Here is a 57,498-nt window from a genome sequence, read left to right as displayed (position 1 = left end):
ACCTTTTAAAGAAATTTACCAAAAATTGAATGAATTAGTACAGAAGAAAGTTCAAAAAAAGTTACACGATAAATATGCAATTTGTCCAATAGATTGTGTAACTAAATATGTAAAGTTTTGTATTAGGATTCAACATTTCTGGCCTTTTAGCTAACAATATTTTGCATATTTTGATAGATTTTTTTGGGGAAATGCGATTGCATATCAGTAGACAACAGATTTCACGAATATTTAATCTTTTTGGGATTGAGCATCATAGTCCACTTCCTAGCCCAATGCAAAACATCAGTCAACTGGAACGCACAAAAGATATTGCTAATAGACCTTATCTAATAATCTGGGCAGGAAGCAGAAAGTATGAAGTTTTTACCAATTATGCTAATAGTTTTCCTGTGAGTCTGCCAGAACTTGACTGGTTAGCTTATGAACTTAGCAATTGGCTAGGTTTACCAATTACTAGAGAGTAAATTACAAACTAAATTCTGCTGCGCCATCCTCATCCACATCTGCATCTATAGCAGTAGGTTTAAATTTAGAGCCATGAATTAATTCAGCAAACGCAATTCCTGGATTTTGGTGAAGAATATTCAGCACACTCATAAAATCTCGTACAATTTCCCCTGGTGTCAGTAATGCTTCTGCACCCAAGCGATTAATAATTTCTTGCACAAACTCCTTCAACTCACGATTTGTCAAAGTCTGTTCATAGCCAAAATTGAGTGCATGAATCTCAGCTAAACGTTGCAAAAGCGTCAATATTTCTGCTTCACTCAACGGATTTAGCCGAATCACTGGCCCTAAATGTTCCTGAACATTAGCTTGGGCAACAAAACGACTTTCTTTTGTGCGTCTTTGCCAAGCTTGGTCTGCAAAAAGTCCGCGTTTGGGGTCTTCTAAAAATTTAGTTGTTCCACCAACTACAATGCCAAGATGTTCCGCTTTACATTGCATTGTATCGTTAAACATTGCCAGAAGTCGATTGTAATTTTTTTCCCGCGTGACTGTAGTAGATATTTGATATAAATGTACGGCTTCATCAACTAAAATTAACAGTCCTTTATAGCCAATCTCAGCGACAAATTTCGCAAACAGTTTTATATAATCATACCAACTATCATCATCAATAATTACCCGCACTCCTAAAGCTGCTTTTGCCTCAACTTTAGTAGTAAATTCTCCCCGCAACCAGCGCATCGCCGCATTTTTTAAATTATCATCATCCATTCGGTAGCCACGCCAATAAGCGATAATCACGCTACCAAAATCAAAACCATGAACTAAATCTTCAATATACTGAACTACTTCCCTAATTTTCGATTCAACTTGGTCATCAAAACCATCGTCATTGGGACGCATCTCAGTTTCTTTAACCACTTCTTGTTGAATTTTATTAATCCATCCTTCTAAAATTGAGACTAAAGCACCACCATCAGGACGAGTTTTTGTAGCGAGATGGCTCATTAATTCTCGATAGGTAGCAACACCTTCATTGTTGCTTCCAGCTAATCGGCGTTCCGGGGATAAATCAGCATCAGCTACTACAAAACCTTGCTCCATCGCTCGGTTACGAATTAGTTGCAGTATAAAACTTTTCCCTGATCCATAATTACCAATTATAAAGCGAAATGCTGCTACACCTTCTGCAATATCATCGAGATTTTGTAATAGGCTTTTTAGTTCTTTTTCTCGGCCTACTGCGATATATTCAACTCCTACTCTTGGTACTACCCCCGCACCAAGGGAATTGATTAAAGCAGTGGAGATTTTTTTCGAGATTTTGAGCTTTGCCATGTATTACACTTCACTTTATTCTAAACACAGAAGCATACAGTAAAAATGTCCCTAGACCTAGCGAATAAAATTCGCGGCTATACAGACAAAACCCACCTTTCCTTCTCTACGAAAGGCTGCGCCAACAGAACGCTACGCGAATGTGGGTTTCAAATTTCTAAGAGTCCGCGCAGGCGGACGAAAGTTTGTGTAGCCGGGATTTCTAATCGCCAGATATATTTGCTCGCATAGGTTAAGGTAAATATTCACATTACTACTAAATCTTACGATGGCAATAATAATTTAATTTGACGAAGTATGTCTAGTCATAAGGTCTTCATACGTTGCAATCATTTTCCTGATATGGGTTATATGCTCAGGGTAAACTTGTGGATTTTCCGAATCTGTATTAATTATTAATTCACCAATAGTATCATTTGCCCGTTCATTTATAGAATCGATTAGTAGATTCGGCATAGTGATATTTGCTTCGGCAATTTTTTTAATAGCACCATTGGGGTTATCTTGTTTAACTATAGCTTTTAAGACTTGTAACTCATGTTCTGGCAGATTTTCTAGAAAATTAGTCCATTCTTCGGGTATATTCTCCGATTTATCAGTATCCGAAGTTTTAATGATGGCTGAAGTTTCAATTATTTCAGAAAAAGGAAACAATTCAATATCATCATCTTCTGGGGAATTTTCCGTAAAAGGCTCAGAATTAAATGTTTCTACTTGTTGTAGTAATTCCCATACTTGATTTTGCAATGAGTCTCGTTCTTCTTGTAATAACGAAACTTGCCCTTGTAACTGCTGCAATTCGGCTTTTTGTTCTGCTATTTGAGTTTGTGAAGAATTCAGGATAGCTTGGATATTTTCTCTTTCAGTTTTTGTTGCTACAAGCAATTGATTTTTTTGGATTGTCTCAACTTCTAGCTCTTGAATTGCAATTCGCAATTCATATAGTTTTTCTTCTAATTGGGGTTTGAGTCTGCCTAAAAGAGTTAAATTGCTTTCAACTTCTTGTTTCTCTTGCTGGAGTTCAGAGATTTGACTTTGCAACTGAGTGATTTCAGCACGAGATACATTACAATTAGATTCCAGACGACGCTTCTCTGCTGTGAGGATAGAAAAAGCATTGTTCAATTCGGTTTGATTTTCCTGCAAGTTATCAATTTCAGTTTGCAGACTATTTATTTCATTTTCTAGCTGCTTTTTTTGTCCGGCAAATGTTCTTAACTCTCGATGTAGACTATCTCTTTGATTACGGCTTTCTGTAACTTGATTTTGCAGATGTTGTGACTCGGCATATAATAAATTATGATGTTCTTCGATTTGATTTATTTCTCTGACAACACGAGCTTTTAATCCCTCCATATCTTTAATTCGCTTGCGGAGAGAACCTAAAACAAACATTTCATAATTTCGGCGTCGCTTATCTACGAATACTGCTGCTGTATAGATAGTTGCGGCAGTAATTACACTGGTGAGAAAGGCTTTATTAAAATCCCAGCTTGGGACAAGGCTAAGTCCAAAACTCACACTAAAGGCAACTATCACTAGTATAAATCGATTGCTGATCATTACTGATTGCATATTGCTGGGTTTTAGCGTAGTTAAATTATCAGAATAAGTAGTTCTTAAGGTCATTACCCCTCTTATAGTCATTCTTAAATATCTAGTTGGAGTTACTGGTGCATAACCATAACATTGTTCTGTAAATAACCAAGAAGTGCAACGATCAATGAGTTAATTTTAATGTTAGATGTTGGGTGTATTGTTATTTGCATGAAAAAGTGTTAAATCTGCTTTGAGAAAATCAATAAACTGCCGTGCTGTACGTCCAGAACGACCATTATGGCGAGTTGCCCATTGTAATGCTTGAAATTCCAAATCTTCTTGGGTAATATTAATTTCAGCTTGGGCGGCTAGATGTTGTACAATTTTCAAATAAGTTTTTTGATTGGCTGGTTCAAAGGTCAAGGTTAAACCAAAGCGATCGCTAAACGAAAGCTTCTCCTGCATCGTATCCCAAGCATGGATTTCTTCGTTATCCTTAGGTGCAGGTCTATCCACAAAAAACTCCCGAATCAGGTGGCGGCGATTGGAAGTAGCGTATACCACTACATTTTGAGGCCGCGCGGTTAAATTACCTTCTAAAACTACCTTGAGAGCTTTAAAAGCATCATCATCTTCTTCAAAGGAAAGGTCATCGACAAAAATAATAAATTTTTGTGACACATCTCGTAAATGTTCCACGATTTTTGGTAGGTCTTTTAAATCAGATTTTGCCACTTCCAACAAGCGGAGGCTGCGATTGCCATATTCATTCAACAAAGATTTCACTAAAGAAGATTTGCCAGAACCCCGACTACCGTAAAGTAATACGTGCAGTGCCATCTCTCCTGATAATAAAAACTCTGTATTTTTGAGCAAAGCATCCCTTTGAGACTCGTAACCGACAAGGGCACTCAGCTTAATGGGGTCAGAATACCGAATACCGATAAACTGACCAGCTTGCCAGCGTAAAGCGCGATATTCTGCAAATAAACCAGAGCCACATTGCCGATAATAAGCTGCTAACTCTTCTACAGCATCACCCCAATTATCTAACTCTTGTAGATATGTAGCGAACTTTGTCTCTACTCCTACCAATTCTTGCTCTTTATACCACACTACCGGTGAAATCGGCGTATGAGCAACGCCTTGTACCCACTCGCTTAAAGAAGCGCTGCTACATTCATAGAGACTTTGCAATACTTGTAAATCATGGTGAACTGCTGCAACTATTGCTGGGGGTAAATCTTCAAATCCTCGCTGTTGGGCTAACCTTGTAAAAGGATTCTCAGAGAAGAGAAGTTGAGTAATTAAATAATCTTCCCAGTTTTGATTTCTAGCAGCCAAAGCGTGGAAGTAACTGCCGTAGGCTTGGAGACAACCCCTTGCATCGGCTTCAGTGTAACGTATCGCTTGCAACAGTTCCAGAAATGCCATCCCCACTTCGCTTTGGAGAACAGACTGGTACAGTAAAAGTGAGGCTGCTTGGCGCTGGAGATGTTGAACCTTTGTATATGAGGAAGTACTTGCCATTGGCATCGCTTGATTATCCATCAATCAATTAATTGTGTGGTATAGCTAAATAGCTATGGTAAATTGTCTGCTGACCCTGGTAGTAAAGTCAAAGTCTATAGATGTTTTAACAATGAATTTAGGTATAGTTGCTGCTTTTGCCTACGGCATTTTAGCGATTGTTGGTGGCATTATTGGCTACATTCAGGCGAGAAGTATAGTTTCACTCCTAAGTGGTAGTATTAGTGGTTTATTACTAATAATTGCCGCCTTTTTTCAACTCCAAGGGCATGCTTGGGGTTCGATTTTAGCTGTATTAGTTACTGCTATTTTTGTAGTGTTTTTTGTATTTAGATTGGTAAAAACACGCAAATTTATGCCTGCGGGATTAATGACGATTTTGGGTATGCTGGCATTGGCGGTGATGGTGAATCAAATAGTTGTTCTAAGGTAATATTAGTCTTCAGCAATTCTAAATTCAAAATTTGACAGGGTGCAGAAATAACTTGAGACTGAGAGCAGGCAAATTCAAGTCAGGGTGATGTTTGGATTAAGAGTGCTAAGTTTTGTGAGCCTACTGGGATTTTTGCAGGGAGTTATTGAGACAATCAAAGACCCAAGGCAACCGAGCAATGCAACTAAATACACAATCAAAGATGCAATGTAAGGTAGAGGTGTTGCCACTTGTTTTTACAATCCAAACCTTAATGCAGTATGGTAATTGCGATCGCTATTAACTCAATGCAAATGTACTATTATCGCCTGAATCAGTGATCGGCCGGAGGCTTTACGCGATCGCTCAGACAGCAGATACAATATGTTAGTAAACTGTCGAAACTGTGGTGACAACTACGCTGGAGCAACAAATTAACGGCGTTGAGGGAATGCAGTACATGACCTCGAACAGTTCCGCAGGTAGTAGCCAAATTTCGGTATATTTTGGGTCAGACACAGATAAAAATATTGCTCAAGTTAACGTCCAAAATCGCCTCGCCCTTGCTACACCTCGCTTACCGACAACGGTGCAACAATTCGGTGTGACAGCACAAACATTTTCTACAAGTATTTTGTTAGTCTATGCTCTTTATCCCGAAAATAATGAGTATGACGCGCTGTTTATTAGTAACTATATCGATCTGAATTTACGAGATCAACTGCTGAGAACGCCAGGAGTTGGGGATTTAACAATTTTTGGTGAAAAGCAATATGCAATGCGGTTGTGGCTCGATCCGGAAGTGCTGTATTACAAGAGGTAAAGATTAAGTTGTAACTTTGGGAACCACTGACACAATGTAGAGTATCTCCTAATAATTTAGCAAAGCTATAAAGATTGGAGCGAAGCAAATGAACGCTAGATTAATCGTTTTTTCTGCCTTTGTGACAGCATTTGTAGGTGCAGTAATTGGTTTTATTACTGCTAATTTACTTCCTTGCCCCTACACAAGTCAAATGTATAAAAATTTAGACCAAAAATATGCGATCGTTGGTGCAGTTGCGGGCTTGCTAATTGGTTCTAGTCAAGAAATGATTCGGGAACTCAAACAAGAGCGGGATGCAGAAGAAGAATTACTGCGGGATTTAAACAAAGCTATTCACTCAAATACAGATCAAAAAAAATTATGACAATTTTTTGACAAGAACTAACAGCTATAGCAAAAATTTTGAGCGCGGTTCTAAAAAACTGCAAGGCAAAGCCGCCATACTCACAAGTGGTAACTTTAGGCTAGCAGTCGCACTTAGCTTTGCTTGTGAAGCTGCCGATATGCTGATTTATGCAGGTATGTCCATTGGTGGTTTGCTGAGTCCAACTGCACTATTATGACTGTCAAATGCCCTTCAAAGCCAGGCGATCGCTTGCATTGTCTGGAGTGTCAAAAAGTTTAGTTATGTTAACTAATTCGTCAAAATTAGTTTTAATTAATTGTTACAGAGGATTGGCATAAGCCACCAATTTTAAAAATAGTGCGCTCCTATCGACGTAGAAGTAACCGCAGAAAACTGTAAAGGCGTAGGCGTAGCCCGTCGTAGGCATCGCCTCCTCCAAAATCTAGAATAAGCTAGTTTTCTGCAAAGCGTACCGTGATAAAACTGAAAAGTGCGATCGCCCCAGTGTATCAGTTGCTCACCATCAAGTGAGACACCCGTTCTGCTAAAGCAGCAATAGTCATAGAAGGATTGCGCCCAACAGCTTGAGGTAAAATTGCCCCATCGGCGACATAAAGATTTTTGTAGCCGAAAACTTCTCCTTTATGATCAACCACACCATCTTCAGCAGTTGTCCCCATTTTGCATCCTCCAAGGGGATGCACTGTTAACAAACTGCGAAGAACTGACCAGTAAAAGGGAATATAAAGCTTACCGCCGTTAGCTTGGGAAAGTTGCTTTTGCAGATTCAAGATGGCATCAATTGCAGACTTTGAGCGCTGGATATTCCAATCAAGTTTTAAGTCTGTTTCCCAAGGTTTGAGCCAGTTACGACCGAGAGAAAGTTGCCCATCAGCAGCATCAACACCCGCACCTAGCCAAACCATAACGTTGCTTAAGGGATTCTTTTCATCCAAACCACGCTGCAAATGGTTGCGTAAAGCTAAAGCAAATAGGCTGAAATTACCAGAATTCAGTTTGCTGCTAATGGCATTCAGCAACATATTGGGAAAGCCATCATCTTCAATAATAAAACTCTCTCCCTCAAAGCTACCATCAGTAAAGTCCATACCTGCGGTAATCGTTGGGCCAATGGACTGCCTCACCTCAACATCTTTGCCGTAGAAATCGGGGGTAAGGACGTTGGCGTTAGCGCTCCAATTTTTACCGAGTTGCTGACTAACTTTAGGTAAAGTGCGGTACTTATCGCGGCTATTTAATAGCAACTCACTAGAACCGAGAGAACCTGCGGCGATGACAACTATTTTGCCCCTCTCTTCCCCACGAATTAATTGCCCGTTTTCGATGCGGTCAAAAATAACGCGATAACCACCCTCATCTGGTTGAATATAGCGTACCAAGTGGAGCGATCGCACCTCTGCCCCTTTATTTTCCCCAGCCGGGATGTAGTTCAAATCGAGGGTATTCTTAGCGTGGACATCACACCCCAAATCACAATTACCCAAATGAATACAAGTGCCTTGTTTTTGCCCTTGGGCATTGACAAATTGCCGGGAGTGCTTTTCATTCAAGGGATCTTCCAGTTGGTAATTCCAGTCTGAATCGAAAGAGATTGCTAAGGGCATACTTTGGAAGCGATCGCGATACCCCACTTTTTGCGCCGCCTGTTCCATCAATTTTGCCCGTTGGGTACGCTGCCCTGGAGGTATGGGATGGACACCCATCATTTTCCGCACGCGATCGTAATAAGGCTGCAATTCACTGTAAGTAATTTCCGGTGGCCAACCCTGCTCAAATCGCGTTGGATTTGCTTCTAAAACCACGCTGGAATAGCACAGAGAACCGCCACCAACCCCCGCCCCCTGAGCAACAGCCATCCCCTTAAAAAAGCGTAAATCGAGCCAGCCATTATGTTTTTGCGGCTGGGTGTGTTCATAAATCCAGGCATCTTTGGCTTGACGTGGGTATTGGTCTTTCGTCCAACGCCGGCCGCGTTCTAATACCAAAACCCGCGCTCCCGATTCAGCCAAACGGCAGGTAACTACTGACCCACCAAAGCCGCTACCGATTACGATGACATCAAATTGCTGGCTCATATAATTTACTTAATCACAACGGGGTCTGAAGGACGGGCAAGGCTATCTCTTTTTGGTACAGGGATATCGCGGGGAATCCAAAAGTGTATCCGTTTATCGCAACCTTCGCAGATGGCATAGTCATTCAATTCAATTACACCCAACTGCGTCCACTCTTTTTCATCGAAGTTTTTGACGTTGATGGTGTAGACCAAGGTATTGTTAGGATACTTTTCTAGTCGCAATTCATCCCGGAAGTCTTCTGCATCGATTTTAGGTGTGCCTTCTGCCACTCTGAGCATAAACAGGTCTGGGGTAACAACCTTGCTTCCTGGTTCGACACCAAGGGTAGAAATCGGAAAGACTTGGCGAAACCCTGGTCTTTTATCTACCAGTCGGAAAATCACGCGGTTAACAAGTTTAGCGCCAATATCTGGGCCAACATCAGGAAAATTGGTTAACTCAGTATCAGTGATATGCTTCGTCTTGATGCCTGTGAGATAATCGACAGTCACGAAATTACCTGGTTTTACCTTTTCGTGAGGGTTGAGGGTAGGATAAACTTTACCAGCTAAACCTAAGGCCCTGCGATCGCCCCGTTTAATTCCAGCACCAGCAACAGAAAGACGAGCAAATACTAAACCTTCTGAACCCTTAGTAAAATAACCCGTATAAGGTGAATCCTCAGTAATTTTCCAAAGACCTGAATAGCAAACACCATTAGCGTGGATTAGCTTATCGTAATGGGGGCGGATATCACGCCTGTCGAACAAATTCCGCGCTGCATCATTAAACAATTGGACAAAGGTTGTCAATCCTACACCTTGTTGGTAAGGCAGAGGTTCACCATAGGGTTCACTAAAACCAACTTCTTTGACTTCTTTGTAGGTAGACCCGTCATACTCGAAAACATCGTTGTCCGGGGTAGAAGCTTGAGGGTTGTTGAGCATAGTTAGTATCAACAATGGGATTTGGAATAAGCATAAAACTGAGTCAATAATCCCGAAGGCAGGATAAATATTCGGGTAAAGAAAGAAAAAGAACAGAACTCCAGGCGGACGGGAAAGGGTCGCTAATACAGCATTGGGAGTGTAGCGGTACGGGTCATTTGCTCCAGGAATGTAGAACAGCGACAGCAGAACCACTAGCAAACCAGCAAAAGAAGTCCATACTGGGTCTTGGCTAGGTCTTTGGTGAAGTAATTCCAGCAACCAATTCGGTGCAAAAATCGCCGGTAAGCCAATCGCCCAATCTTGGATAACACCTAACCAGACAATGCGGCGAAACCAAACAGCATATTTGTTCATAGCTTAGTTACAAAGTTTTGAGATATTCAACTAATGCTTGTTTCTCTTTGGCGGGTAAATCAGTGCCATAGAGATGTCCTTGGTTACTATTACCAGGAACGCTAATGTCATATTTAAAACCTACACGTTCTGCTTCTTCTCCTTCGGAAATAAAGCCAACTTTTTTCTGGTCGTAGACATCAAATCCTCGATAAAAAGATTGGGGACGATTCTCTGGTTTTTCTAACAAATCTTGTAGGGATGGCACCGAACCGTTATGGAGATAAGGCGCTCTTAACCAAAGACCATCCAGAGAGACAGATACATAACCATCAGTCTTCCGCAACTCATTGAAGTCCCAAGGATAACCATCACCAAATTTGTTGTAAGTATCTGCTCCTTGCTGCGTCCACATATCTAGACGGTGGCGGTCAGTTCCCACTTCTGCAACAGGAATTACCTTACCAGTCCTTTCGCCACCAAAGGCGTGACAAGATGCACAAGTACTGCTGAAAATCTCTTTTCCTTGTGTAGCTAATTGCTTATCAACTGCAAACGGATATTTGGGAGGCGGTAATTCTGAAATATAATCTTGTACCCGTTGAAGATCCTCTACTGGTAGAGACTCTTTAGTTGCACCGTCACCAATAGCCCCAGTTTGCACTGTTTCTCGCAACGAAGTTTCTAAACCATCCCAATGCAGAGCAAAGTTTTGGTGTTGCTTTTGATTCCACAAAGGCATCATATCTGAGTTACCAATAGTGTCATCTTTAGGCAACTTTAAAGTAGTGAACTTCACAGGGTTAAAGGGGTCAATCCTACCCGGCCCCCAATTGGGACGAGAATCAGTCCAAGCAAAGTCTGCTTTTTGTTGCAGCAATCCTTTCTTAGTTTGGGGAATAATTACAAAGCGATAAAGCAGATTTTCCCACCAAGAAAACTCATGACTATATTTAATTTCATCAAGAATATAGTCAGGTTCAAATCTGGGGTCGCTAGCAGCGTTACCAAGAAACCGAACATAGCCTTGAGAATCAAATCTATTCGCCGGGCCAGCTGCAATAATTGTTGGCTTATCTTTGAGGTTTTCTCGATAAGTAGCATGATGACAAACAGCGCAAGTTATCCCAACTCTGGGAAACCCAATGGTTTTTTTTGCAAAACCGACTGGTAGCTCTTTACCTTCTTCCCATGTAATTCCTAAAGAAGTATAACCACCTGGGCCTGGTAGCTTATCGGGAAAGATCCGCGGCAATACTAACCAAATCCAATACGGTACGCCTTGCGCTTGTTCTGTACCAATAGAACCATATTTAAAATGATCCTCTGGTAACTCATAAACTTCGCTAGGAGCTTCGCGGAAAAGACTGTACCATCCCGCGTAACCCACTACCCCAAAAAGAAGGACAATAACTACAGCAATTGAGGTGATTATTTTCCCTAATTTTGACTTAAGTATTGCCATAAACTTAGGTTTCTCCTTGCTAAAGTGTCCTTCAAAGTTTCTTCATGTACTCAACAACTGCATCTTTCTCTTCTGGGGAAAGATCAACGCCGTACAAGTGACCGCTATTACTGTTACCCTCAAGTTTTGTATCGAACTTGAAGTATTTTTTACCATTTTCTTCAGTGACATCAGAGACAAAGCCAACTTTGGCTCTATCGATAACATCGTAGCCCCGATAGAATTCTTGTGGTCTATTCTCTGGTTTTTCTAGTAAATCCCGGAGGGTGGGGACTGAACCATTGTGTAAATAAGGGCCGCGTAACCAAACACCATCAAGGGGCATATTTGCATAGCCATTAGTCTTACGGAAATGCTTAAAGCGCCACGGATAACCTGCATACAAGGTATTTTGGTTAGAGATGGTTTCATAAGTGAATGAATCTAGGCGATGCCGGTCTGTTCCAATTTCTTGAATTGGCACAACTTTGCCTGTATAAGCCCCACCAAAAACGTGACAGCTAGCGCAATTACTTTCAAAAAGTGGTTTTCCTGTAGCTGCTAAAGTTTCGTTAACTTCGTAGGGATATTTTGGTGGTGGTAGTTCCAAAAGCCAATCGGCAATTCGATCAATCCGAGGCAAATCAATCGTTGTGGGTGTGACTCCAGTGCCTAAAGCTGCACTTTTATTACGTTCATCAACAGAACTATTGTTACCATCCCAATGCAACTCTAGTCCCTTGCGGGGTCTTTGATTCCAAATTGAGGGGAAATCAGAAGTACCAATCAATTCATCCTGACGCAATTTATCCATTGGGAAATGGAATTGAATTGCTTTATAAGGATTAAAAGTATCTACTCTTCCTGGCCCCCAATCTGGTTGTGCTTCCACGAACTTCAGTCGATATGCCTGATTAATTAGTGCATCTCTAGTTTGGGGAATTGCAATGAAGCGATAAAGTAATTTTTCAATAGGATTTAGACCACCACTGATTTTTTCAATTTCTGGTAACATCCGGTTGGCAGTAAAGCGCTCATCCACGCCAACTGCTGATAAAAATTTGATATATCCCTGCAAATTAAGTACATTAGCAGGCATTGCTGTAACCACTTGATGGTCGCTATTAGGATTATCTCGCAGCGTCCCTGTATGACATACAGCACAATTTAATCCAACTCGATCGATAAATACTCTCCGTTGCGAAAAACCTATAGGCAAATTTTTATCGGGTTCTTTGATAAATCCCAGAGAAGTATAACCTTTGCCAGGTAATTTATCCGGGAATAAATCTGGTAAAACTTTCCAAATCCAGTAAGGAATACCATTGATGGGTTCGCTGCCAATTGAACCATATTTAAAGTGGTCTTCAATGTCAACATAATCCACTGGTGAGTTAGAAAAAACAGGCCAAAGGAAAAATACTGCTACTGCAATAACACCGACAATTACAACCCAGATTCGCCGGAATATTCCCTTAATTGAGGTTGGGAGTAGGGTAGGGTTTGTTTGTTCAGTCATGAAACACTCCCCATATTGTCGAGATTATTTGTAAGCGAAATTGTCAATTTGATACCCATCGCTTTTTTATTTAGATGAATTGGCAAACTGAGTTGGATGAAAGACTGACATTACTTCTTCCATCATCTCTTCATAACTATTGAAGCGATCCTGCTCGTAACAACCTAAGGGATTTTCAGTTACATTTAGCAGGCATTTATTGCAATAGGTACAGGGTTTATCTGCCAGGTCTTTACCTACTTGAAAAGATTTAACTAAGTCATTATTAGCAATTAGGGTACGAGCCATTGTGACACCATCACAATACTTATCATTAATTGCCTGACGAATATAAGAAGCCTGTTGCAAACCACCAGTACATAGTACGGGAATATTAACGTGCTTTTTAATTTCTCTGGCATCTAGTAAGTTTCTGCCTTGGTTCTCTGCCAGCAATTGCTTGATTTTAGGGTCTTTTACATCGTCACCACTAAATGCTTGTGGAGCCAATTGCTTTTTGACTCGATTCCATAAAAGATTGAAAACGGGATGCAAAAATGAATTGCGAAATAAAATGTAGTTACGCGTAGTCTCTACGCCACTCGACAACATGGTGTCATAAGTTCTACTAATGACATCGAAATTAAAATCACCAATGGGATTGAGTGGATGAGGAAATAAGCTACCAGTTGATACATGGACGCCATCAGCCCCAGCTTCTTCTGCCCATTTACAAACTTGAATGGAGTCTTGTATGGTATTACCTGGTTTTTCCCAAAAGGTGACGGCGTTGTTATAATCAACAGCACTAATTTTGAATTGCAGGTGAAAGTCGTTACCTACTTCTTTGCGAATTGCCCTAATTACATCTAGCAAAAACCGCGCTCGATTCTCTAATGAACCACCATATTCATCTTGACGGTCGTTAATTCCAGAACTGAGAAATTGGTTAAAAAGATATCCATTCGCACTGTGCAATTCTATCCCATCCAAACCTGCTTCCCGGACACGTCTAGCGCCATCGGCAAAGTATTGGATTGTTTCTTTAATTTCTGCTAGTGTCATCGCTTGACACAAAAAGCCGTGGAATGGCTCGGTTTGGCTAGTGGAACTTAAGGCTTTTTTTCCTAAGTTTTCGACACCGCCAATATCCTGCTGTCGCCCAGAATGACTTAATTGCAAGATAAATTTACAGTCATATTCATGGACTTTTTCTCCTACTTTTCGCCAAAAAGGAACGGTTTCATCAGAGTGAATTGTGGCGTAATTGGGCATAATTCTGCCCCGGATGGCGACTGGAACAAAGGAAGTAATAATTGCCCCAACGCCACCACGAGCAAACTTTTCTTCCCAGTTGATTCGGGCTTGAGTACCTGAACCATCGTAGTTATCCCATCTTCCTGAAATACTAGAGCGAAATATCCGATTTTTGACTGTGAGATTGCGGAATCTCAATGGTTCAAAGATAATATCGTTTTCCATTTGTTCCTCTGTGTTTCGTGTTGTTTCGGCAATAAGATTCGGCTTGGTGAATTTTTTTAGCACCAACAGTCTCGCCAGAGAACTGCTATTTTCAGCATCTCTGGGAGGACAATTTTTTATGTCTACAAATCTACAGTGGAGGTTTTCGGATGCGATCGCTAAGTATTAATTTTTTGTTACTTAGATTTACTTACCAAATTTCAGCATGGGTATTTAGCCTTATTGGTTTTTACAGTTATATAAAGACTTTTGCAATTTGTAAACCTACGGTATTTACAGAGCAATTCTTAAAAAAAGTGAAAATTTTCCTCTTTTTTATTTCTCTGATTGGGTTAAGGCAACTTTAAAAGAAGCACTTGACGATTTGTTACAAACATTACCAAGTACGTAAGTAACGCATATAACCATAGCAAATTGGTTATTCAAACCACTGTAAATTTACAATTTTTTAAATTTTTTGTTTAGAAATGTATAAAAGTTTATTAATGACGTTTTGCAAACTTGTGTAGTAAGTTCATATATAGCGAACCTCAGTAAGGTACATTTTAAATCATCAAAATATCCCAAGACTAAATCTGGAAAATGGGAAATTAGTGATGAAGCATTATTGTGCCTCTGCAAACGTGAGGTGCAGTGGAGAAGGTTTAGGGGTTACAACCAGAGAGTTTTATGAAAAAGACAAGTCTATTTTTTAAGGGCTGTCTGCTCCTCCTGTTCGTGACTATGTTTATAGTCTGCGGCTTTTATGGAACGCCTACAGCCCTCGCTGATGAGTATAGTGAAACACCTGCGCCCATAAGTAATAAGTACTCTGACACTGGTGTAAGCAAATACCCTGACAACTGCGATGGTATCGGTTATCTCCCAGAGTACACAAAGGAGAATTTGACAGATGCCGAAAAACGGGGTCGTTGCACCTGGTACTTATGGACTGGCGGTAATGATAAATACTATCGTGATTTAGCGAAACGGACACATGGCGGTGCTGACTTGCTAAAGCTGATTGACTCAAAAGAGCATGACAAGCGATTTGAGTTATATGGCGCAATTAACGATCCTGGATGTGAAAAATCCACAGAAAAAGATGAATACGGGTTGCAGTTAGATAAATGTAAAGACCCGCTCTCAACTGGTGTTATTGGGTTGCGTAAGTTCCCCAATCCCAACTTCGACCAGGCAAAATGGAACGCTGAGGAGTATTTTAAAACCTCACAAGTCGAGCCTCCCTACTTAATTGGACAGTCTTGTGCTATCTGTCACGTAGCATTAGATCCCCTCAACCCACCCAAAGACAAGGAACATCCAAAATGGGAAAACCTCGTACCAGCATTGGGTAATCAGTACATCAAGGAAAACAAATTCTTTGGAACCAGCGTTGGAGAAAATAGTTTTGTTAAGCAAGTACTTGATTCTCAAAAACCTGGGACTTCTGATACTTCGCGGATTGCCACCGATCATATCAACAATCCGAATGCGATTAACGCTATTTTTAATTTAGGCGATCGCCCCAAATATCCAGAGGTAATGAACGATGGTTCAACCAAGGATGTGAATCATATTCTCAAGGATGGTGCAGACTCCACAGGAGTAGCCAATGCCTCACTACGGGTTTATGTCAACATTGGAATGTGCGGCGATTACTGGACAAGTCTCCATGAACCTTTATTAGGCAGAACTCCCCAAAAACCTTTTGACATCGCTAAGGCGCGGAAAGACTGCGAAGGCTGGAGACAGACAGAAGCACGGATGGCTGATGCCGAAGCATTCTTAAAAACCATCAAGCCGATGCACCTGAAAGATGCACCCGATGGTGAAGACTTCTTAACTAAAGATGAAGAAGTTCTCAAACGTGGCAAGCTAGTTTTTGCTAGCACTTGTGCTAGTTGCCATTCCAGCAAAAAGCCCGATGCTGCGATCGCTGCTGACCCCGAACAGGCTCAGAAATGGTATGAAGAGTCTGTACTCAGTAGTAATTTCTTAGACCACAACTTCTTGTCTGATGACCAGCGTTATCCAGTTACCCTAATTGGTACTAATGCGGCGCGATCGCTAGGAACAAATGCCACTAAGGGGCATATTTGGGATCAGTTCTCATCCAAGACTTACAAAGAACTGCCATCACCAGGTACTTTGACGCTGTACAACCCCTTCGATGAGAAAAAACCCATCGAATTTAAAATACCAGACGGCGGTTTGGGATATTACCGTACACCTTCGCTAGTAAGTATTTGGGCAACAGCACCACTTCTTCACAACAACACACTAGGACTTTACAACGAAGATCCTTCAGTGAAAGGACGTGTAGCAGCCTATACAGATGCGATGGAAAAGCTACTCTGGCCTGAAAAGCGTGAGGGAATTATCAGCAGGACATCTAAAGATACGAAATTAGAGCTTCCCCCAGGAGATCCGAATCCGAGATTTAGAATTCCTATTCCTAAAGGTACACCTGTGAATTTGCTGGCGAGCATTAATATCAGAGAGGCAATTACATCTCTCAATCTCAGCAGCCTTTTCCAAGACTTGAAACCAGGTGGAGGAATCAAGAATAAGTTGGCACGTGTACTTTTAAGAGCCAACAAGTCTCCTGACTTCGTGGAAGATGAGGGTCATTATTTTGGTTCCGATCTCCCAGATGAAGATAAGAAGGCCCTAATTGAGTTCGTCAAAACCTTTTAGTACAGGTTCGTAGTGTTTTAAATGCTCCAGAGGCACAGAAAATTAGCTATGAATTGATCAAATTTTGTACTAAAACAATTTGTCTGAATACTCTGCACTCGTTCCCAGTTTTAACCTGGGAACGAGCAAAAATATTTATTACATAGCGGGGATATATATGCAGTATTTACCAATCATCTTCGTTCGTGGGTATGCAGGTACACAAAAAGATGTTGAGCAAGTAATTGACGATCCATTTTATGGATTTAATAATGGTTCAACCCATATTCGAGTGGATGAGAACGAAAATCCCCAGAAGTTTTTTTTCGAGAGTCCATTACTGCGGCTAATGACCGATCATGGGTATCAACCAATTGTTGACAATCAAAATGTGAGTAATCAGATTAAAAGATTGTCTGGACAACTTAATAAAACTATTTGGGTCTACCGATTTTATGATGTAACTACACCTAGTTTTAACTCTTCAAGTGTAGTCAGACAGGAGATGGAGCAGATAGCTGAGGGTTTAAGAACACTGATTCAGAATGTCAAGAAAACGACGGGAGTTGACAAAGTTTATCTTGTTGCCCACTCAATGGGAGGTCTTGTTTGTCGTAGCTTGATTCAAAAGATTTATCCAGACAAAAATGAGCAAGCTATCGATCATATTGACAAATTCTTCACTTACGCTACACCTCATGGTGGCATTTTTTTTGAGGTTGGAAGTGGCTTAATCGAAAACCTTAGAGACAAGTTTAAATTAAATAATTCTGATGACTTTGGCCCCCAGCGGATGTACCAGTATTTAACACCTGAAGCTAACAAGCTAACGGATGATTTACCCGATGACTTTCAGCTAGAAAAACTACAAAGCCTAGAAGATGCATTTCCACCAAACCGCGTTTTTTCTCTAATTGGTACTAATGCACATGATTATGAAGAACTTTTTGGTATTTCACGAAAGATTGTAGGGGTGAAAAGTGATGGTCTAGTTCAGATCGATAAAGCTTACATCACAGGATCTCATCGTGCTTATGTTCACCGTTCTCATGGTGGGCGTTATGGCATAGTTAACTCAGAAGAAGGTTATCAAAATCTACAACGCTTTTTGTTTGGTGATATCCAGGTAAAACTATCTCTGAGCAATATTGAGTTAAAAGACCAGGACAATAATTTTTATCAACTGGAAACGAGGGTTGCTTTGCGTGGTCTTCCTATTCCTATATATGAGCAAGCGATCGCTCATTATTGCCCAATCACCCAAGAGTTACTCAGAACAGATAAACCTATTCCCCTGTTTACAGCTTTCTTAATCCCCAGAAATTCAGCTAGTGATGATAATACCTGTAGATATGCTCTGCGTTTAGCACTGCATTCTTTTACAAAACAAGAGACAAATTGGTTGCGTGACAGTCATCTCGACCAAGTACCACTGTGGTCTGACTATTTAATTACCGATGTTGCCGCATCAAATAACACCTACGAAGCTACCTATAGTTGGAATTCCGAGCAAAAAGAGCCAGTAACAGACTTAACTCCCAGTCCAGAATCCAGTTCAGATATATATGTTGCTTATGTTTATTTACCTGAACGTGGCCAAAAAGTCTTAGGGACAAATGCAGCAGTTCGCTTAGAAATTTCCCAATGGCAATAAATTTCATTTTTCATAAAAAGCCTAGTAAGTGAGCAAAAATCTACCTGGATAAGGATTTTAGACTTTCTTATAGCGGGGGTGATTAAAGAACGTTAAGTTACTAATGATTCATTTGTTTTGAAGCAGTTAACAAAGGAAAAATTATGCAAGGTAATCGCAAACAAACGGCTCTAATTACGGGTGCATCTGGCGGCATCGGTTATGAATTCGCAAAGTTATTTGCTCAGGATGCTTACAATCTTGTGTTGGTAGCTAGAAGCGTGGACAAGCTAAATAAAATCGCTGATGAATTTAAAAAGAAATTTGGCATTGATGTCAAAGTTATTTCCAAGGATTTATCTAACCCATCAGCCTCAGAAGAAATTTTCACTGAGCTAGAACAAGCATCAATTAGAGTTGATGTGCTGATAAATAATGCTGGCTTTGCTACCTACGGATTATTTCACGAAATTGACCTGAATTCTGAACTGCAATTGCTACAGGTCAATGTCTTATGTCTGACACATTTAACCAAGTTATTCCTCAAGGGTATGGTTCAGCGGGGGTCGGGAAAAATATTAAATGTGGCTTCGACTGCTGCTTTTCAGCCAGGGCCGCTGATGGCAGTATACTACGCTAGTAAAGCCTATGTCTTATCATTCTCAGAAGCGATCGCTAATGAATTAGAAGGTACAGGCGTTTCTGTAACAGCCCTTTGTCCAGGCCCTACCGAATCCGGTTTTCAGCAGAGAGCCGCAATGGAAGACTCAAAGTTGGTAAGCGGTCAAAAAATTATGACTGCGGAAGCGGTAGCCGAAATCGGCTATCGTGGTCTATTTGAAAACAAAACTGTTGTTGTTCCTGGAATTAAAAATAAGCTCCTCGCTGAATCTGTAAGATTCACTCCCAGAAAGCTAGTAACTAAACTAGTCAGAAACATGCAAGAAAGCAAGTAGGGTAGCTCCTATACCCAGATTAGTTCTGCTTCCCCTGCTTATCCGAGCAGTATTGGGGTAACTCCAAAAAATATAATTATCCAATTTTGTGAGGTGGGCATCTTGCCCACCCCATAAGAAGTAGTTGAGTATTTTTTTATTTGGAAGTCCCCAACAGAGATAAACAGAGATTTTACGAGTCACTTTGAAAGGGCTAATCTTGAAAGTATTGAGAGGTTGTTCAAATCCCCCAATACTTTAGAGTGAATTAGTAGCCTATTTTGCTTAAAGTCGATATTGCTATGTCTCAAGAGTCACTCAACTTTCCGAAAGCAGACATATTGGTGATTGATGACACGCCAGAAAATCTGAACCTCCTATCTGCCATGCTGACAGAACAGGGATATAAAGTTAGGAGTGTAACTAAAGGTTCTACGGGGTTACGGGGAGCAAATGCAGTTCCTCCCGACTTGATTTTGCTGGATGTGAATATGCCTGAGATGAATGGCTATGAAGTCTGCGAACACTTGAAGGCAAACGATCGCACCCGTGAAATTCCGGTAATTTTTATCAGCGCTTTGGGTGATGTGCTGGATAAGGTAAAAGCCTTTGCAGTTGGCGGGGTGGACTATATCACCAAGCCTTTTCAACTAGAAGAAGTTTTAGCACGAATTGAAAATCACTTGACGATTTGGAAGCTGCAAAAACAACTCCAAGCCCAAAATGAGCGGTTGCAGCAGGAAATTGGGGATCGCGCCAAAGCAGAAGAGAAGTTTGCTAAAGTTTTTCGCTCTAGTCCCAATCCAATCGCGATCGCTACTGTTGCAGAAGCTCGTTTTATTGATGTCAATCCCAGTTTCTTGAAGATGAGTGGCTACTGTCTAACAGAAGTGATTGGTGATACTGCTGCTGAACTTAATTTGGGTAAAAACACAGTTGCAATTGCCCAAACAATTCAACTTTTGCCGGAAACTGGATCGCTGTACAATCTAGAATTTGAATTTTCTACTAAGTCTGGAGAACGCAAAACCATACTGATATCTCTGGAATTGATTGACTTAGCTGGTGTGCCGTGTGCTTTATTAATTGCCAATGATATCACCGAACGCAAACGCTTAGAAAACGAATTTATTTCTTTAGTCAGTCATGAATTACGTACACCTTTAACTTCCACAATGGGAGCATTAGATTTATTGGGTTCAGGACAACTAGGAACTTTGACGGAACAGGGACAAAAAGTCCTGAGTATTGCTACCACTAATACTGAACGCCTAATTCGTTTAGTGAATGATATTCTCGATTTAGAGCGGATGAAATCGGGCAAAATCTTCACGCGGAAGACAAAGTACAATGCCGCAGACTTGCTAATTATGGCAACGGAAGCAATGCAAGCAATGGCAGATAAATTACAAGTCAGACTGATTGTAAATCCTGTAGCCGTCGAACTTTGGGCAGATCCCGATCGCCTCTTGCAAACTCTCACCAATTTACTGAGCAATGCGATTAAGTTTTCTGAACCAGGTGATACTGTGTGGATAAGTGCCACTCTCTCAGAATCCAAAGGCGTTGAGTCTGAAGAAAATCAGCCTTCATCACCCAATTTTCTGTTAATTACTATCCAAGATGAAGGGCGAGGAATTCCTGAAGATAAATTGCAAATAATCTTCGAGCGCTTTCAGCAGGTGGATGCATCGGACTCCCGCAATAAAGGAGGAACAGGTTTAGGACTTGCTATTTGCCGAGATATTGTACAGCAACATGATGGTAAAATCTGGGTTCAAAGTATTTTAGGCAAAGGTAGCACCTTTTATGTGCTGTTACCTTTACCAGTCTCTCAATAAGTAGGTGGGCGTAAACAAAGTTAACTGCTGGGGGTCGTCATTAGTCATTTGTCATTGGTAAGAGTTTAAGCCATATTTACGTTTCGTAACATAGTTTGGTTTATTTCCGCCTACTTACTTAACAGCTTTGAATTTAAACAATCTTAATTACCACAGGATTTCCACAGCAAGGTTTCTGAATTTTAAATTTTAAATTTTAAATTTTAAATTGTTTAATTCTCCCCTACTTCTGCCCGATTGCATTCTAGAATAGCTGAAGACTAATCAAGCTAATCAGCATCACATATCATGCAAGAGTGAAAATATGAGCAGAAATATCTTGATTGTTGATGATGAAGAAGATGTGCAGGCGATCGCAAAATTGGGATTAGAAATGGGTGCTGGTTGGAATGTGTTGACTGCTTGTTCTGGTCGGGAAGCGTTGAATATAGCTGCCAACTCAAAACTTGATGTCATTTTACTAGATATGATGATGCCTGATATGGATGGGCGGGCTACCCTGCAACAACTGAAGGCTAACCCCATCACTAAGTCAATTCCAGTAATTTTACTAACTGCCAAAGTCCAAGAGTCCGATCGAGAAAGCTTTCATGGTTTAGATGTAGCTGCTGTATTTGCTAAACCTTTCCGTCCCTTGAAGCTAGCAGCGCAAATCAGTGAAGCATTGGGCTGGGGCTGATCCAAACTAAGGGGATTGGGGATTGGGGACTTCTGTACTCTACGCGAACGGAGAAACAAGCTACGCTTGGTCTTGAAAAGAAGCTTTAAAGAAATTTCCAGATCAGGGACTTCCAAATAAAAAAATACTCAACTACTTTTTGTGGGGTGGGCGTCTCGCCCAGTCCATAAGGCGGGCAAGATGCCCACCCCACAAGATTGGGTAATTTATTTCTTGGAAGTCCCCCAATCCCCAATCCTTAACTACAATTCATCCCAAATCACGGGAAAGGAATAATCTGAAAAAGCGGAAAAATCATGATTGTCACTGCGGGTTTCATCATCCAGAACTTTGACAACTTTGTTATAGATGTCTTGTGCTTGTTGCGGAGAATCACCAATGCTGGTTAATCCCAACTTGCCAAACTGTGAAAGGCAACCCATAAGATGAAACACTGTGCCCGTTTCTGTACCACTGTCAAAGTGTAGTCTTTGGTGAGCAATGATATCCATCAAATCATTGGGTAATAATCCCTGATAGCGTTCTTTTTGCAGATTGTCAGTGGCGATGTAGTATTTGGGACGACCTTGCTGACTATAAAATAAACCTGTGGAAAGGTCATAGCGCCCGTTCGTTAATAATTTCAGGGTCATGAATGGATGAGTTGTACCACCTTTACGTAGGTTTATTTCGATCGCCTGAATATCCCAATCTCCATTACCCTTGTCAACGGCGATAAAATCTACGCCAAATCGCTCTAAAGTCCCTTTCTCTGCTAACTTTCTGCCAACTTGTAGTCCCAATTGCTGTAATTGCAATCGATATCTTTCATCAGCAGGAAAGCGACAACCAAGATAAATCTGACCGTCTGGGCCTCCGAGAATTTGGTCGTGGGTTGAAAGGATTTCTACTTCACCTGTGGGTGTGATCCGTCCTTGGACGCTGGGCGATCGCTTAATTTTTCCTTCTACAAATGCTTCAGAAATTGCCCCTAATTCCGGGATTCTCCCCGAAAAATTATCCCAAGTCTCTTGTTTTGCTTGAAAGCGCATTGTTGAGAAGCGATCACTAATTGCTGCTATCCTTTCAGCATGAGTAGCTTTTCCTGGTGCTAAATTCTCAATCGGCCTAAGATCTAGCAAGGCATTCCCCTCTCCAGAAATACCTTCGTTGAGTTTTACCACTACCCGTTGTAATGTCGGTTGTCGTTCCCACAAATCAACGGTAGCCTTTGTCAAACTCGTGTGGTTCCAAACTTTTTCGCTGCCATCTGGATGTGGTACTTCACTTTCGGCGAAGATTTGCCGACTACCACTTTTTGTCCCCCAAATCTGTAAATCTGGTGCAGCAGCATACAGTGGTACACCTAATTTTAAAGACAATTCGCCTTCCCAGTGCGAAGAATTATAGCAGATCATGAATGATTTGTCTAGTCTTAAAGATTGATGAATTCGCTCTAATAAACGGGGGCGTTCTAAAATTTTTTGACTAAGAGGCTTAAGGGAAGAATCGTAAGTAGAAAGTAACAGCAAGCGATTGCGTGCATGAGAAAAGGGAATTCCTGGCAAAAGTTGTAGATAATAATCAATGATACTTGGATGCAATGGTACTGATGTTATATAAATCAGCCGAGTTCGGGGATTCCGCAATCGAATTAAGGAAAAGAGTAATCTTTCTTCATAATGCTCGCAGCCTTCGATCTTTTGGAGTTCGTGCTGGTCGAGACTCAGAGAGGGAATAATTAAAATATCTGCTTCACTATTATCAAATAGTTCGCTAGTTTTCCAGCGATCGCGCAGGGTTAATTGTAAGTGGCGAAACTTTTCAACCTGTTCTAACTCGGAAATATTTAGTATTGCCATAAATCATCCCTGCCCTCTAATGATCTCAATGTAGCGCACCACGCAAGCTTTTGGAAGATGTAGAGTTGCCATGTCAAGATTCAGTTAGTTTTGTAATAATGTTCAGGAATTATGCAAGCATAAATCAAACTCTAGCAACCCGCATATCCGCCACTTATTTAATTTATTTTCAGTCTTAAGGTTGAGTTAATTGCGACTTCCTTTACCTCTAGAGAGTGATAAATTACAGCAACATAATAGTTAACTTTAAAGCAGATAAAAAAAATAAGTTTTTCGTCACATCAGGGTTGCATACTTATTTTTCATTGTTTTCATTGTCATGTCAGCTACATACAGTTCTTAGATTACTCCTCTACAAAAGGTGCGATCGTTGCCTTTACTCGTTCCCTATCACAAAATTTAGTGTCAAAAGGAATTCGCGTTAATGCTGTCGCGCCAGGGCCAATTTGGACACCTTTAATTCCCTCAACTTTTCCTGAAGAGAAAGTTGAGAATTTTGGAAAACAAGTACCAATGCAACGAGCCGGGCAACCAGAAGAAGTTGCTCCTAGCTACGTATTTTTAGCCTCTGATGATGCTTCTTATATCTCTGAAAAAGTGCTACATGTTAATGGTGGAGAAGTTATCAATGGGTAAGTAGAATAATTAGGAATTATTTAATTTTGGATTTTTATTTTAATCCAAAATTTGAAATTAAAAAATTAAAGCTGCTAGAATTTGGAGCCATAAGTTTTTACTTATTCGCTCTTAATTCTACCCTCCTTTTCTTCCATTAGAGGGATGAGTCAATGTTTAAATCTTGATAATCTATCTAGCAGCGTACATTTAAGAAATAATAACTACGTATATGGCATCTCTTACACCACTGCATGGCACAGAATTAGTCGATTGTGCTAGAGCAAATGCCAAGCAAGGAATTGAAACTGCTGCTTATCAGTGTGGCTATGGTCAAGACCTCAACAAATTTGCACAAGAACTCAGACAAGCTTGTGAAGAGATGAATTTGCAAGTTAAGGAACTCAGTGGATTGATTACTGAACAGGACTTGATACTAGAAATAGGTACTGGCGAAATCGTTGCTCCAGATACGGAATCAGAATTGTAAAAGTTAGTCATTGGTCATTAGTGGAGAGTGCGATCGCTACTTATAATCATCCTTGCAGAAAATAAGCCCAGGCAGTAGCGATCGCAGTACATCCCACGATGAATCAATTCAAAATTCAATTAAGTGGAACGTAGTGAAACCCAACATCAGCAATAGACGTAGGTTGGGTGCAGCGGAGCCATAACCCAACAGATATCAGGATGTTGGCTTTGGCAAAGCCTCCAACGCCACTTGCTACAACGGTCTTAACCCGCGCAACGCAGTGGCTCCCCAACCTACAATTTTTGGGCAACATTTTAGCCTTAACACGCCACTACAGTACCTAATTTTGTTCAAAAATAAACAGTAATCCCATAGCATCCTTACGTTTATTTAAAAAATTAAACATAAATTCTGAGAGTTTAAATTATTTGTCTCAGTCAAAGTCCTTTTTCTTCAGCCAGTTTGAACCAGGTTGCTGCCCCTAGTCTAGGGGAAAGTTGGAATGTGCAACATTACACTTGTAATTTTTATTTTTAAATTGTTAAGACTTGAAATAAATTGAAACCTTTTGTAATGGAATGCGATAATGCAAGGTTGTGGACGCTGATATAGCACTTGCGTCTAGCGTTGTCGTAGCCCTTTCGTAGAAAAGAGAAGCTATCGCATAGCTATTTGCTGGATAGTATCTCTACAACAGAATTACTCAAAAAGTCAACTATATCTTTGCTGTTGGTTGTAACCAAGATATGAATTGACACTCAAGATGAAGCATATATAAATAATACCTTTTTTAAATCTTTAAATAGTACAAATTTTCTTTATGCAATTTTCATATAATTAATAACTATCTGGATAAAAAATATGGGATCATCCTGTAGTTGGTAATTTTCACTTAAAGATCATTAAAACTTTGATGTTCCTTTAAAAAAGGACATATCAATGTGAATATTTAAACAAAATTCCACAAAGAAGATAGACATAACACCGAGTTTTAGTGTCAAATGTGTAGTTGATTAATCTAAAAACAATACTTAAGCTTAAATATGTAATACTGTTACTTTATACTACTTAAGTATTTATCTCGATCGAGTTTTGCTTTATCTCAAATTTTATGCACCTGCACATCATTGAGATTAAAAGTTCTAGAGAATGGTGATTTATAATATTTGATTAAATTCACCAAAACTCAGAAGTTTATCAAAAGAAAACAAGGATTAGTAAGGACTAATAAGCCCTTCAGCTAATCTTGAGTATTTCTTGTTATACGTGTTTTTCTACATTTTCTTATATATCTCTGCTTTCAGAGCAAATATAGGAAGTATGTTGACGCGTCATACTGTCACACTATTTTATTTTAATGTTGATACAAATAAGCAGCAAATTAGTAAATCAAATTAACACAGGAGAATATATGAGAAGTAATTTGTATTAGCACTTGAGTGAAATAGTATCAACACAAATGTTAATAGGCAGATAATGATTTGCTCATAAACATACTTAGTCTATGCTAATTACGCATTTTTTGTTGAAAACATTAAACATAAAACTAATCCCAAATTATTAATTATGGCATTAGTTTTAGAACTATTCTGAGGCATATATTTCAATGAGTGTAAACGAACAACTGCTATCAACAACTCTAAGTCCAACACCTACTGCTGCAACAACACCTCTTCTAGCTCCATTGGCTACCAGCAGTCTTGCCTCTCAGGCTAGCGCCAGCGCGCTATCTCAGGGAAATGGACTAACAGGACAGTACTACGACAACATCGACTTCACCAACCTGAAGCAAACCCGCACAGATGCAACGGTGAACTTTAACTGGGGTGAAGCTTCTCCAGATCCTTCCGTGGGTGCAGATACCTTCTCAGTGCGTTGGACAGGTCAGGTGCAAGCCGAGTACAGCGAAACCTACAATTTTTACACCACTGCTGATGATGGTGTGCGGTTGTGGGTGAATGGTCAACAAATCATCAATCAGTTTGTTGATCAATCAGCCACAGAATCCACCGGCTCAATTGCACTGGTTGCAGGTCAAAAGTACGACATTAAACTAGAATACTACGACAATCAATACGAAGCTGTTTCTCAACTTTCTTGGTCAAGCACCTCTCAGACCAAAGAAATTATTCCTCAGTCTCAACTGTATACTAATACCACTAATGGCAACACACCTGCACCTGCACCTGCATCTCCTATAGTTGGTAACGGCAATGGACTCCAAGGACAGTACTACGACAACATCGACTTCACCAACCTGAAGCAAACCCGCACAGATGCAACGGTAAACTTTAACTGGGGTAGTGGTTCTCCAGATCCATCCATCGGTGCAGATACCTTCTCAGTGCGTTGGACAGGTCAGGTGCAAGCTGAGTACAGCGAAACTTACAATTTCTACACCACTGCTGATGATGGTGTGCGGTTGTGGGTGAATGGTCAACAAATCATCAATCAGTTTGTCGATCAATCAGCCACAGAATCCACTGGCTCAATTGCACTGGTTGCAGGTCAAAAGTACGATATTAGACTAGAATACTACGACAATCAATACTATGCTGTTTCCCAACTTGCTTGGTCAAGCGCCTCTCAGATCAAGCAAATTATTCCTCAGTCTCAATTGTATACTAATACCAACACACCTCCATCTCCTGTAATTGGTAACGGCAATGGACTCCAAGGACAGTACTACGACAACATCGACTTCACCAACCTGAAGCAAACCCGCACAGATGCAACGGTAAACTTTAACTGGGGTAGTGGTTCTCCAGATCCATCCATCGGTGCAGATACCTTCTCAGTGCGTTGGACAGGTCAGGTGCAAGCTGAGTACAGCGAAACTTACAATTTCTACACCACTGCTGATGATGGTGTGCGGTTGTGGGTGAATGGTCAACAAATCATCAATCAGTTTGTCGATCAATCAGCCACAGAATCCACTGGCTCAATTGCACTGGTTGCAGGTCAAAAGTACGATATTAGACTAGAATACTACGACAATCAATACTATGCTGTTTCCCAACTTGCTTGGTCAAGCGCCTCTCAGATCAAGCAAATTATTCCTCAGTCTCAATTGTATTCAGCAGCCATTCAAACCGCTATCACACTAGGATCGCCTTCTGCGACTGTGAGTGAAGGCAGTGGTAATGTTAGCGTAACTATACTTAGAAATGGTGATTTAAGCGGCACATCTTCAATTAAGTATGCAACTATAGCTGGTACTGCCACAGCAGGAGTTGACTACGGAAGTGAAGGCGTGGAAAGCGCTGGGACGGTTATTTTTGCGCCGGGACAAAGCAGTGTACAGGTGTCTATTCCGATTATTGACGATTCCTTACCGGAACCCGATGAAACCTTTAATTTTGTCATCGATCAGGCAGTGGGGGCAACACTAGGAGTCCAAAGAACTATCGGAATTACCATTCAAGACAACGATCGCTCTAGTATCGACTTTTCTCAGCCAGTAGTTAATGAGGGTGACGGTTCTGTTACAGTGACAGCTACACGAGGTAACGCTACAGGGGTCGCTAGTGTAGACTACACAACCCTAGATGGGACTGCTAAAGTTGGAACTGACTATCGGGCTGTATCTGGAACCTTAAGTTTTGCAGTCGGACAAACTACCAAGACCATTGTTATCCCCATTATTGATGACAACATTGGGGAATCAAATGAAACATTTTCTTTGAGATACAGTAATGCAGTTGGAGTGCAGCTAACTAATCCACAGTCAAGTATCACTATTATTGATAATGACTCTGGTAACTTTGCTCTAGATACAGTAGCTTCTGGTTTGACTCAACCTACAGCTTTTGACTGGTCACCTGACGGCAATACCCTGTTCGTTGCCCAAAAAGATGGGACAGTGCGAGTTGTGAAAAACGGCACTTTATTAGCAACACCATTTGTCAATATTTCTGGAGAGGTAAATGATACGCGCGATCGCGGTCTTTTAGGCATTGCCGTAAATCCAAATTTTGGTCGAAGTCCTAACGGCAACAACTATGTTTATCTGTTGTATACCTACGATCCACCAGAAACCAATCGAAGCAATCCTAATAACAATCCCAACAGCACGTTAGACGATCCTGACCAGAATGGGAATCGTACTGCACGGCTAAGTCGTTTTACAGCTGATCCCAACACTGGTTACACTACTGCGATTGCTGGCAGCGAATTTGTGCTACTAGGCACAAATGGCACTTGGTCGAATATCAGCCATCCAGATGGAAATAGCACAGATGTCTCACTTGGCTATGCACCATCAGGAATTATCAACAAAGTTACTGGTAGGCCCTTTACCAGCTTGCAGGATTATCTCAATAATCTTGATAAAGTCCAAAATGTCCAGAATTTTATAGCCAATGACAGTGAATCTCACTCAATTGGTTCTATTCGCTTTGGTACTGATGGCTCTCTGTTTGTTAGCACAGGAGATGGTACTTCTTACAATGGGATAGACCCCCGAGCAATTCGCGTCCAGGATAAGAATAATTTGTCTGGTAAGATTCTGCGGATTGACCCGATTACTGGTCAAGGCTTATCAAGTAATCCTTTCTACAACGGCGATCCCAATAGCAATATTTCCAAAGTTTATGACTTAGGTCTGCGTAACCCCTTCCGTTTCACAATTGATAAAAGAACCAATACCCCCTACATTGGTGATGTTGGCTTCTCTACTTGGGAAGAGGTAAATGTCGGAAAACCAGGAGCTAACTTTGGTTGGCCCTTCTATGAAGGTGGCCTTGATGCAAATGGCAATCCCATTAGCCTGAGACAACCAGCCTACGCTTCCTTACCTACTGCCGCGCAAAACTTATACAATCCTGGCACAGCTGCGACAGCACCACTGTACACTTACAAGCATTTTGGTTCTAATTCGATCCTTGTGGGTGATTTTTACACAGGTAGTACTTTCCCTTCAATCTATCAAGGTGCTTTATTTGTTGGTGATTTCAGTCAAGGAACTATCGATGCTTTGATCTTAGATAGTCAGGGTAAAGTTGTCTCAGTTAAGCGATTTGCTTCCCAAACAGACAGACCTAATCTCGGACTACCTACACAAATCACCACTGGGCCCGATGGTAATTTGTACTACGCAAACTTGACCGGAGGCGAGATTGATCGCTTCCGACCTGTTTAGTGATGAGCTGAAGGAGGCAAGAGGTAGGATAGCGCAGCGGTAGCGAGTCTGCAAGCGTCGGCAGGAGGTAGAAAGAAGGAAGTAACCTTTTTATACCTGATTTTGAATCCTGTACTTTATGCCTCATATAGTTGAAAACTGCTGTATCAGTGAACAGTCGCATAACTGTTCACTGATTTTGCTTAAGAGAACTTTGTCAAAAATCCCAACAATTTTTTGGTATTTGATGTCAGTAGTGTTCGACGATAAGCGTCAGCTGCTTTTTTAATTGCTTCGGCTTGAGTGGGATAAGGATGAATTACACTGCTTAATTTACTCAAACCGATTTTATTTACAATTGCTGTAGTCACCTCTGAAATCATCTCACCTGCGTGACTGGCGACAATAGTTGCACCAATAATTTGATCAGAATCCTTTTTATGGTGGATTTTGAGAAATCCTGACTCTTGATCGTCTGCGATCGCTCGGTCTACACTACTAAAAGGTATCTGAATTGTTGTCACCTCAATACCCAATTTTTGCGCCTCGTGTTCATATAACCCTACGTGAGCAATTTCTGGGTCAGTATAAGTTACCCAAGGCATCACCAGACTACTGAGTTTCGAGCGTCCCAAGCCAAAGGGAGAAAACAGAGTATTTTTAATTACAATCCGCGCCGCAGCATCAGCAGCATGGGTAAACTTCCAGTTCATGCAGATATCGCCAGCTGCATAAATTTTCGGATTGGTTGTTTGGAGATAATCATTTACCTTCACGCCTTGGCGCTTGTCATATTCTACACCCACAGCTTCTAAATTTAGATTTTCGACATTTGGCGATCGCCCCGCACCGACTAAAATTTCATCCACAGTCACCGAATCTCGATGACCATTGCTAGAAAAGTAAAGCCGTTTTCCCTCAGTGACAGTTACCACTTCTTCCAACTTGGAATTCAGTACTACCCGAATTCCTTCGCTAATCAAAACCTTTTGGAGAATTTTAGCAGCCTCAGCATCTTCCTTATTGAGAAGATGAGAACCACTATGGAAAAGCACCACCTCACAACCCAAACGCCGAAAAGCTTGCGCCAATTCGCAACCAATGGGGCCGCCACCAATCACCGCCAAATGTTCCGGCCGTTGAATCAGGGAAAAAACCGTCTCATTGGTCAGATAACCCGCCTGTTCAATTCCTGGAATCGATAGTTGTGTAGCTCTTGCGCCAGTAGCAATTACAGCTTTTTTAAACTTGAGGGTTTTGTCGCCAACTTCCACGGTATTTTTACTTGCAAATCGACCACTACCCAAAAAGACATCGACACCCAAGTTTTGAAACCGCTCCGCCGAGTCATTATGGCTGATATCAGCTCTTACCCGCCGCATCCTGGCCATAACTTTGGAAAAATCAACATCAATATTATGTTGGGGAATATTAACTCCTAAATCTTTAGCATTCAAGATTTCGCCAACGACGCGAGCAGAGCGAATAATAGTTTTAGATGGTACGCAACCAACATTTAAGCAATCCCCACCCATGAGATGCTTTTCAATCAACGCTACTTTTAAACCCAAATCTAGACCTGCTGCACCCGCCGCCACCACTAACCCCGCCGTACCAGCACCAATTACTACCAAATCGTAAACATCGGCGGGTTGAGGATTAACCCAATTTGGTGGATGGACGTAAGACAGCAACTTTTGATTATACTCATCCACTGGGCGAACTGTGACTCTCTCGAATTCAGAATTGGTCATTGGTGAAACCTCTTTTAAGAATTGAAAATACTAAAGTCAACATAAATTTGGAGACTGGTATTCTTTCTTTTGAATGATTGTTTAATAAGAATTACATCTTTGCACTGTTTTATCGGTTTGAGAATTGACAAATAATCTACTTTGCTGAAATAGCAGGAAGTTTTCAAACCCATAGGCGCAACTCTTGGAGACGCTACGCGTAGCTTGCTTCCACGTACTCTTACAGAGAAGCAAGCTACGCGCAGCGTGCCGTAGGTAAGTAGTACGCCTTCCCTGCGGGAAGGGGCGCTGAGTCAACGCACAGAGAAGTCTGAACGATGGGGACACAGAGTTTCGTCAAGTAAATATTAAGAAATCAACAAATTTAATTAGTTTATTCCGCTTACCCTGGCTGAGAAAATCCCTGGCAAGCGTCAATAATACAGGATACTGTGCTGTTTACAAGTTTATCCATCGTATGGAGACTGATTGCCGGTTCAGAAAACGGAAAATTCCAAAATATTTTTCCCTGAAAAGTTGTGACAGAGTTCAAAGGATAGAAGCTATAAAACCTCATCTTCTAAAGCTTGCCGAGCAATACGGGTAATATAAATCGTCACGGCGACTGTGGCAATTAAACCTAAAATCCGAATTGCCCATTGTAAAGTCGGGTTGCTAGGTTGAGCCTCAGTGCCAATCATGGCCAGATTACCTGCAAGGGAACCAATATAAACGTACATGATGGTTCCGGGAATCATACCTAGAGAGCCGATGAAGTAATCTTGAAGTGAAACTCCCGTGATGCCAAAGGCATAATTGAGCAAATTGAAAGGAAATATAGGGGACAATCGCGTTAATAGGACAATTTTTAATCCTTCTTTACCTACTGCTTGGTCAATGGCGGCAAATTTTTTGTTATCTGCGATTTTACCAGCAACCCAACCCCTTGCTAAATAACGCCCAACGAGAAAAGAAGATGTAGCGCCAAGGGTTGCACCAATAAATACGTAGAGAGAACCCCAAACTGCACCAAAAATTACACCAGAACCCAAGGTGAGAATAGAACCAGGGAAAAAAGCAACGGTAGCAATAACATAAAGGGCAATAAAAGCTATGGCTCCTAACGCACCCAGGCTATCAATCCACTGCAAGGCTTCGCGTAAAATTGCTTGAGGATTAAAAGAATTTAGATTTGCAGATTCTTGTGCCAAAGCTAGGTCTGTGTTTAACAAAAAAGTGGTCGCCAATATCAGTAATATTCTAGAGTAGTAAAACTTGCTAGAGTAAATTTTTCATGATTGAAATAAGCGTAAATAGGTAAACCAAAATTTTCAATAATAACGAAATTACTACGTTTAAGTTTTTGCTCTAGCTAGTTTTGCCACGCTAGGTAATATTAATACACTGAAGCTAAAAAAATTCTGCAATTTTCTGACATCAATACTTTTAGATATCTGAATTATTGTTAGTTTTTTCATGAATGGTTATTTCTTCTATTGCCACACTTTGAACTAATTCTTTCTGAGCAACTTTTGTGATATACATAGTTACCGCAACGGTAGCAACCAACCCAACCACTCGCATTATCCATTGCCAGACTTGAGTTTCTGGAGCAATTGCTTGATGCGAGGTGTCAATCATGGCAAGATTACCAGCTAAAGAACCAATATAAACATACATTACAGTGCCGGGAATAATACCGAAGGAACCTAATATATAGTCTTTAAGAGAAACCTGTGTTACTCCAAAAGCATAATTTAATAAATTGAAGGGAAAGACGGGTGAGAGACGAGTTAGCAAAACAATTTTCCATCCTTCTTTAGCAACTGCCAAATCAATCGCTTTAAATTTAGGATGTTTATCCATTTGTCGAGAAACCCAATCCCGCGACAGATAGCGTCCAATAATAAAAGCCAAAGTTGCTCCAATTGTTGCAGCAATTAGCACATATACTGAACCCCAAAATACTCCAAACAGACAACCAGCTTTGAGAGTTAGGAGCGAACCTGGTATAAACAGTAATGTTGCTAAGTTGAAAATGACTATGTAGGCAATAGGCCCGAAAGCACCAAGACGGTGAACCCAAATAACTAATATCTGTAAAAGCCCCTGAAAGTTTAACTGTTTAGCAGCAATTATCAGAGTAACAATGAGGCAACTTAAGAGTAGTAGTTTGAGCTTGGATTTTAATATATGCGTTCTCATTTTTATAAGTTTTATGTTCAGAATCTCAAGCTTCGTGTTTATAATGTTAACACCTTAAACCCAATGCTACTAAGATATACTACTTACAGCTATTTTCAGGTAGATAGACCACGCGCTAGGGGCACAGCATTGCTGTGCCCCTACAACAGATGTGGTTCAAATACATGAAAACTGCTGTAAATAAGAAATAGATGAGAGAATATTTAAAAATTACTTGACTGTAATTTCAGTGGGCTAATTATCCCATTTAGTGATTGTTAAATATCAGACTAAATATTGATTAAAAGCCAATATAAAATTGTTTATTTTTCTACAATCAATCTAACTTCTAATCAATAATTCCTGGCTAAAAAAATTTATAAAAGGTTTGATATTAACTATTTTTATAAATTAAATAATGATTGTAATCAATTTTAAAGATTATCAATTAAAATATTTTATCCCAAGAATTTTTATAAAATTATTAAACTCCTAAAAGATGTGAAAGATTCAAGTAATAATATTGACTTTTCCAGTGTCAATATCGTAACAAGCACCAACAACTTTTAGTTTACCTTCACGGAGAAATTTAGCTAAAATAGTTGAGCTTTCCTGCAATTTTTCAGTTTGATACTGAATGTTGGCTATAACCACATCCTGCATATTATCACCTGTGCGGAACTTTACCCTTTCTACAGATGGTTTGATACCCTCAATAATTAAACCAATTCTGCCAGGAAGTGGTTCGTTTTTGATTGCTTCTGCTACCGCACCGCATCTTCGATGACCCAAAACCACAATCAACTGAGAACCCAATACTGCTGTAGAATATTCCAGACTACCTATCACCGTGTCACTAACGACATTACCAGCAACTCGCACGACAAACAAATCTCCAAGTCCTTGATCGAAGACGATTTCCGCAGGTACTCTAGAATCTGCACAGCCCAATATGGCAGCAAAGGGATACTGAGCTTTAGCAACTAATCGTAGACGTTCTAGTGATTGATCGGGATATTGACGTTTTTGCTGAATAAATCTTTGATTACCATCCAGTAAGCGTCTGACAGCTTCATCTGGACTGATTTGATTAGGGTTAACTGGGTGAATATCAGCAACAGCAGTTTGCTCTAAGTTCCAAAAGCTATCACCAAAACTAGTAGCTGCAATACCTAGCACACTGGCGAATTTTAAGAAATCACGTCGCCCTAAAAATCCATTAATTCGACTCATCAATCTACCTGACAACAACAAAGCTGTTCCCAAGAAGATATCAGGCTTAAGCAAGATATAAGAGTACCTTCTTACACGATTTAATAGTTATTTAATCTTCAAATTAGAGCAACATTTAAAACCTATACAGCGCTTCCGGCTATTATGCAATACAGTTTTTCTCCTCGTCCTCTCCTATCAAAGCTTTTAGATTTGAGAATGTACCTCATAGCTGCTGTAAGTGCTGTATCTATACAGAAAGATGCCTGGGCAAACTATTACCGAAGAAGAATTCAGCAATTCCTGAGCCAGAATCCAGAATAGATTCTGTGCGACTGGATGGAGAATCGAGGTTTAAAGCCCCCGATTTTAAGACGCTCTCTAGAGACGCTGCGCGTAGCTTGCTTCTCTGTAAGAGTACTCCTATGATGTTGGTGTTTATCAATATGCACTGAGCCTTTGGGATCTGAGTGGGGTGTTAGATCGTTTTGCAGTAGATGGGCGATCGCAGTGAGAAATTTTAAGCGATCGCTCACTGACAACTTGTATATTTTACTTTTTTAAATCGGACAATCTCATAATTTTTATAACTACACATCAGAGTATTTCAGAAATGGCAAACTCATCATTGATAGAAGCAGTTCCTATTTGAATCTTTGGTTCACTAATCCTGACTTCCAGTTGTTCTTCTGGATTGTTGACATCAACTAATTTATCTTTTACATACTCATTTTCTCGGATTTGTCGAACAATACTTTCTAACAGCCAAAGTTGTTCTTCTACAGACAAGGCAAGGATAGAGCGCTCAATTTCTAGTAAATTCGGTGAGATCATTTTGCTTTTGATTCCTAGTAAGGTGTATTTTTTAAAGATTTTATCCTAGAACATCGCAAATACTCCATCATTTTCCCCACGCCTATCTTTTCACAAATTACAAGAGATTGCTATAAATAACCAGAAAACAATTTCATGACTTTTTAATTAAGTATTCCTGCTGAAGTAAAATGTAAGGTAAACTGGCTACATGAATTACGAAACAGCTAGGAAACTCCTCATAGATCAGACAATCACAACCGAGGAAAACCCAGATGCGCTGTTAACGCGTATGAAACAGGGCAAACCGCCGGTACCCGGTCAGATCACCTCGATTTTGTTGGCGTTGAAAGTGGTGTTTGAAGCCCTCAAAGATGCAAAGAGCCTAGACCGAGAATTGGCTTTGGCCCTTTATCAGTTAAGCATTAAGGCGCAACAGCTATTTGGCGCAGGGCGTAAAGCCGGAGTTGATTGGCCGCCACTGCTGAAGGAAGATTTACTACGAATTTCCTTAGCATCTGAAAGTATCTTTTCGGGCACATGGCAAACTCTAGCTCAGATGGAGTTGGGGAAGTTGTAGAACGCGATTCAGTAATCTTTCAACGAGAAGGGATGAGGGAGATGAAGGGGAGAAGGGGAATAACCAATGCCCAATGCCCCATTAACGAATTTGCAGTTCCTTTTCTAATTTGTCTAGGTCAGTTTTGAGCAAAACTGTCATTTGGCCAGTAAAAGCTTTGCCAGCCTTGGGTTGAGCGATTTCTACCCAATATACATAGCGATCGCCTACTCGTAATTCTCCCTTTAAAGCTTCCCGAATCGGAGTTTTGGCTAGACGTGCCGAATTAACTACCTTTTGGCTGGGATATTGATACACGACTTGGGCGCGATCGTAGTCTTGATAAATCTCTAAGCCATAAATCACCCGCAAGGATTCTTGAAGGCGCTCAAATGTCATGCCGTTAATGGCATCATACATAGCAATGCGCTCACTGCGAATTGTGGCTCGGTCTTTAGAAAATTCCACCCTACCGGGAGGCAATACCGACGCTTGAAAAGTGAATCTTTGGGCGGCTGTATCAGTTTTTTGCACAAATAATTTTTCCCCACTCCTGGGACGGAGTGTAGGATGTGCTTTAATCCAGGTGCCCACTTCCTCTGTACTTTGCCCTGGTAAAGCATTAGCTTGGGAATCAAAAAGCATTCCTACGCACAGCCAAGGCACTAGAGAAAAAGGCAAAATTAAATAGTTAAGCAGAGATTTTTTGAGCATTTTGCTGTTCGGGACTTTCATGGAAATTTCCCCATTCGGGAGTAATCATAGTCTTCCCGTTTTTCAGCAAGATTATTTCAATAGGTCAACCCAACTTCAGATATCAGGGATATTACTTATCAACGCTCTATCAGAGAAAAAGCTAGTTTTTAGGACTTGTGTGTACACCATAGCTTTGCAAGAGGGATGTGTAGAAAATCTTGTCTTTTAATGTTTGAGATATTTATTTTTTGGGAACCATACATAGAGTGATAGTAAAATTATCGGACTATCTAACAGCAAGTGACATTTAAATATCCAAATATATCCAGATATGAAAAAAACAATTATACAGATATCTGCTTTTAGCTTTTGGTTTATTTATACCGCTTTTGTCGGTAAGGTAATACTCCATTATCTCCTAAATCTAGAATTTATTCCGGCAAGTATCTGTTATATATTTATTATCGTACTACCATTTATTTTATTCTTTGAGATATTTGTAAAGATACTATTGCTCTCAAATATTTCTAGAAAATTAAAAATTGTACCAGCACAGTCAGAATCTCTATCTCAAATAGATATTAAGACTTTCAACTACTACACGAATACTTTAGAGTCGCTCGGTTTTACTAGAATTAGTGACTTAGAACTGTCAGAATCTTCCCTTACTGTCGCTAGAAATTTTTCCCATCCAAAACATTTTTGTTTTGCAGAAGTCATACAAACACCTGGACGTTCATTAGTCTTTTGTGCTATTAACAGTGCTTTAGAGCAAGAATGGTCAGTTAGTTTTAAAGATAATTCTCCTAATCAGGCTATTGTCTATGCTTTTTTACGCCGCCCAAGGAGGATAACTGTTGTTCAACAGGGAGTAACTCCTGAAGAACTATTGCGATCGCATTTAAAATTTCGGCAGAAAATAATGCGTGACTTGAATTTACAGTTATTACCGGATATTTCTATAGAAGCTTATTTTGATCAATCACAAAGAGCGAGAACACGTCTGAGAAAAGCACTATGGCGCAAAAGTGTGATCGTGGGATTGCTAGAAATGAATATTTTTGCCTTCAAATCTGAGGTTCAAAAATCTGAATGGCTGGGAGATTATGCCCGTTTAACAGCTAAAAAAGGCTAATGTTAGTAATTCGACAGAGATTTTCTCATCTATAAACTGTAAACTGCTTTCAACCCCAAATCTTCTTCGATAATCTAGATGAATGTAAGTTATGGAGAATTTTACGATTCACTAGGTAGAAGCTTAAAGTACTACAATTAAACTACTTTAATCTCATTAAACTCCTGTTCTAAACTTTTAACGATCGCAGTTTGGTCGTTAGCATGCTTGAGGTTATTGGTGAAGCAATGTTTCCAGTATCTCATGCGATCGCTAGTTCAAGCATCAAAGACGAGGATCGTCTACAGGTGGATGCCAGCCTCCTTGTATCCATAACTGCCTAGATTCTTGGATAAATCCTTGGTTGTGAAATTCATCATTAATATCTAGTCGATGACAAGTTGCTCGACCTGTAGCACTTTTGCCAACGATCTTTAGTCCATCGCCTGTCCAGATGAAGTGATCTACCCACCGTTGCTGACGAGGATTGAATAAGGCGACTTCTTGCTGAGTTTGAGGATCAACGCCAGTTGTGAAGTTGTAACGACGCTCATTACAGCGACGACAAGCTAGAGCTAAGTTGTCATCTACATCTGAGCCGCCTAATGATTGTGGAACAAGATGATCGATTGTGAAGCGATCTGAACTGGAGCGTTCTGGAGAGTGGCAATATTCACACAGATATTTAGCTCTTTCACGCACAAACTGCCGAGTGCTATCTTTAACACCCACGACTGGCAATCAGTTTAGCGTTAACAAAAGTTAGAATGCGCTCTAGTTCAGCAATTCCAGCATATTCTGCTTCTTCTTCAGGAGTCAGCAATCCAGCTTTTCGTTTCTCAAGCAATTCTTCTAGACGAGTATGTAACTCATCTGTGAACTTAGCAAGGTTAACATTATCAACTTTCTCAATGGTGATGCCAGAGCGGAGCCATGATGAGGGTTCAATCATCAATACTGGGGTAATGACTTGAGGAGTCATAGTACTTTAGCCTAAGTCTGTGATGCCTATATCTAGTTATTGTAGTGTGCCCTGGGAAGTGGCTACCAAAATACTAAGGAATCATCGCTACCTTAATCACCTTTCGCGCCTTCATATCAGAAAACACCTGTTCTAAATCTTTTAATGGCCGCTGTTCACTAATAAGTAACTCAAAGGGAATTTTACGACTAGCTATAAGTGATAAAGCGGATCGCACATACTCTGGTGTATTATGAAACACGCCTTTGATGGTAAGTTCGCTATAGTGTAGCTGTTCTGTATTCACAGTGATGCTAGTATCTCGTGGACATCCACCGAATAAGTTGACTGTTGCACCAGGACGGGCGCAGGCGATCGCACTTTCCCAAACACTTGGTACACCAGTGGCTTCAATTACCACATCTGCGCCCCATCCTTGAGTAAGTTCTTTCACCACACTGGGAATATCCGGGATTTGATGATAATTAAAGGTCTGGGCTGCACCCAATTTCTGACCAATTTCTAATCTGTGGTTATTACCTCCCCATAGTAAAACCTCAGCTTTCTCACTCAACACCGCCACAAACATCAGCCCAATTGCTCCATCTCCCAAGACGACTACTTTATCTTTGGGCTTAATATCAGAACGCGCTACACCATGCAATACACAAGCTAAAGGTTCCGTCATCGCTGCCAATTCCCACGGCAACTTATCGGGAATGTGCAATAAATTATGCTCTACTATCGGTGCGGGAATTTTCAGGTATTGGGCAAAAGTACCATTATTCCATGTCAAATTTGGACATAAGGAATATTCTTGACGTTGACAAAAAAAGCATTTCGTGCATGGGGCGGAATTGTTGGCGACAATGCGATCGCCTACTTGCCAATTTGTCACCCCTGCACCCAAGGCAACAATTCGCCCAGCACCTTCATGACCAAACAGTGTTGGCGGTATCAGCATTTTGGCATGACCACCACGCCGCCAGACTTTCAAATCTGTACCACAAGTTGTTGCTGCCCCCACCTGGATTACAACTTCGCCAGCCGCCGGAATGGGATCGGGAACTTGCTCTAGGCGTAAATCTTCTTGACCATGAAGTAATGCTGCTAACAAAACTTTAAAACCTATCAATTAGCTCCATCTGATTTTACCAGTTGAAGTTAGTTGATAGGTCTAAACAAAATCAGTATTGATTTTTAGTAAGTTTTATATGTTGAAAAACTAGGTATTCACCGCTGGCTGGGGAACCACTCCGGTGTTCCGGGTTTCCACATTAGGTAAGCGAATAGCATTTAATAGCGGTACTTCTTGTCGGCACGACAGGCAAAACCAATATAGTTCACCATGACGGGCATGACGCAGGAGGGAACCACCGCAGCATGGGCAGGTGTTGGCTCTCGTACTCATACCAAATATCCTCCTTAAAAAAAATTGTTGTTTTAAGCTCAGTAAAAAAGCAGTTAATTAAAAATGGATGTTAGCTGCATGAATGCGACCATTCGATTCTATGCGGTCTTTAATAATTTGTCTGTAAACAGCTTCATATCCGTTAACCATTTGGCTAACGCTAAAGTTATTTTCCACATATTTTCGACAGGTTTGACGATTGAGTTCCAAAGCTAGTGGAATCATTGCGGCCATTTCTGCGTAGTTATTGCAGATAAAACCTGTTTTCCCGTGGGCAATAACTTCAGGTACCGAACCTAAATTCATCGCAATAACTGGTGTACCAGTTGCCATTGATTCAATCATTACTAAACCAAAAGGTTCTTGCCAGTTAATGGGGAAAAGAGTCACAGCAGCATTGCCCAGAAGTTCAGTTTTTTCGGCGTGATTAATTTCGCCGAGATATTCAATTTGCTGACCATCTATATGGGTAGCAATCTCTTGTTCAAAAAACTCTGAGTGTATTGCATCAACCTTTCCTGCCATCTTCAAGCGCCAACCACTTTGTTTAGCAATGGCGATCGCATGTTGCGGCCCTTTATCTGGCGAAAAACGCCCTAAAAATGCCAAATATGGAGTTTCTGACGGTTGGGCTACGAATGGGTAATCTGTTAGTTCAATTCCGTTATAAACTGTGGCAACATAATTGAGATCGATTTGACGCTGCGAGTTACTAATGCTGATATAAGGTTGCTTTTGGTGGTAGCTAAATGCGTGACGGTTGTCAGTTGTAAAATTATTGTGCAGGGTGTGAACTGTAGAAGTTGTTGTTATCAAACTCGCTAAAGGTAATGCCGAAATCCCTACATGAGAATGGATAATATCGAATTGGGCAGCACGTTGGTAAACTTGGCTTAGTTCTAGCATTTCGTACACTGCATACTCTTTCACATTTGGGTCTAAGCGTAATGCACGTGGATAGACTGCTTCTAAATAAGCCAAAGTTTGAGAATCGCCAGAGGCAAATAACGTTACCTCATGACCACGACGAACAAGTTCATCAGTTAAGCGACTCACTACCAGTTCTATTCCTCCATAATTAGGAGGTGGAACCCTTTCCCATAAGGGGGCAACTTGAGCGATTTTCATAAGTTTTTTTGGTTCAGTCTATGAAATTTACCTCAATAATGAGCTACATCATTATTTTATGAGGCCAGAGCATTTCTACTTACTCTTTTGACATTTAAATTAACCTAAAAGGCTAACAAAAGGCCAATAAAGATTAATCGCACCGCACATTTACTTCCGTCAAATCTAATGGGCTATCGGCAAAAGTCAACTCTGACCTACACTTCTAACCTATAACTAATCTATTACTTGTTGCATCTGTCCTGGGGATCATAATGAGGTAGAATATTTTGTAGTGGAACTTACAAAATTGAATATTTTGTAGCGGAAAATACTAAAATATTCAATGGGATCAAATCATTAAAGCTTGGTTTAAAGGTAATTGGTAAAAGGAAGAAAAATTATAAATATTAAGTAATTGTACAATAATTACATAATTTGTAATTAGTAATTTACAAAAATTCTGATAATTAACTAATGAAAATCGCTACTTGGAACGTCAACTCAATTCGCACTCGCCTTGAACAGGTTATCGATTGGTTAACCCTGAATCCTGTTGATGTTCTCTGCTTGCAAGAAACTAAAGTTGTGGAAGCTGAATTTCCGCGATCGCCTTTTGAGGAGTTAGGCTATAACCTTTATATATCAGGACAAAAATCTTATAACGGCGTAGCCCTGATTAGCCGCCAGCCACTTGTAGATGTCAGCAGCGGATTTCGGGCGATTTTGCCAGATTTACATCATGAATGGGACGAGCAAAAGCGCGTGATTACAGGTGTAATTGATGGTGTTCGCGTTGTGAACTTATATGTTCCCAATGGTGCAGCGGTAGGAACCGAGAAATATGAATACAAACTCCGCTGGTTGACAGCGCTACACGAGTATTTACGATTGCTGGTGTTGTCAGAATCCGCAATTTGTGTTTGCGGCGACTTCAACATTGCCCTAGAAGACAAGGATATTCACGAGCAAGTGAGTACAGAAAATCACATCATGGCAACAGAAACAGAGCGTCAAGCCTTACGGGACATTTTGGCGCTGGGATTTGCCGATGCTTTTCGCAAATTCAACACAGAAGGCGGAAATTATAGTTGGTGGGATTATCGCTCTGCCGCTTTTCGTCGTAACTTAGGTTGGCGAATTGACCATCAATATCTGACACCTGTGCTATATGAACGCGCTAAAAGTTGCATTATTGATGTCGCGCCAAGAAAGTTAACTCAACCTAGCGACCATGTGCCGGTAATTGTGGAATTTTAAATTGGGGATTGGGGACTGGGGACTGTAGCGGTTCTCGTTTGGATGCAATACACAATAGGGCACAGTAATGCTAATTGGTGTCAACTTAAGCTGAAACTCCTTTAAAACCTCGTTTCCAGCCGGAGGCTGGAAATGCAACTCAAAAGCGGCTCTGCCGCGAGTTCGAGAGGCGGAGCCTCAAAGACAAGCATTCCCAGTCGGAGACTGGGAACGAGGCAAACGGATTGGTGAAGTCAAACCAATCCCCATCAATTTAAGGGCCTATATATATCCTCAGAATTGGGATTGAGATAAGGACGCTGCAAATCTATTAGATGCCGCGCAAAATGTTGGTCAATAACCCTCATCCGTTCCTCCATCGCGTTTTTGCCTTTTTGCCAAGCTTCCAACAAGGCATTTGCAACAATTTGGCAACGGTTCATTCCAAAACTTTCTTGTGCTGCAAATTTTTGGGTTGGTTCTTCGGCTAAACCTAACCCTGGGGCTAAAAATTTGGTAAACAAAGGAATTTCGGGCTGGAAATGGGATTGATTTTCGATATAAACAGCCTGAAGGATTGTACGGATTGCTGGATAGTCGGGGAGTTCAAAGTAAAGTAGTCCCGAATCATAGCGTCCGTATGCAGAGGGGTTGTGGAGAACCTGAAAGCTAAAGGGAATCGAGGCTGCGTTTAATTGCAGTGTCAAGCTTTCCATGAGAGCGATCGCACCAGATGGCGTAAAGTTAAAGTAGATTCGCCCTGCTCCTAAATCGGCATCTGGGTTACTTTGCCGTTCCTGTCCAACATTGCTAACTGCTAAGTAACAGCCGTTTTGCAGTCGATTTTTGGGCATCCAGATTGCTACCATGTCACCCACTCTGGTAGATTTCTTACTGGATTTTAGATGGCAATCTGGCTCAACATAAAGTGTTAAACCGCCTTTAGTCACCGCCATAGTTCCATCAGGTTCTTTTCGCAACACCTGCCATTGAGGGTCGAAGTAACCTATGCCGTGGTTACTGGCGTGCAGTTGCTCATAAAAGTCCCAATCAATCTCTAAAATGGAATTGTCTGCTAAATTATGCTTTGGTGGGTGATTAGTACTATCAGTATTGACGGCTAAAGTACTTTGTAGGGAGCCATTGTAATAGATGCCATAGAGAAAATTTCTTAGCAACAAAGAGAGATACTTCTGTTGTAAATCTACGGAATTTTGCTGAAATCTATCGGCTATTTTAGTCGGCAGAGCAAATGGCTGATAATTGGGATGATAAATACAAAAGTTAGACTCAATCTGAATATTCTGAGCAATATCAAATAGAGAATTTAGCGATTGATTGATAGAAGAATTTAGCATTATCCATTCAGAAATCAAAATTAAAAAAATATAATTCAGGAGTCAGTAATCAGAATTATGTGTTCTTCTTGAAAATATTCTGCTCACTACTACTAACAACCACGCAACCGAGTTTTTTCGTAATAAATACGAAGTAACTGCTGTTCCCTTACAGGCTGAGGAAATTTATGGATTTTTGCCACAGGATTCAGAATTTCTGACTCTGATATCCCAAAAATGGTTAGTATCGCTTGCTCTGGCATTGTCAGTAAACTTTTTGCTACTTGCAGCATACAGAGTTCAGCATTATTAAAGTATTTATGGCACGTAATTGTATCCTGAATTTGATGAATCAGTGCCAGCCCCGTAAACTGGATAACACGCAAAATAAAGTCACTGCGGTATTCCAAAATCATCGGGAAAGCATTCACATAAGCTCTAATTAGGGCAATCAGTGAAGGTTGTAAAATCTCTAACGGTGTCAACGCCAAATGTAGAGATTCTTCTAACTCAATGGTGGGGTCTACTACCAGACTCTTGAGCCAAATTCTTAAGTAGCTTGCTAGTAAAGTTCCTAAATCAAAGGCTGGGTCTCCCCAAGAACAAGCTTCCCAGTCAATTAGTCGTACTAGGCAATTGTCTAGTTGTTCCCACCTAGAATGAACTAAAATATTGTTCAATTTCAGGTCGTTGTGAGTCAAACAAGAAGGATTCCAGCTATATGCTAAATCAGCGATCGCAGATTCCAAACTCTCGTACTGTTGATAGAGAACATAGAATTTCAGTGCATCCGTGGGAACACTCCCAAAAATCTCCGGCCCCATTGACCCTAACCCTTGCGCCGGATTGTAAAAACCATAGCGAAACTCTCCTTGAGGAGCAGTTGCCATAAAATTCTGATATTCTCGGCGGTTGTAGGTGGCGCGATGCAGTCCCGCTAAAGTAGTGCCGATGGCAGAAGCAATTTCTTGTGGAAAAATCTCATTGTTGTGGTACAATGTCGCAAGTTCCACATATTCACTCAAGTAACTGCGGACAAGAATAGAATTTTCTTCGTCAAAATGCACTACCAATGGCGCGTTGTTTACCGCCGTAGGCATTGCTGAAGTGTTACCTAAAACTGGAAACTGTTGGAGCAACTGGTGAAATAGCCACTCCTGAAACAATTCATGAGGCGCGGCGTCATTGTTGTTAACGTTACGTTCTTGTTTCAGAAGCAGTTGGCGATTATCTGCTAAAGTCACCAGTATATTGAAATTGTTCTTACTACTTCCTGGCAACTCAGATTTATCTGATACGTCATCTTCTGAGCTACACAAACCAGCGTCTTGTAGATACTGGATAACGTTATGAGAAGACAGTGATAATACCATGTATTATTTCCTACTTCGTTAAATTACTTAAACTTATCTGTGTCAAATTTGCTTGGTCTTAACAGTTTTCAGTAGATAGGAATTAGTGCAAACAGGCAGATGTGAATAAAAATAAAGATTCGTACAATCTACTAATATCCCATATTTGGGAGAGAAACCTGCCAAAATGGCACCAAGTTCTTTGCAATTCTTTTAAAATTTGCTCCAAGATACCGTCACATCTTTACACTTTATCGAACAGAATTCAGGAGTCAGGAGTCAGGAGTCAGGAGTCAGAATTTAGAATGAATTCTGTGCGAGTGGCGGATAGCGCAGCGTAAAGCCTTCGGCATGGCTTCGCTTAGAGCGAGTCCGCGAGCGTCTGAATAATTGGGTTTAAGACCCCCACCAAATTTTCAATTTGGTGGGCAACAAGAAAGTCGCGGGTATGAATCCCCGACTGATTGATTCTGACTCCTGAATTCTGACTTCTGAATTCTTCTTCAACAGCATAGTTACTTAGATACATCTAAAGTAAGTTTTGTGGTAGAGCTTTTTGATGTAGCCCCATCTCCTTTTTGCGTGGCAAAGAAGCATCCCCAGCAAAAAACTGATGTTCAGTAGTCATCCTGAAAGCAGTGAAGAATCTCAATAATCCTTCGCGGTAAGAAGCATGACATTCAATGCTATTACTTTTATTTATCATCAGGAAGCCAAAAAAACCGGAGTTTTTCGGTAATTAGTAATTATTTTTTGATTTAATTTTCATAATTTATGCCTGAAAGCCTTATTTTTACGTTATTTTCGTCACCTACAAATTGTAGATGACTAGGGGCGATCGCAAACAAAGGCTACATGAGCGCTTCTTATGTAACTGCACTCTTGTCAGGGTTGAAACTCTAATATACGCTACGGATCTCGAAATAAATCCTTGCAGTTCCGGTTGGGAGATGTTGCAGAAATATTTGGGGTAAAACTGGGGTAATCTAAAAAGGTTAAGGTGTTTACAAAGCAGCTGTGTTCAACAAAAATTATGTCGTCCGATCAAAGTAGATTTTATCCCACGACGACGATGGTCTTCTAAACAAGCATTGGCTCCTATAATTGCAATTTGACACACAGGTGTAGATCCGTTTAACGGATTTTGCGCTCTTTTATACCCTCTATTGTCAAGTTAGGCGTTTAATCCTGCATATAAATAACTTTTACCCTCACGACTGGAGAGCAAAATCTTGGGCATAGAATTACGCAGTTTCGTATTTCTCGACAACCTGCAACCTCAACATGCAGCATATATGGGAACAGTAGCCCAAGGCTTCTTACCATTACCAGGAGATACATCACTGTGGATTGAAATCTCTCCTGGTATCGAAATTAATAAGATTACGGATATAGCCCTGAAATCTGCCTCTGTCCGTCCGGGAGTACAGGTAGTTGAACGACTATACGGACTATTAGAAGTTCATTCTAGCTCTCAAGGCGAAACGCGAGCTGCTGGTCAAGCAATTCTGGCGTTCTTGGGAGTCCGAAGAGAGGAATGTCTCAAACCGCGTGTTATTTCTAGTCAGATTATCCGCAACATCGATGCTTATCAAACACAACTGATTAATCGCACGCGTCGGGGACAGATGCTACTAGCAGGACAAACACTATATGTATTAGAAGTGGAACCTGCTGCTTATGCCGCATTGGCTGCCAATGAAGCGGAGAAAGCCGCGAGGATTAACATTCTTGAAGTTCAAGCTGTAGGTAGTTTTGGACGGCTTTACTTAGGTGGACAAGAACAGGATATTCTAGCAGGTGCGGCAGGAGCGTTAACGGCTATCGAAAATGTCGCTGGGCGGGTAAATTCTTTGGGTGGGCGTCAGGAGTAAAAAAGAGAACATGGCAAATCGAGAGCATCTAACTTTACTCAAAGCAGGTGCAGTGACATGGATTGAGTGGAGAAAGAAAAATCCCCAAATTGAACCAGACCTCAGCGCCGCAAATCTGCAAGGCGATAACCTTAGAGGTGCAAACCTCCAGGGAGTAAACTTGAGGAGGGTAGATTTGGGTAATGCTTTACTCGTGCGAGCAAACCTCAGTGGTGCTGACCTCAGTAGTGCCAACCTCTACAAAGCCTTCCTGAATGAAGCTAACCTGAGTACGGCTAACTTTAGTGTTGCTAATTTGAGTGGTGCTATACTCAGATATGCAGATTTAAGTCATGCTAATCTGATTGGAGCAGACTTGAGTGGGGTTGATCTTAGAGGCGCTGCGATCGCATCTGCTAATCTCATTGGCACTGATTTAACAGGCGCTAACTTGAGAGATGCCGATTTAGGTGCAGCAAAATTGATGCGGACTAACCTCTCTTTCGCTAACCTCATCGAAGCTAACTTGATTGACGCTGACCTCAGCGAAGCAAGTTTGTACGAAGCAGAAATGTTGGGAGCTTATCTTTACAAAGCTGACTTTTACAAAGCTAATCTGAACAAGGCTCACCTAACTGGTGCCTACCTATTGCGTGCTAACTTCGGTGAAGCTGACTTGAGTCAAGCTAATTTGAGTTGGACTAACCTCAGGGGTGCGAATTTGGCAGGAGCAAATCTTAGAGGAGCTAACCTCAGAGGAGCCGACCTTAGGGGAGCTAACCTCAGCAGCGTCAATCTTCAAGAAGCAATTATGCCTGACGCTTCAAAGCACAATTAGTTTACAAGAAAAAATAATTGACTAGGACTTACGCACTGTACAAATGCGTCGTGATGTGAATTACCTAAAATAGGAAGTTTTCAGGCTTTATTAATGTTCTTAGACTACATCTTTTGCTTACTTTTTGCTTAAGTTGACACCAATGAGCAATGCTGTGCCCTTACGAAAGATATGGTTAAAAACCTTATTCATATTTGGCATTTCTTGTCAATGCGTAAGTCCTATTGACGTTTAGATTTATTTTTGGAAATTTAGACTAAGCTGTTGGACATTTAATTTGCATATTACCTGGCATTAAAACTCTTGTGGGGTCGGCATCTTGCCCGCCCTAGTTATGCAAATTAAAAGTACATTAGCTTAGTACAGCACGGCGGAAATAAACAGACCATTTCAAATGGTGCAAGAACTTGGAACACAATTCCTTTGACTTTTGACCTCCGTCTTGCGGTATTAGTCTGTAGATAATCTTAGAGGATGTTTGAAAAGCGATTGGAAATCGCGGCTACACAAACAAAGTCCGCCTACGCGGACTAAGGAAAAATCAAGCTTCTTAACCCACCTGCGTGGGTTAAGTCTCGTGTAGCCGCGATTTCTAATCGCCAAGGCTAGTCATAATTTAGACTTTTCAAACATCCTCTTAGGCTGGATTGAGGCAATGCGTTACTCTAATACAGTTCAGAATGAGCGACAAAACACTTGTAGAGACGGCGATTTATTGCGTCTCTAACTGAACCGTATTGGCATATAAAATTTATGTAAAGCTTAAGTCTTATTAAACTCAAAAATGCTTTAGATAATCTATTAATTTAACTTATGTATTTGAAAAGGCATTTCTTTAATAGAAAAGTATTGTTTTTGCAAAAAGAAAATTATATTGAAACCTAACTTAACGAGAATAGGCATTAAGTTGAAAAATCTCGCAACCTTTAGCAAGAAAAACAGTAGATTTGAAAAAATACTTAATTAAAGTTCATTCATAAATTTATTGTGTATTATAAGTTACGCAGGTTACATTTTAAAGATTTGGTAAATAAGTTGACGTGACCTTTTGCTCATGATAAGTAAATAAAGACACCCGAAATTAATAAAGATTGCGAAAAAATAACCAAAAAATACAAATGAATTTTGATCTAGTTACTTAACCATTTGTTTAATCGAATAACCAAATCAATAATTAATATTTTTTTAAATCGTATTAATTAACTTACTCAGTTTATCTGTATTTAAATTTACAGTTTTAATTAATCAACATTGAACTTAGAAAGAGTTCTTTGACTTAGGCCGAACTTAGGCATTAGTTAGATATTTAGGAACAATAATAAATATGGCAGTTATTTACGGCACTACAAATCCTGACACCAGAAATGGGACTTCAGGAGATGATACAATATATGGCTGGGCTGATAATGGTAATGCCAATAGTCCTTCAGGTAACGACATCCTTAACGGTGCAGATGGTAATGATAATCTGTTTGGTGGGACGGGAAACGACAGTTTAATCGGTGGTCTTGGCAATGATACACTTGATGGCGGCTTGGGTAATGACAGCTTAAATGGGGGAGTCGGTGACGACACTTACATAATTGACACTGCTCTTGATATCATTACGGAAGCTGCAAATTCAGGTATAGATACCGTCCGGTCTTCTGTCACCTACACACTAGCCGCCAATTTAGAGAACCTGAGGTTGACGGGAACTACCACCATCAACGGAACAGGTAACGTTCTTAACAACTTCCTTTTCGGTAATAGTGCTAACAACATTCTGAATGCAAGAGCAGGCGATGACACCCTAGACGGGAATTTGGGCAATGATATCCTCAATGGTGAGGACGGCAATGATAGCCTACAAGGCGGACCCGGCAATGACATACTCAATGGTGGGTCTGGAAACGATATTCTCATCGGTGTTTTTCCTGGTAGTCTACTTCCACCTGGATTAGGGGAAATTGATACCTTAACTGGCGGCGTTGGGCTAGATATATTTGTCCTTGGTGATGCTAAAAATGTCTACTACGACGATAACAACCCTGCAAATGCTGGCTTTGGGGACTTGGCTACTATTACTGACTTCAACCGTACTGAAGATCGAATAGAACTCAAAGGCTCCCCAAAGGACTACCGCCTACAAACTGTTGGAGCCAACACACAAATATTCTTAGATAAACCTGGAACAGAACCAGATGAGATTATCGGTATTGTGCAGGGCGTAGTGAACCTTAGACTTGATAGTGACGACTTCCTTTTCTATGAGCGGGAAAATGCTGGACAAGCTACAAACAATACACTCGCTAGAGCCGAAAGTTTGGGTTCTTTATCATCAGGCTCAAACATTAATCTTGCTGGTGAGCTAGTAACAGTTCAACCGGGGGACAATCCCGATTTCGACTTTTTTACATTTTCTCTAGCAAATCCAAAAACTGTCACCATCAGTGCAGTGACAACCGATGATACAGTTATTGGACTGTTTAACAATGCTGGGACTTTACTGCAAAGTGACGACGACAGTGGCCCCGACTTTGGATCGTTAATCACCGCTTCATTAAGTGCAGGTACATACTCCATTTCAGTGAGTAAATATGCGTTCTTTCCTGAAGACGGCGGAACTTTCTCTGGCTCTAGTGACAGCACCTCTACTCCTTATACGCTAGGAGTCAGTTTGGCATAAGAGCGTTGTCAATTTCAGGGCAGATTTTTATCATGTCCGGGTAAATTTTGATGAAGAAAATCATGAATAAGACTAAATCATCCAACCAAGTTCAACGCAGATTTATCGGGAAGTTTGCTCTAAAACAGTGCTTTTTCGCTGCTAAAACCCTGTTATTTACAATAGTTCTATTAAGTCATGGCACTACTAGAGTAAATGCTGCACCTGAAGCCCTGCGTTCTGATATTAGGATTCGCAATATTATCAATACGATATCAGTCTCCCCTTCTGTGCGGATTGTAAAAGATCCACGAAACAATACCCTTTATTACCTCAAAGAGAATGGTGAGATTTATCGACTCAATTTAGTCTCCTCTACCAGTACACTCGTGTACAATTCTAGTAATCATAATGTCAGTAAGACTCAAGGTATAGCCATTGGCCCTAACGGCACAATTTATTTGGTTGGCAATGCAGACCTTGTAAATAACCAGACTAAAGCAATTATTGTTAAAGGCGTAATTAATTCGGTAACAGGACAGCGTACTTGGTCAGTCTTAGCTAAAAGTGCAGGCTATCCCAAAAGTAAAACAGCTTATGACCATCGCTTTAACGGCGTGATTGTTAGCCTAGATGGTAACTTTATCTATGTGAATAGCGGTTCTCGTACCGATCATGGTGAGGTTCAGTCTGTTGATGGTTTATATCCCAATACTCGCGAAGTCGGATTAACCGCCTGTATACTCCGTCTTCCTACTAGTGGTAGAAATCTCTTTCTTGCAAACAATCGAGCAACCTTAAAGACCGCTGGCTATATTTTTGCAGAAGGAATACGCAATACTTTCGATATGGCCTTTGCACCAAATGGGGATTTATTTGGCACAGAAAATGGCCCCGATCGCGACATGTCAGAAGAATTAAATTGGCTACGTTTGGGTGGCAATTATGGCTTTCCGTGGCGTATTGGTGGGACAGACAATCCACAACAATTTCCCAATTATAATCCTGCCAATGACCGATTGTTAGACCGTAGATTTAACGCTGTTCAAAAGGGCTACTATCGTAACGATCCAACCTTTCCTGTTCGACCTGCTGGAAACTTGATTGAACCAATTCCTAATCTTGGCCCAGACGCAGATAGTTACCGCGATCCTCTAGATGGCAGAGTCAAAGATGCCAGTGTTCTGGGGCAAAGTTTTAGCACTTTTACAGCACACCGTTCTCCTTTGGGCTTAGTTTTTGATACACAAGGAGTAATGAGTCCAGAATTTAACAGAGATGGATTCGTATTGGGTTGGACACCAGGCGACGCCACCGGCGAAACAATAGCAGGCCCATTTAAAGATCCCGGTCAAGACCTGCTGCATTTAAAGTTAACTAAAATAGGAACTACCAACTATAGACTTAACGCCACACGTATTGTCAAAGGTTTTAGTAATCCTGTTGATGCTGAGATTATCGGCAATAAGATTTATGTTCTAGAATATGGTGGAAATCAAGGAATTTGGGAAATATCTATACCAACGAACTAAAGCCGATTGGGAATTATTGCACTTTTGTCTAACGCAAAAAGAGCAATAATGCTATAATAGGATAGGGAATTTGATAGAATTTCCCTTACTTATGGCATTTGAATCTGGATATAGATACTCAAGTGTCTAAATAAATATCTGGAGAGGTGTCCGAGCGGTTCATGGTGACGCACTCGAAATGCGTTTTGGGGAAACTCAACGGGGGTTCGAATCCCCCCCTCTCCGTTCAAAAAGATTACTAAACAATTAAACAAATAGATGCTCTTTTCCTTGACAGTAAGTATATATCATTACTTACGGGGGAGACGGGATTATGTTTCCGTATTTACTTAGTCAAATATTTCCCAAAAAAAACTAAAATATACACCGCCAGTACATATTTTTGGGCTAAACTAATGCCATCGTGTGAGGAGTTAAGGATGGTAAATCGCAGCCTGGGGCGAGTACTCTCATTTAGTTGTATCAGCGTTTGTTTATATCTAGGTATTAGTATAGGAGTCATTATCCGGCTTGGGCAATCGCAGCGATTAAACGCTGCTACTAAACCTACCAAGTCTGTAGCATTTTCAGCTATTTCTAAACTTACGCCATCAATAACAAAACAAAAAACCTTTCCAAATACTATTACCATTAAAGCCGTTGGAGATATTATTCCTGGCACTAATTTTCCTAACTATAGATTACCCCGTTTTCGAGATCAATTATTACCAAAGTCAGTGAGAACTCACTTGCAAGGATCTGATATTTTATTTGGTAATTTTGAAAGTAGTCTAACTAATTATCCCTACAGTGCTAAAGATATTAGTCGAGGACAAGTGTTTGCTTTTCGCTCTCCACCGACATACGCCCAGCTATTTGCTAAGGCTGGTTTTAATGTGTTTAATATGGCGAATAACCATGCAATGGACTTTGGGCTAGTAGGCTTCAAAGATACAAAGAAAAATCTTGAGGCTGCGGGCATTGCAACATTAGGTCATAAAAATCAAATTCTTTATTTGGAAGCTAACAATATTCCCGTAGCAATGATTGGGTTTTCTCCTTATGAAATGTATAATTCTATTCAGAATTTAGGGGTAGCTCAAGCACTCGTGGCAGAAGCCAAAAATAAAGCCAAAATTGTAGTGGTATCGATGCACGCTGGAGCCGAAGGAACGGGGGCACTACACGTTAAGAATCAGACAGAATTTTTTTATGGAGAAAACCGAGGTAATTCGATCGAGTTTGCTCGAAACATGATTGATGCAGGAGCAGACTTAGTACTAGGACATGGGCCTCACGTTCCAAGAGCGATGGAAATTTATAAGGGAAAAATGATTGCCTATTCTTTAGGAAACTTTTTGGGATATCGGACTTTATCTACAAATGCCCAAACAGGTGACTCAATGATTTTAGAAGTCAAACTCAATTCAGGGGGAGATTTGGTATCAAGTAAAATTATCCCTGTTCGGATGGATCGGCAGGGAATCCCTCATATTGATCGGAGTTTTGAGACTGTGAAACTTATGCGTTATTTGAATCATCAAGCTTTTCCCAAGAATCCGGTGAAGATTAATCAGAAGGGGGAAGTTGTTGTACAAAAGAGGCTTAATTCTCCCTAAATTAATTACTAATTCGTAATTTGTAATTATTGCCTCTAGTGAGAAGCAAGCTAAGTATTTAGTTAAATAGGAGTTAGCGCGGTGCTGGACTTACCGCACTACTTTGCCAAAATTCAAAATTTAACATTGACTACTTATTGTCATCTTGTGGCTTTTCCTCGAACTTCTGAACATTCTGGGGTTGACTATTAGTTGGAGAATTTTGCTTTTCTAATGTTGGTACTACTACAGCAGAAGGATCTGATTGTTTGGATTCCGTTGATGGTGCTGTTGGTATAACCACAGGCTTTGACGGACTCACCTGTTGAGGGGAGGCAGAATCTTGACTAGGAGTGGGTAAGTTATTGTGTGGTACTGGTGCGGGGGAAGCCTTTCGAGATGAGCGGATTGCCCTTAGTTTCTCTACTAGGGAGGGTGTGGGGGAAACACTAGGCGAAGGTTCAAAATTGCCGCGTTGTGATTCTACTGTCGGGTTGGGGCTGAAAGATTCTTCTGGGGAAGAACGACGATTGCGACGGCGCGACTTGGAATTAGAGACGGGTGCTGATTGGGTTCTCTCTTCACCCGGAGGTGAGGATGTACTATCGAAGTTAGGTACTTTTGCACCTGGTTCTGGAGTTGGCTGTTCAAAAAGTGGCTTTGTGGTTGGCTGTTGCTGAGATTTGGGTAATATACTCGTGATTCCAAAACCTGCTGTAGCAGCAACTAGGGCTACACCTATACCAATCAATACCTGAGATGACCTCAGCTTTTTAGCCAGTAAAGTTTCCTTAGCCATGCCTGGGTTGCCCAAAGCTGATGGTCTATAAAGAGAATTTTGGGCAGTTTTCCCAATTATAGTTGCTGCCTGCTGGGCAGATAAATTGACAGTTGGCACTGCGTAAGTGGGTAAGACTTGCGGTGTCAGATTCATTCCATTTCCAGGTAGCAATTGCAGCCACTCGGCAACTGTTGCTGGCCGAAAACGAGACTCCACCGCCATCCCGCGCATTACTGCCTGGTTGACAGCAGCACTCAAATGTGGTTGCAATTCGCGGGGGGAAGGCATTTGCTCGCGATCGCGTAATAATGCTGGCATGGGAACTTGGGCTGTCAATAGTGCATACAAGGTTGCTGCTAAACCATAAACATCCGTGGCGGGTGTGCGTGGCGCTTGTGTCAAGTACTGCTCGATGGGAGAATAACCTTCAGAAACCAAGCCTGTATGAGTCTGCCTAACACCACCATTAAATTCTCTGGCAATGCCAAAATCAATTAGTATTACTTCCTGGGTTCCTTGACGAAGGATAATGTTATCTGGTTTGACATCTCGGTGTAACAAACCGTTGTTATGTACTACTTGCAACGCTGCCCCAATTTGCCGGATGTAATGAATTGCTGTTGCTTCTGGCAAAGTTATCCCTGGTAATACAAATGCGTCTCCCAAGGTTTCGCCAGGGATGTATTCCATCACCATGTACGGCAGTCCAGCTTCCACAAAAAAGTCACTAACTCGGACTATATTTGGGTGGATACACGTAGCTAATCGTCTGGCTTCATCCTGGAATTGTCCCTCGAATTTGGCAAAATCAGGATGTTGTCGCAGCCGTTCATTGATGGTTTTCATCACCACCTCCTGATCCAAGTAGTGATGCGTAGCTTTAAACGTAATGCCAAAGCCACCACGCCCTATTTCTTGAATTAGGGTGTATTTTCCATCCTGCAAAATTGTGCCTGCTAACATAAAGAGTTCTGAGTCCTGAGTGAGCAGATAAGTAGCGATTCCTGAGTCTTGAGGAATTTCCCAAAAATTTTCCCATATTTTTACAGGGCAGGGTTCTTGCCTGTCTATTTTACGGGATGATTTAGTTGTTGAAATTCCTGAAGTGAGAAAGACCTCCCCATGATCACAACAGTTTTATCTTTCTCAGATGATAACGCGGGAGTGCGGCAAGCCTAAAGCAGAAGATGGGTTACACATCCTCTGGAACTAAGTACTGGGGAAGAAAATATGAGTAATATTTAGTTGGGTTCTGAATCTGAGTTCAAATTTTCCAGTCTCTAGGAACCAGTTCAGGCTATTCTTCTCGAAGATAATTAGCGAGATTTTCACGGATAGCGATCGCATTAATTTAACTTTATAGTGCGATCGCTCGGTTGCTTTTTTGGATTAAATGGTTGCAGGTTACAATAACAGATAACTATAACTCTCTTGCTCAGAACAGTGTATGAAGTTCAATGTAATACTCGACCGTGATGAAGATGGGGTTTGGATTGTTGAGTGCCCCAGTATTCCTGGTTGTATTAGTCAAGGTCAGACAAGAGAAGAAGCCCTAGAAAATATTAAGGACGCGATCGCAGCTTGTCTTGAGGTTCGTGCAGAATTTGGTTTACCACTTACTGTAGAGACCGATCAAGTAGAGGTTACAGCGTAATCATGCCATCTGCCCTTCCGGTTCTCAATGGGCGTGAAGTTGTCCATTGCGTAGTCTTATCCGTACTGCTGGACTTACAGTTAATGAATTCATTGCCGCCATCTAATCACGTAGTCAGCTATTTTAGATAAATCAGCAAATTCAACCCCGGAATTGTACGCGAAAGTGTCCACAAAACCAGCGTAATGTAAATTAAACCCAAACTCCATTGATACCAAGCAAGTGCAGAGATAATACCTGGTAAGTGTTCGTCTCGCAGACGAATGTCGTTAAATCCTAATTTAACTAGGTTGTTGAGACTAAAATCATAGTAGTTGAGCCAATTCCAACGGCGATCGCACAATAAGGGCATATATCGTTCCCGAAATGTCTGATTCCTTGGTATCACTGGCAAACGCCCAATCAATAATCGTAACTGGCGAAATGTGCCGTCTTCTGTGAAATAAGAAACATTCATTAAATTGTGATAGCGCCCTTGTTGGTAAAGTCGGATCAATAAAGCCATTGGCACGGGGACAATAATTATAAAAAGACACCCTAATGTCAGCCAAGGTTGTGCAGCATTCCGAAAGATCGCTAGTAAGCTGAAGAATTCTAAAACGCTAAAACTGACTAATATCGAAATGGTTTCGTAAACTGTGGGAATAATTGGTATGGGATGCAGCCGACGATAGCGATCTACTAGCCAAAACAATAAGCCGAAATAAGCGATCGCTAATCCTCCCACACCAAAAACTAACCAAAAATTTGTCCCATAGCCACTCAATAACAGCAGTACACTCAACGCCAACCAACTCCAAGCTAGCAGTAGCCACCCACCAATAGAAAGGGTTTCGCCAACAATTAAGCGATCGCTCAGTTGAGTATATTTTTCTA

Annotated in this window: 47 protein-coding genes and 1 tRNA gene (1 of these 48 cut by a window edge); 23 read left to right on the top strand and 25 right to left on the bottom strand. The window is 40.8% G+C overall.

Annotated elements, in window-relative coordinates; genetic code table 11:
• Positions 1–275 precede the first annotated feature (275 nt).
• Complete coding sequence (locus V7L31_RS12515; RefSeq protein WP_334696516.1) at positions 276–467, top strand: hypothetical protein; 192 nt, start codon at positions 276–278, stop codon at positions 465–467.
• A gap of 1 nt (position 468) precedes the next feature.
• Here the strand turns inward: V7L31_RS12515 and V7L31_RS12510 are convergent, their stop codons facing one another.
• The 3 genes from V7L31_RS12510 to V7L31_RS12500 form a co-directional block, all read right to left on the bottom strand.
• On the bottom strand, positions 469–1,791 hold the full coding sequence (locus tag V7L31_RS12510) for an ATP-binding protein (protein WP_334696515.1): 1,323 nt from the start codon (positions 1,789–1,791) through the stop codon (positions 469–471).
• Between the two features lie 282 nt (positions 1,792–2,073).
• Positions 2,074–3,366, bottom strand: coding sequence for a tellurite resistance TerB C-terminal domain-containing protein (locus tag V7L31_RS12505; RefSeq protein WP_334696514.1), 1,293 nt, complete (start codon positions 3,364–3,366; stop codon positions 2,074–2,076).
• Between the two features lie 165 nt (positions 3,367–3,531).
• A complete protein-coding gene (locus V7L31_RS12500; protein WP_334696513.1) occupies positions 3,532–4,881 on the bottom strand; it encodes an ATP-binding protein in 1,350 nt (449 codons plus the stop codon).
• 91 nt (positions 4,882–4,972) lie between these two features.
• On the opposite strand from V7L31_RS12500, the gene V7L31_RS12495 reads away from it, so the two are divergent.
• The 4 genes from V7L31_RS12495 to V7L31_RS12480 all read left to right on the top strand — a co-directional run bounded on the left by V7L31_RS12495 (position 4,973) and on the right by V7L31_RS12480 (position 6,661).
• Complete coding sequence (locus tag V7L31_RS12495) at positions 4,973–5,293, top strand: TMEM14 family protein (protein ID WP_334696512.1); 321 nt, start codon at positions 4,973–4,975, stop codon at positions 5,291–5,293.
• 385 nt (positions 5,294–5,678) lie between these two features.
• Positions 5,679–6,095 (top strand): efflux RND transporter permease subunit, encoded by a 417-nt coding sequence (locus tag V7L31_RS12490; protein ID WP_442944411.1) that lies wholly within the window; start codon positions 5,679–5,681, stop codon positions 6,093–6,095.
• An 88-nt stretch (positions 6,096–6,183) separates the two neighbouring features.
• A complete protein-coding gene (locus V7L31_RS12485) occupies positions 6,184–6,462 on the top strand; it encodes a hypothetical protein (RefSeq protein ID WP_334696510.1) in 279 nt (92 codons plus the stop codon).
• 7 nt (positions 6,463–6,469) lie between these two features.
• Positions 6,470–6,661: a hypothetical protein gene (locus tag V7L31_RS12480; RefSeq protein WP_334696509.1), complete on the top strand. Its 192-nt coding sequence runs from the start codon at positions 6,470–6,472 to the stop codon at positions 6,659–6,661.
• A gap of 292 nt (positions 6,662–6,953) precedes the next feature.
• Here V7L31_RS12480 and V7L31_RS12475 read toward each other — a convergent pair whose 3' ends face one another.
• The 5 genes from V7L31_RS12475 to V7L31_RS12455 all read right to left on the bottom strand — a co-directional run bounded on the left by V7L31_RS12475 (position 6,954) and on the right by V7L31_RS12455 (position 14,229).
• Entirely contained in the window at positions 6,954–8,540 is a 1,587-nt protein-coding gene (locus V7L31_RS12475; RefSeq protein WP_334696508.1) for a GMC family oxidoreductase, read from the bottom strand.
• Positions 8,541–8,545: 5 nt separating this feature from the next.
• Entirely contained in the window at positions 8,546–9,826 is a 1,281-nt protein-coding gene (locus tag V7L31_RS12470) for a hypothetical protein (RefSeq protein ID WP_292852923.1), read from the bottom strand.
• A gap of 7 nt (positions 9,827–9,833) precedes the next feature.
• Positions 9,834–11,270, bottom strand: coding sequence for a cytochrome c (locus V7L31_RS12465; RefSeq protein ID WP_334696507.1), 1,437 nt, complete (start codon positions 11,268–11,270; stop codon positions 9,834–9,836).
• 31 nt (positions 11,271–11,301) lie between these two features.
• Positions 11,302–12,768, bottom strand: coding sequence for a cytochrome c (locus V7L31_RS12460; RefSeq protein ID WP_334696506.1), 1,467 nt, complete (start codon positions 12,766–12,768; stop codon positions 11,302–11,304).
• Positions 12,769–12,834: 66 nt separating this feature from the next.
• A complete protein-coding gene (locus V7L31_RS12455; RefSeq protein ID WP_334696505.1) occupies positions 12,835–14,229 on the bottom strand; it encodes an NADH:flavin oxidoreductase in 1,395 nt (464 codons plus the stop codon).
• A 669-nt stretch (positions 14,230–14,898) separates the two neighbouring features.
• Here V7L31_RS12455 and V7L31_RS12450 point away from each other — a divergent pair.
• From V7L31_RS12450 to V7L31_RS12430, 5 genes are all read left to right on the top strand, one after another.
• Positions 14,899–16,908 carry a hypothetical protein gene (locus V7L31_RS12450; protein ID WP_334696504.1) on the top strand — a complete coding sequence of 670 codons (2,010 nt, stop codon included), beginning with the start codon at positions 14,899–14,901 and terminating at the stop codon, positions 16,906–16,908.
• A gap of 157 nt (positions 16,909–17,065) precedes the next feature.
• A complete protein-coding gene (locus V7L31_RS12445) occupies positions 17,066–18,541 on the top strand; it encodes an alpha/beta hydrolase (protein ID WP_334696503.1) in 1,476 nt (491 codons plus the stop codon).
• A gap of 143 nt (positions 18,542–18,684) precedes the next feature.
• Positions 18,685–19,476 (top strand): SDR family NAD(P)-dependent oxidoreductase, encoded by a 792-nt coding sequence (locus V7L31_RS12440; protein ID WP_334696502.1) that lies wholly within the window; start codon positions 18,685–18,687, stop codon positions 19,474–19,476.
• Positions 19,477–19,757: 281 nt separating this feature from the next.
• A complete protein-coding gene (locus V7L31_RS12435) occupies positions 19,758–21,296 on the top strand; it encodes an ATP-binding response regulator (protein WP_334696501.1) in 1,539 nt (512 codons plus the stop codon).
• A 304-nt stretch (positions 21,297–21,600) separates the two neighbouring features.
• Positions 21,601–21,975: a response regulator gene (locus V7L31_RS12430; RefSeq protein WP_334696500.1), complete on the top strand. Its 375-nt coding sequence runs from the start codon at positions 21,601–21,603 to the stop codon at positions 21,973–21,975.
• Between the two features lie 242 nt (positions 21,976–22,217).
• Here the strand turns inward: V7L31_RS12430 and V7L31_RS12425 are convergent, their stop codons facing one another.
• Positions 22,218–23,816, bottom strand: a complete 1,599-nt coding sequence (locus V7L31_RS12425; protein WP_334696499.1) for a peptide ligase PGM1-related protein — start codon at positions 23,814–23,816, stop codon at positions 22,218–22,220.
• Between the two features lie 255 nt (positions 23,817–24,071).
• On the opposite strand from V7L31_RS12425, the gene V7L31_RS12420 reads away from it, so the two are divergent.
• The 3 genes from V7L31_RS12420 to V7L31_RS12410 all read left to right on the top strand — a co-directional run bounded on the left by V7L31_RS12420 (position 24,072) and on the right by V7L31_RS12410 (position 30,043).
• Positions 24,072–24,452, top strand: coding sequence for an SDR family oxidoreductase (locus V7L31_RS12420; RefSeq protein ID WP_334696520.1), 381 nt, complete (start codon positions 24,072–24,074; stop codon positions 24,450–24,452).
• Positions 24,453–24,663: 211 nt separating this feature from the next.
• Positions 24,664–24,921 carry a hypothetical protein gene (locus V7L31_RS12415; RefSeq protein ID WP_292852883.1) on the top strand — a complete coding sequence of 86 codons (258 nt, stop codon included), beginning with the start codon at positions 24,664–24,666 and terminating at the stop codon, positions 24,919–24,921.
• 1,588 nt (positions 24,922–26,509) lie between these two features.
• On the top strand, positions 26,510–30,043 hold the full coding sequence (locus V7L31_RS12410) for a PA14 domain-containing protein (RefSeq protein WP_334696498.1): 3,534 nt from the start codon (positions 26,510–26,512) through the stop codon (positions 30,041–30,043).
• A gap of 182 nt (positions 30,044–30,225) precedes the next feature.
• On the opposite strand, the gene V7L31_RS12405 is transcribed toward V7L31_RS12410, so the two are convergent.
• From V7L31_RS12405 to V7L31_RS12385, 5 genes are all read right to left on the bottom strand, one after another.
• A complete protein-coding gene (locus V7L31_RS12405) occupies positions 30,226–31,776 on the bottom strand; it encodes a mercuric reductase (protein ID WP_334696497.1) in 1,551 nt (516 codons plus the stop codon).
• A gap of 542 nt (positions 31,777–32,318) precedes the next feature.
• Positions 32,319–33,014, bottom strand: a complete 696-nt coding sequence (locus tag V7L31_RS12400; protein ID WP_334696519.1) for a TVP38/TMEM64 family protein — start codon at positions 33,012–33,014, stop codon at positions 32,319–32,321.
• Positions 33,015–33,201: 187 nt separating this feature from the next.
• Entirely contained in the window at positions 33,202–33,960 is a 759-nt protein-coding gene (locus V7L31_RS12395; protein WP_334696496.1) for a TVP38/TMEM64 family protein, read from the bottom strand.
• A 489-nt stretch (positions 33,961–34,449) separates the two neighbouring features.
• Complete coding sequence (locus V7L31_RS12390; protein ID WP_334696495.1) at positions 34,450–35,172, bottom strand: carbonic anhydrase; 723 nt, start codon at positions 35,170–35,172, stop codon at positions 34,450–34,452.
• A gap of 576 nt (positions 35,173–35,748) precedes the next feature.
• Entirely contained in the window at positions 35,749–35,985 is a 237-nt protein-coding gene (locus tag V7L31_RS12385) for a hypothetical protein (protein WP_334696494.1), read from the bottom strand.
• A gap of 190 nt (positions 35,986–36,175) precedes the next feature.
• Here V7L31_RS12385 and V7L31_RS12380 point away from each other — a divergent pair, with 190 nt between their 5' ends.
• On the top strand, positions 36,176–36,544 hold the full coding sequence (locus V7L31_RS12380) for a Dethiobiotin synthetase (protein ID WP_069070526.1): 369 nt from the start codon (positions 36,176–36,178) through the stop codon (positions 36,542–36,544).
• 81 nt (positions 36,545–36,625) lie between these two features.
• Here the strand turns inward: V7L31_RS12380 and V7L31_RS12375 are convergent, their stop codons facing one another.
• Positions 36,626–37,237, bottom strand: a complete 612-nt coding sequence (locus V7L31_RS12375; RefSeq protein WP_334696518.1) for a hypothetical protein — start codon at positions 37,235–37,237, stop codon at positions 36,626–36,628.
• 313 nt (positions 37,238–37,550) lie between these two features.
• Between V7L31_RS12375 and V7L31_RS12370 the strand changes: the two genes are divergently transcribed.
• A complete protein-coding gene (locus V7L31_RS12370) occupies positions 37,551–38,354 on the top strand; it encodes a hypothetical protein (protein ID WP_334696493.1) in 804 nt (267 codons plus the stop codon).
• 264 nt (positions 38,355–38,618) lie between these two features.
• On the opposite strand, the gene V7L31_RS12365 is transcribed toward V7L31_RS12370, so the two are convergent.
• The 5 genes from V7L31_RS12365 to V7L31_RS12345 all read right to left on the bottom strand — a co-directional run bounded on the left by V7L31_RS12365 (position 38,619) and on the right by V7L31_RS12345 (position 41,833).
• Positions 38,619–39,065, bottom strand: a complete 447-nt coding sequence (locus V7L31_RS12365) for an HNH endonuclease (protein ID WP_334696492.1) — start codon at positions 39,063–39,065, stop codon at positions 38,619–38,621.
• Positions 39,055–39,315: a hypothetical protein gene (locus V7L31_RS12360; RefSeq protein WP_334696491.1), complete on the bottom strand. Its 261-nt coding sequence runs from the start codon at positions 39,313–39,315 to the stop codon at positions 39,055–39,057. The genes V7L31_RS12365 and V7L31_RS12360 overlap by 11 nt, the downstream gene beginning before the upstream one ends.
• A gap of 73 nt (positions 39,316–39,388) precedes the next feature.
• Positions 39,389–40,411 carry a zinc-dependent alcohol dehydrogenase gene (locus V7L31_RS12355; RefSeq protein WP_334696490.1) on the bottom strand — a complete coding sequence of 341 codons (1,023 nt, stop codon included), beginning with the start codon at positions 40,409–40,411 and terminating at the stop codon, positions 39,389–39,391.
• 108 nt (positions 40,412–40,519) lie between these two features.
• Entirely contained in the window at positions 40,520–40,705 is a 186-nt protein-coding gene (locus tag V7L31_RS12350) for a hypothetical protein (protein ID WP_334696489.1), read from the bottom strand.
• Positions 40,706–40,762: 57 nt separating this feature from the next.
• The gene (locus V7L31_RS12345; RefSeq protein WP_334696488.1) at positions 40,763–41,833 is read right to left on the bottom strand and encodes a glycosyltransferase family 4 protein; all 1,071 of its coding nucleotides are present in this window, start codon (positions 41,831–41,833) and stop codon (positions 40,763–40,765) included.
• Positions 41,834–42,289: 456 nt separating this feature from the next.
• Here V7L31_RS12345 and xth point away from each other — a divergent pair, with 456 nt between their 5' ends.
• Complete coding sequence (gene xth, locus V7L31_RS12340) at positions 42,290–43,072, top strand: exodeoxyribonuclease III (RefSeq protein ID WP_334696487.1); 783 nt, start codon at positions 42,290–42,292, stop codon at positions 43,070–43,072.
• Positions 43,073–43,320: 248 nt separating this feature from the next.
• On the opposite strand, the gene V7L31_RS12335 is transcribed toward xth, so the two are convergent.
• From V7L31_RS12335 to V7L31_RS12325, 3 genes are all read right to left on the bottom strand, one after another.
• Complete coding sequence (locus V7L31_RS12335; RefSeq protein ID WP_334696486.1) at positions 43,321–44,409, bottom strand: T3SS effector HopA1 family protein; 1,089 nt, start codon at positions 44,407–44,409, stop codon at positions 43,321–43,323.
• A gap of 92 nt (positions 44,410–44,501) precedes the next feature.
• On the bottom strand, positions 44,502–45,761 hold the full coding sequence (locus V7L31_RS12330; protein WP_334696485.1) for a phosphotransferase family protein: 1,260 nt from the start codon (positions 45,759–45,761) through the stop codon (positions 44,502–44,504).
• 508 nt (positions 45,762–46,269) lie between these two features.
• A complete protein-coding gene (locus V7L31_RS12325; protein ID WP_334696484.1) occupies positions 46,270–46,446 on the bottom strand; it encodes a hypothetical protein in 177 nt (58 codons plus the stop codon).
• Positions 46,447–46,972: 526 nt separating this feature from the next.
• Here V7L31_RS12325 and V7L31_RS12320 point away from each other — a divergent pair.
• The 6 genes from V7L31_RS12320 to V7L31_RS12295 all read left to right on the top strand — a co-directional run bounded on the left by V7L31_RS12320 (position 46,973) and on the right by V7L31_RS12295 (position 54,208).
• Complete coding sequence (locus V7L31_RS12320) at positions 46,973–47,614, top strand: hypothetical protein (RefSeq protein ID WP_334696483.1); 642 nt, start codon at positions 46,973–46,975, stop codon at positions 47,612–47,614.
• Positions 47,615–47,624: 10 nt separating this feature from the next.
• The gene (locus V7L31_RS12315; protein ID WP_334696482.1) at positions 47,625–48,431 is read left to right on the top strand and encodes a pentapeptide repeat-containing protein; all 807 of its coding nucleotides are present in this window, start codon (positions 47,625–47,627) and stop codon (positions 48,429–48,431) included.
• Between the two features lie 1,324 nt (positions 48,432–49,755).
• Positions 49,756–51,099: a DVUA0089 family protein gene (locus V7L31_RS12310; RefSeq protein ID WP_334696481.1), complete on the top strand. Its 1,344-nt coding sequence runs from the start codon at positions 49,756–49,758 to the stop codon at positions 51,097–51,099.
• Between the two features lie 62 nt (positions 51,100–51,161).
• Positions 51,162–52,610, top strand: a complete 1,449-nt coding sequence (locus V7L31_RS12305; protein WP_334696480.1) for a PQQ-dependent sugar dehydrogenase — start codon at positions 51,162–51,164, stop codon at positions 52,608–52,610.
• Between the two features lie 140 nt (positions 52,611–52,750).
• Positions 52,751–52,835 (top strand) — tRNA-Ser (locus V7L31_RS12300).
• A gap of 194 nt (positions 52,836–53,029) precedes the next feature.
• Positions 53,030–54,208, top strand: coding sequence for a CapA family protein (locus tag V7L31_RS12295; protein WP_334696479.1), 1,179 nt, complete (start codon positions 53,030–53,032; stop codon positions 54,206–54,208).
• Positions 54,209–54,338: 130 nt separating this feature from the next.
• Here the strand turns inward: V7L31_RS12295 and V7L31_RS12290 are convergent, their stop codons facing one another.
• Positions 54,339–55,931 (bottom strand): serine/threonine-protein kinase, encoded by a 1,593-nt coding sequence (locus V7L31_RS12290; RefSeq protein ID WP_334696478.1) that lies wholly within the window; start codon positions 55,929–55,931, stop codon positions 54,339–54,341.
• 484 nt (positions 55,932–56,415) lie between these two features.
• On the opposite strand from V7L31_RS12290, the gene V7L31_RS12285 reads away from it, so the two are divergent.
• Positions 56,416–56,622, top strand: a complete 207-nt coding sequence (locus tag V7L31_RS12285; protein WP_334696477.1) for a type II toxin-antitoxin system HicB family antitoxin — start codon at positions 56,416–56,418, stop codon at positions 56,620–56,622.
• 118 nt (positions 56,623–56,740) lie between these two features.
• Here the strand turns inward: V7L31_RS12285 and V7L31_RS12280 are convergent, their stop codons facing one another.
• A protein-coding gene (locus V7L31_RS12280; protein ID WP_334696476.1) for a pentapeptide repeat-containing protein crosses the window boundary here: on the bottom strand, positions 56,741–57,498 show its 3' portion. The gene runs 1,519 nt beyond the window's last position; only the last 758 of its 2,277 coding nucleotides appear in the window; its start codon lies off the right edge, out of view; its stop codon occupies positions 56,741–56,743.

This window comes from Nostoc sp., assembly GCF_036916655.1.
Taxonomy (GTDB): Bacteria; Cyanobacteriota; Cyanobacteriia; order Cyanobacteriales; family Nostocaceae; genus Nostoc.
Note: the sequence above shows the minus strand (reverse complement) of the source record. Positions and strands in the feature narration are given on the sequence as shown.

Excerpts from the sequence above, each read along its gene's own strand:
- V7L31_RS12515 (WP_334696516.1), top strand. The coding sequence starts at position 276 with ATGCAAAACATCAGTCAACTGGAACGCACAAAAGATATTGCTAATAGA.
- V7L31_RS12510 (WP_334696515.1), bottom strand. The coding sequence starts at position 1,791 with ATGGCAAAGCTCAAAATCTCGAAAAAAATCTCCACTGCTTTAATCAAT.
- V7L31_RS12505 (WP_334696514.1), bottom strand. The coding sequence starts at position 3,366 with ATGCAATCAGTAATGATCAGCAATCGATTTATACTAGTGATAGTTGCC.
- V7L31_RS12500 (WP_334696513.1), bottom strand. The coding sequence starts at position 4,881 with ATGGATAATCAAGCGATGCCAATGGCAAGTACTTCCTCATATACAAAG.
- V7L31_RS12495 (WP_334696512.1), top strand. The coding sequence starts at position 4,973 with ATGAATTTAGGTATAGTTGCTGCTTTTGCCTACGGCATTTTAGCGATT.
- V7L31_RS12485 (WP_334696510.1), top strand. The coding sequence starts at position 6,184 with ATGAACGCTAGATTAATCGTTTTTTCTGCCTTTGTGACAGCATTTGTA.
- V7L31_RS12475 (WP_334696508.1), bottom strand. The coding sequence starts at position 8,540 with ATGAGCCAGCAATTTGATGTCATCGTAATCGGTAGCGGCTTTGGTGGG.
- V7L31_RS12470 (WP_292852923.1), bottom strand. The coding sequence starts at position 9,826 with ATGAACAAATATGCTGTTTGGTTTCGCCGCATTGTCTGGTTAGGTGTT.
- V7L31_RS12465 (WP_334696507.1), bottom strand. The coding sequence starts at position 11,270 with ATGGCAATACTTAAGTCAAAATTAGGGAAAATAATCACCTCAATTGCT.
- V7L31_RS12460 (WP_334696506.1), bottom strand. The coding sequence starts at position 12,768 with ATGACTGAACAAACAAACCCTACCCTACTCCCAACCTCAATTAAGGGA.
- V7L31_RS12455 (WP_334696505.1), bottom strand. The coding sequence starts at position 14,229 with ATGGAAAACGATATTATCTTTGAACCATTGAGATTCCGCAATCTCACA.
- V7L31_RS12450 (WP_334696504.1), top strand. The coding sequence starts at position 14,899 with ATGAAAAAGACAAGTCTATTTTTTAAGGGCTGTCTGCTCCTCCTGTTC.
- V7L31_RS12445 (WP_334696503.1), top strand. The coding sequence starts at position 17,066 with ATGCAGTATTTACCAATCATCTTCGTTCGTGGGTATGCAGGTACACAA.
- V7L31_RS12440 (WP_334696502.1), top strand. The coding sequence starts at position 18,685 with ATGCAAGGTAATCGCAAACAAACGGCTCTAATTACGGGTGCATCTGGC.
- V7L31_RS12435 (WP_334696501.1), top strand. The coding sequence starts at position 19,758 with ATGTCTCAAGAGTCACTCAACTTTCCGAAAGCAGACATATTGGTGATT.
- V7L31_RS12430 (WP_334696500.1), top strand. The coding sequence starts at position 21,601 with ATGAGCAGAAATATCTTGATTGTTGATGATGAAGAAGATGTGCAGGCG.
- V7L31_RS12425 (WP_334696499.1), bottom strand. The coding sequence starts at position 23,816 with ATGGCAATACTAAATATTTCCGAGTTAGAACAGGTTGAAAAGTTTCGC.
- V7L31_RS12415 (WP_292852883.1), top strand. The coding sequence starts at position 24,664 with ATGGCATCTCTTACACCACTGCATGGCACAGAATTAGTCGATTGTGCT.
- V7L31_RS12410 (WP_334696498.1), top strand. The coding sequence starts at position 26,510 with ATGAGTGTAAACGAACAACTGCTATCAACAACTCTAAGTCCAACACCT.
- V7L31_RS12405 (WP_334696497.1), bottom strand. The coding sequence starts at position 31,776 with ATGACCAATTCTGAATTCGAGAGAGTCACAGTTCGCCCAGTGGATGAG.
- V7L31_RS12395 (WP_334696496.1), bottom strand. The coding sequence starts at position 33,960 with ATGAGAACGCATATATTAAAATCCAAGCTCAAACTACTACTCTTAAGT.
- V7L31_RS12390 (WP_334696495.1), bottom strand. The coding sequence starts at position 35,172 with ATGAGTCGAATTAATGGATTTTTAGGGCGACGTGATTTCTTAAAATTC.
- V7L31_RS12385 (WP_334696494.1), bottom strand. The coding sequence starts at position 35,985 with ATGATCTCACCGAATTTACTAGAAATTGAGCGCTCTATCCTTGCCTTG.
- V7L31_RS12380 (WP_069070526.1), top strand. The coding sequence starts at position 36,176 with ATGAATTACGAAACAGCTAGGAAACTCCTCATAGATCAGACAATCACA.
- V7L31_RS12375 (WP_334696518.1), bottom strand. The coding sequence starts at position 37,237 with ATGCTCAAAAAATCTCTGCTTAACTATTTAATTTTGCCTTTTTCTCTA.
- V7L31_RS12370 (WP_334696493.1), top strand. The coding sequence starts at position 37,551 with ATGAAAAAAACAATTATACAGATATCTGCTTTTAGCTTTTGGTTTATT.
- V7L31_RS12360 (WP_334696491.1), bottom strand. The coding sequence starts at position 39,315 with ATGACTCCTCAAGTCATTACCCCAGTATTGATGATTGAACCCTCATCA.
- V7L31_RS12350 (WP_334696489.1), bottom strand. The coding sequence starts at position 40,705 with ATGAGTACGAGAGCCAACACCTGCCCATGCTGCGGTGGTTCCCTCCTG.
- V7L31_RS12345 (WP_334696488.1), bottom strand. The coding sequence starts at position 41,833 with ATGAAAATCGCTCAAGTTGCCCCCTTATGGGAAAGGGTTCCACCTCCT.
- xth (WP_334696487.1), top strand. The coding sequence starts at position 42,290 with ATGAAAATCGCTACTTGGAACGTCAACTCAATTCGCACTCGCCTTGAA.
- V7L31_RS12335 (WP_334696486.1), bottom strand. The coding sequence starts at position 44,409 with ATGCTAAATTCTTCTATCAATCAATCGCTAAATTCTCTATTTGATATT.
- V7L31_RS12330 (WP_334696485.1), bottom strand. The coding sequence starts at position 45,761 with ATGGTATTATCACTGTCTTCTCATAACGTTATCCAGTATCTACAAGAC.
- V7L31_RS12325 (WP_334696484.1), bottom strand. The coding sequence starts at position 46,446 with ATGATAAATAAAAGTAATAGCATTGAATGTCATGCTTCTTACCGCGAA.
- V7L31_RS12315 (WP_334696482.1), top strand. The coding sequence starts at position 47,625 with ATGGCAAATCGAGAGCATCTAACTTTACTCAAAGCAGGTGCAGTGACA.
- V7L31_RS12310 (WP_334696481.1), top strand. The coding sequence starts at position 49,756 with ATGGCAGTTATTTACGGCACTACAAATCCTGACACCAGAAATGGGACT.
- V7L31_RS12305 (WP_334696480.1), top strand. The coding sequence starts at position 51,162 with ATGAATAAGACTAAATCATCCAACCAAGTTCAACGCAGATTTATCGGG.
- V7L31_RS12295 (WP_334696479.1), top strand. The coding sequence starts at position 53,030 with ATGGTAAATCGCAGCCTGGGGCGAGTACTCTCATTTAGTTGTATCAGC.
- V7L31_RS12290 (WP_334696478.1), bottom strand. The coding sequence starts at position 55,931 with ATGTTAGCAGGCACAATTTTGCAGGATGGAAAATACACCCTAATTCAA.
- V7L31_RS12285 (WP_334696477.1), top strand. The coding sequence starts at position 56,416 with ATGAAGTTCAATGTAATACTCGACCGTGATGAAGATGGGGTTTGGATT.